The following is a 46,147-nucleotide window of genomic DNA, read 5'->3' on the forward strand; positions in this document are numbered from 1 at the left end:
CCGCCCCGACACGCCGGTCGCGGCATCCGTTTCCCGGCGCGTCCGAGCCGCGTGCGAAAAGTCGGAGAATCCTCGCGACGCGCCGGGAAACGGATGCCGCGACCGGCGTGTCGGGGCGGAACTCCGACTTTTCGCACCGCCGAGCACGTGCCGGCGCGCGCGCCGCACCCGCCCGCGCCCCGAGACGCAGAAGAGGCGGATGCCGCAGCATCCGCCTCTTCTGGACTATCTCTTCCGAACGATCGGAGGTCACTCCCCGCTGGCGACCGCCAGGTCGGGGGTTCCGGAGATCGACGTACCCGTGTTGACGCCGACCGAGACCTTCTCGCCGCGGGGGCCGTGGTCGAACAGGAACTGTCCGTCCGCAGCATCCACCTTGACGTGGTCACCCGAGTTGAGCTCGCCGTGCAGGATCTTCTCCGACAGACGGTCCTCGATCTCGTGCTGCATCGCGCGACGCAGCGGACGGGCACCCAGTGACGGGTCGAACCCGATCTCGATCAGGCGCTCCTTGGCAGCCTGCGAGAGCTCGATCGTCATGTCGCGGTCCAGCAGACGCTCGCTGAGGCGCTTCGTGAACAGATCGACGATCTGGATCAGCTCCTCCTTGTTCAGCTGCGGGAACACGATGATGTCGTCGACACGGTTCAGGAACTCGGGCTTGAAGTGCCGCTTGAGCTCCTCGTTCACCTTGCCCTTCATCCGCTCGTAGGTCGTCGCGTTGCTGCCCTCGATCTGGAAGCCGACGGGACCGCCGGCGATGTCACGCGCACCGAGGTTGGTGGTCATGATGATGACCGTGTTCTTGAAGTCCACGATCCGACCCTGGCCGTCGGTGAGGCGACCCTCTTCGAGGATCTGCAGCAGCGAGTTGAAGATGTCCGGGTGGGCCTTCTCGATCTCGTCGAACAGCACCACGCTGAACGGCTTGCGACGCACCTTCTCGGTGAGCTGCCCGCCCTCTTCGAATCCGACGAATCCGGGAGGGGCACCGAACAGACGAGAGACGGTGTGCTTCTCGCCGAACTCGCTCATGTCGAGCGAGATGAGAGCGGCCTCATCGTCGAACAGGAACTCGGCGAGCGCCTTGGCGAGCTCGGTCTTTCCGACACCCGTGGGGCCGGCGAAGATGAACGAGCCCGAGGGCCGCTTCGGGTCCTTCAGACCGGCACGCTGACGGCGGATCGTCTTGGAGAGGGCGGCGATCGCCTCCTCCTGACCGATGACGCGCTGGTGCAGGGCCTTCTCCATGAAGACGAGTCGCGAGGACTCCTCTTCCGTGAGCTTGAAGACCGGGATGCCGGTGGCCTGTGCGAGCACCTCGGCGATCAGGCCTTCGTCGACGACCGCGGAGGTCGCGACGTCACCCGAACGCCACTGCTTCTCGAGACGCAGGCGCTCGGCGAGGAGCGACTTCTCCTCATCGCGGAGCGACGCCGCCTTCTCGAAGTCCTGCTCCTCGGAGGCCTGCTCCTTCTGCTCGCGGACCTTGGCGATCTTCTCGTCGAACTCGCGCAGCTCGGGCGGCGACGACAGGATCGACAGACGCAGGCGCGCGCCGGCCTCATCGATCAGGTCGATGGCCTTGTCCGGGAGGAAGCGGTCCGAGACGTAGCGGTCTGCGAGGTTCGCCGCGGCGACGATCGCGCCGTCGGTGATCTGCACCTTGTGATGCGCCTCGTAGCGGTCGCGCAGCCCCTTGAGGATGTTGATCGCGTGCGGCAGCGTGGGCTCGTTCACCTGGACGGGCTGGAAGCGGCGCTCGAGCGCAGCATCCTTCTCGAAGTGCTTGCGGTACTCGTCGAGCGTGGTCGCACCGATCGTCTGCAGCTCGCCACGGGCGAGGAGCGGCTTCAGGATGCTGGCGGCGTCGATCGCGCCTTCGGCGGCACCCGCACCGACGAGGGTGTGGATCTCGTCGATGAAGACGATGATGTCGCCGCGGGTGCGGATCTCCTTGGTGACCTTCTTCAGGCGCTCCTCGAAGTCTCCGCGGTAGCGGGAACCGGCGATGAGCGAGCCGAGGTCGAGCGAGTAGAGCTGCTTGTCCTTCAGCGTCTCGGGCACATCGCCCTTGACGATGGCCTGCGCGAGACCCTCGACGACGGCGGTCTTGCCGACGCCGGGCTCGCCGATCAGGACGGGGTTGTTCTTGGAACGGCGGGAGAGGATCTGCATGACCCGCTCCGCCTCCTTCTCACGACCGATGACCGGGTCGAGCTTGTTGTCGCGTGCGGCCTGCGTGAGGTTGCGTCCGAACTGGTCGAGCACGGCCGAGCCGCCCTGCGTACCGGCCGGGGTGTCGTTGCTCTGCGCGCCGACGGCCGCGGGCTCGCGACCGGGGGCTCCGGAGAGCAGCTGGATCACCTGCTGGCGGACCTTGTTCAGGTCGGCACCCAGCTTCACGAGGACCTGGGCTGCGACACCCTCGCCCTCGCGGATGAGACCGAGCAGGATGTGCTCGGTGCCGATGTAGTTGTGGCCGAGCTGCAGGGCCTCGCGGAGGCTGAGCTCGAGCACCTTCTTGGCGCGCGGCGTGAACGGGATGTGGCCGGTCGGCTGCTGCTGACCCTGGCCGATGATGTCCTGCACCTGCTCGCGGACGGCGTCAAGAGAGATGCCGAGGCTTTCGAGCGCCTTGGCGGCGACGCCTTCGCCCTCGTGGATGAGACCGAGCAGGATGTGCTCGGTGCCGATGTAGTTGTGGTTGAGCATCTTCGCCTCTTCTTGGGCGAGGACGACCACACGACGGGCTCGGTCCGTGAATCTCTCGAACATTGTTGACTCCTTGGTTCGTTCCCCGAATACACGAGGTCGAAGCGCTGTTACATCGAGAGTAACCACCGGGCGGATGACGTATGCCCGTGTTCGCCGTGGGCATACCGGGGGTGACACGGTGCGACGCACGTTGACAGTGTTTATCGATTGTCGTTATGTTAACGAAAATCGATAAACAGATCTTCGGGAGGCGATGATGACCACGACATCGGCGACACTGCACAAGGCCGACAGCGCAGCGCTCCGCGTCGTCGCCTGGCTGGCCGCGGCGGCGTTCGCCGTCACCACCGTCGGGCTGATCGTGACCATCGCCGCGATCCTTCTCGGAGGGGAGACGACGGTGACCGGCAGCGCCAGTTCCCTGGCCCCCTCCGCCCCTGTCGTCACCGCCTTGACAGGTGGGCCGGTCAGCGCTGTGGCGGCGACCGTTGACGTGACCGTGCACGACGCGCCGCCGTCGGTGCGCGCTCCACTCGTCGCCGCAGCTGTCACCGGTGCCCTCGTGCCCCTGAGCGTCTCGGCCGTCATCTTCTTCCTCGGACGCCAGCTCGCTCAAGGGCGCATCCGGCGCCAGCTCGGATTCGGTGCCGCGTTCCTCGCCGTGGCCACCTTCGCCAGCGCGCTGTTCACTCCGTTCCTGAACGCGGTCGCCAGCACGGAAGCACTGAAGCTCGGCCCCGCCGGAGCCGACGCCCCCTTCTCGTTCGCGCTCTCGGGTGACGACGTGGCTCTTCCGACGCTGTTGCTCGTGCTCGGCGCCACTCTCTTCGTCAGCGAGCGCCTTCAGAAGGACACGGAGGGGCTCGTCTGATGAGCGTGACGAATGAGTTGTGGCCCTCACTGAGCGGCATCCTGGTGTCGCTCGCCGCGATCGCGGTGATCACCGGGCTCGTCGTCTGGCGCGGAAGACGACGCGGCAGCACGACGATCGCTCTGGACGCCGCGCTCACCGTCGCGGCAGCATGGACGATGTTCGCCGCCGCGGGCGCGGTGTTCACGATCGTCAAGGTGTTCGCGGTCGACTTCGCGGAGTTCCACGGGCCGACCGCCGTCTACGTCGACTGGCCTGCCGCCCTTCCGTGCTCGGAGTTCGGCAGCAGCGGGATGCTGACGTGCGGCGGCACGAACCTGTCGGACTTCACGATCAGCGGTGCGTCGCTCGGGCTCCGGATGCTGGCCGGCGCGGCGATTCTGAGCACGCAGGTTCTCACCGCTGCACCGGCGGCGATGCTCGCGGCGATCTGCTTCCAGACGCTGCGAGGGCGGGCGTTCTCGACCACCGTCACCCGCACACTGACCGTCGGCGCGATCACGGTGCTGGTGGCGGGGGTGGCATCCGATCTGCTGAGCGGGATCGCGGCGACCGAGGCGCTGCGCGCGGTTCTCGATCCCGAGTCGCCCTGGTATCCGCACTATTACAACCTCTCGCTGACGCCGTTGCCGTTCGTCGGCGCGCTCTGCCTCGTTGCCCTCGCGGCCGTGTTCCGGCAGGGCATGCGGCTGCAGCGCGAGAACGAGGCGCTGCAGAAGGACACGGAGGGTCTGGTGTGACCCCGGCCGAGAGCGACGACGAGGCCACGGGCATCCACTGCCGCCTCGATGAGCTGCTCGAGGAGCGCGGGATGACGCTCACCGAGCTGAGCGCGCGGGTCGGCGTGAGCATCGTCAATCTGTCGGTGCTCAAGAACGACCGGGCGCGCGCGATCCGGTTCTCGACCTTGCGCGCCGTGTGCGAGGCGTTGGAATGCGAGGTGGGGGAACTGCTCGTCCTGGGATGAGCGCGCAGCCGCGCTGCGCCCGCCCAATGACCGGGAGAGGCGGACGCCCCCGTCTACAACCCCCGATCACTGAGCCGACGCAGCGAAGCGTCAGGCCCCAGCCGCCCCAGGTGGCGGCGAACCCACAGGCGCATTCAGCGGCTCGACGACGACAGCCGTGCCGTACGCGCAGATCTCGCTGAACGATCCGATCGAGCCGGCGTCGAACCGCATCGCCACGATCGCGTTCGCACCGCGCTGCTGCGCCTCGGCCCACATCCGCGACATCACGACCTGACGGCTCTCGTACATCATCTGCGTGTACTCGGGGATCTCCCCGCCGCCGAGCGCACGGAACCCCGCCGTGAACCCCTGGCCGAAGTCGGTGGAACGAACCGTGAGGCCCATGACCTCGCCGAGCACCTGCGTGATGCGGTACCCGGGGATGTCGTTCGTCGTCACCATGAACATGGCCCCATGCTGACACGGCGCCCCTGCGGCCCGCGATGGGGACATCTGCCCATCGGAATCTCCTATCCATCTGCTGTGAACCGCGTAGCGTGGGCGACATGAACATCGACCGGAAACTGCGCACCCCCAACCGCATCCTGATGGCACTGCCGATCGCCGCCCTCGCGTTCTCGCTCGCCGCCTGCAGCGGCGCGAGCCGCCCGACCGCCGACCAGGTCTCCGACGGACTGACGAAGTACCTCGAAGAGCAGGGACTCGGCGAGACCATTCCCGACACCGCGGCCGACTGCTTCGCCGGCTACCTGGTCGACTCGGACCTCAGCAACGAGACCCTCAACCACATCGCGAACGGCGACGATCTCGCCTCCAGCACCGAGGACAGCACCCTCACACAGGAGATCCTCACGGACAACGCCGAGGAATGCCTCTCCTGACGGACCGCACGACATGAAGGATGACGGATGCTCACAGCATCCGTCATCCTTCGTCATCTCCCCTCACGGAATTCCCCGACGCTCATAGCGTTGAGCGTTATGGCGTGCACTCGGCACGCGGAAATTCCTGGAGTCCCCTCAATGAGCACCACCACGCGCACCCCCAAAGCGCCTGATACCCGCGGACCCGTCCGGAAGCTGCTGACGTCGTTCGGCTTCCAGATCATCGCGGCCCTCGTCCTCGGCATCGCAGCCGGCCTGATCGCCCGCAACCTCGGCGCCACCGCTGAGGCACCGAACGGCCTCTCGGCCACACTCGACACGATCGGCAGCTCGTACGTCACGTTGCTGCGCGCCGCCGTCATCCCGCTGATCTTCTCCGCGATCGTCGCGAGCATCTCGAACCTGCGTCGCGTCCAGAACGCCGCACGCCTCGCCGGTCAGACCCTGCTCTGGTTCGCGATCACCGCCTTCGTCTCGGTGCTGATCGGAATCGCCCTCGGCCTCATCATCCAGCCGGGCTCCCGCGCCGGCGAGGGCCTGCAGGAGGGCGACCCGTACACGGTCGGCACCTGGTGGAACTTCCTCACCGGGCTGATCCCGCAGAACTTCCTCGGCCTCGCGGTCAGCACCTCACCGGGCGCGGCCGACGGCACCTTCAGCTCGAGCGTCAACTTCAACGTGCTGCAGATCATCGTCATCGCGGTCGCCGTCGGCATCGCCGCGCTCAAGGCGGGCAAGAAGGCCGAACCGTTCCTCGCGTTCACCGAATCCCTCCTCAAGGTCATCCAGCGCGTGCTGTGGTGGATCATCCGCATCGCCCCGCTCGGCACCTTCGGCCTCATCGGCGCCGCGGTCGTCAAGTACGGCTGGGAGAAGCTCGCCTCGCTCGGCTGGTTCGCGATCGCCATCTACATCGGCCTCGCGCTCGTGCTGTTCGTGGTCTACCCCGTGATCGTCCGGACCAACGGCCTGAGCATCCGCCAGTACTTCTCGGGCGTCTGGCCCGCCGTGCAGCTGGCCTTCGTCAGCCGCTCCTCGATCGGCACACTGCCCCTCACCGAGCGCGTGACCGAGCGCAACCTCGGCGTGCCCCGCTCGTACGCCTCGTTCGCCGTGCCGCTCGGCGCGACCACCAAGATGGACGGCTGCGCCGCCATCTACCCCGCGATCGCCGCGATCTTCGTCGCCCAGTTCTTCGGGATCCAGCTGGAGTGGTGGCAGTACATCATGATCGTTGTGGTCTCGGTCGTCGGCTCCGCCGCCACCGCCGGCACCACGGGCGCGATCGTCATGCTCACGCTCACCCTGTCGACGCTCGGGCTGCCGCTCGCCGGCGTCGGCCTGCTCATCGCGATCGACCCGATCCTCGACATGGGCCGCACCGCGGTCAACGTCGCGGGCCAGGCGCTGGTTCCCGCGATCGTCGCCAAGCGCGAGGGCATCCTCGATGAGGAGCTCTACAACGCGCCCCGCAAGGGCCTGCCCTTCGCCGACGACTCGGACGACTCCGACGACGACGCTCCCGAGGCGGATGCTGCGACCGGCAGGCAGCCGGTCACCACGAGCTGACCTCGCTCGAACGCAGAAGAGCGCCTCATCCCCCGCGGGTGAGGCGCTCTTCTGCGTTCTGACGCCGTCAGCGCACGCGACGGATCTCGCCGCGGGTGTCGAGCGACAGCTCCTCGGCATCCATCGCGGCGAGCATCTGGCGCATGACCTCCTCGTCGAGGTTGCCGGCGTCACGCTCGGCGAGCAGGATCTCGCGGCGCACCTGCAGCCAGCCCCGCGACAGCGCCGCGAGGTCGTCATAAGACGGCCGAGACGCAGCTTGCTCGACCTGATGCTGCGCCTCATCGGTGTCCTTCTCCACCCGGGACAACCGTTTCGCGAACGCGTCGAAGAACGACAGGTCGAGCGGACCGTGCTTCTTCTCCCACTCCACGCGCTGCGCGGCGATGTACTCCTTGCCCGCCTCACGCGTCTTGGCCTGCACGGCGGCGAGCGCCTGGGCGTCTTCCTCGTGCTCGTCATCGCTGGCGATCCCGAGACGTCTGATCAGCAACGGCAAGGTCAGTCCCTGCAGCAGAAGAGTGCCGACGGTCACGATGAAGGCCACGACGACGATCGCATGCGATGCCTCGGTGCCGAGCGTCGCGAGGTCGGCCGCGGCGAGTGCAGTGGCAAGAGTGACCACTCCGCGCATGCCTGCCCAGGAGATCACCGCGTTGTCCTTCCAGGTGAGCTGGAGTCCCGACATCCGCTCGCGCACGATCTGCGTGCGCAACTCGGAGGCGCTCTGATCACGCCACCGGCGCGATCGGCTGCGACGCTTGTCGAACTCCCCCGATTCGACGCTGCGATCCCATCGCGCCAGTCGCTTGCGGTCGAGCCGATTCGCCCATGCGTTCGCAGGATAGACGTACAGCGGACGCACGAGCAGCACGACCAGCAGCACCGCTCCCGACAGCAAGAGGATGTGTCCGACCGACTCGTCGCCGAGATCTCTGATCACGCGCGGGAACTGCAGTCCGATGTATGCGAACACGAAGCTCTCCAGCAGAAGATCGGCCGAGAGCCACAGCGGCGCCTCCTGCTGCCGGGTCGTGTAATCCGTGCGCGGGGAGTTGAAACCGACGTAGATCCCCATGGCGACCACCGCGAGCACGCCGGAACCGTTCAGATGCTCAGCAATCGCATAGGCACCGAAGGGAGCGAGCAGCCCGAAGGTGCCGATCACGACCGCGTCGTTGATGCGCATCCGCAGCTGGTGCACGCCGATGCCGAAGACGAGACCGATCACGACACCGACGACCACCGCGACGATGAACTGCCACACGCCGTCCCACACGGTCACGCTGCCTGTGCCGACTGCGCTCGTGGCGAGCAGAAGAGCGAACACCCGGTACAGCGTCAGCGAGGTCGCATCGTTGATGAGACTCTCGCCCGACAGCACGTTCATGATGCGTCGGGGCAGGCCGAGCTTGCGTCCGATCGCTGCTGCGGACACGGCATCCGGAGGGGCAACGATCGCGCCCAGCAGCAGCGCGCCCGGCAGCGTCAGTGCCGGGAGGATCAGCCAGGCGACGAAGCCGACGGCGAAAGTCGTGAGCAGCACGAGCCAGATCCCCAGCCGCTGGATCTGCGGCAGGCTGCGCTTGAAACCGACGAACGACACGTCGAGCGCCGCCGAGTACAGCAGCGGAGGCAGGACGATGTTGAGCAGGACGTGACCGTCGATATCGAGATCGGGCACGAACGGCAGGAAGGATGCTCCCAGAGCGACGACGGTGACGAGCAGGGGTGCCGGCCACCCGCGCCATCGCGCGATCGCCGCCACGACGACGCTGCCCACGAGGATGTAGAAGAGCTCCGGATCCATGCCCATTACAGTACGGCGCTCACGCCGAGGGACTGGTCAGTCCTGGCGGGGGTTCTCGGAGCCTGGCGCCTCGGCGGCTTCACGCAGCCCGGCGTTCTCGTCCTGCAGATCGAGGACGAGACGGATGCCGGCGACGTTGACACCCTCCGCGCGGAGGTCGTTCACCCGGCGCAGCCGATCGATGTCGTCGTCGCTGTACCGGCGCGTGCCTCCGGTGCTGCGAGCCGGCGCGAGCACACCCTGGGCTTCGAGACTTCGGAGCGTCGCCTCGGGCAGGCCGACCAACTGGGCCGCGACGGCGATGCCGTAGAGCGGGGTACGCGAGTCTCGATTCGTCATGCTGGGAGTTTCCTTAGTCTGACTTGCATTCTTCTTGGCGCTCGTTCTATAAAAAATCTACAGCACGTGGAGAAGATAATCTCCACCCCAAATCCGCCCCTCGGGGCCGCACGAAAGGAGACCCTCATGGCACTGTCATTCGATCCGTTCAGTCAGCTCGACCGGTTCACCGCGAGCGTGCTGGACTCCGTTCGCGCACCGCGGCTCATGCCCGTGGACCTCTTCCGCGATGGAGACCGGTACATCCTGCACGCCGATCTCCCCGGGGCAGACCCGGGATCCATCGACGTCGATCTCGACGGCTCGCAGCTCACGATCCGCGCCCAGCGCACCGCCGACTCCCGTGAAGGCGTGCGCTGGCTCGCGCGCGAACGCGGGGCGGGCTCGTTCCTGCGCCAGTTCACGCTCGGCGAGGGCGTCGACCTCGATGGCATCAGCGCCACGTACGAGAGCGGTGTGCTCTCCGTCGTCATCCCCGTCAGCGAACGGGCCAAGCCGCGTCGGATCACCGTCGAGACCTCCGAGCAGCGGCAGGCGATCGACGCATGACACCCTGATCGACGAATGACCCGCTGTGGGCGCCCGGACGATCTGCTCCGGGCGCCCACGCACCCGGGACACCCTCAGACACGAAAGGAGCTTCCCATGTCCCTCTCCCCCGAGCTCGACCGGTTCCTTCTGCAGATGGAATACCCCGCGACTCGCGACGACCTGCTGCGCGAGGCGCGACGCGATGGTCTGCGCGGCGAGGATCTCGCACGCCTCGCCGACCTGCCGGATCAGAGCTTCAGCGCGGCGTGGCGCATCCGCTACCGGATCGCGCGCGGATCGCTCGCCGATACGCTCGCGACGCGGGAACCGATCCCCGCGTAGCAATGCCCCGGGCGGACACGCACCCGGGGCGGACACGCGCCGGACTCCGTGTGAACACGCGAGACGGGGAGGACGGGAATTGCTCGTCCTCCCCGCGCGTTGGATCCGGGGTGACTGCTCTCTCGGTACTCGATCTCGTTCCCGTCCGCTCCGGCCAGACCAGCGCAGAGGCGATCACCGCCTCGTTGGGACTCGCCGAGACCGCCGACCGACTCGGGTACCGACGGTACTGGTTCGCCGAGCACCACAACATGCCTGCCGTCGCGTCGACCACTCCCCCGGTGCTCATCGCCGCAGCCGCGACCCGGACCTCGCGCATCCGTCTGGGATCCGGTGGCGTGATGCTGCCGAATCACGCTCCCCTCATCGTCGCCGAGCAGTTCGCCGCACTCGAGGCGATCGCGCCAGGGCGCATCGACCTCGGGCTCGGTCGCGCACCCGGAAGCGATCCCGTCATCACGCAGTTGCTGCGGGGCTCGGGCACCACGAGCGACGTCGACCAGTTCCCACGCCATGTGCAGGACATCGGTGCACTGTTCTCGTCCGAGGGCGCGACCCTGCGCTTCACCTCGGGCGGCGAGTACACCGTTCGCGCGACGCCCGCGGCGACCGCGGCTCCCGAGATCTGGTTGCTCGGCTCGAGCGACTACTCGGCTCAGCTCGCAGCATCCCACGGCCTGCCCTATGTCTTCGCCAACCACTTCTCGGGCCAGGGTCTCGAGCGGGCCCTCGATCTGTATCGCACGAACTACACCCCGAGCGAGGAGCACCCGGAGCCTCGCACGTTCCTCACCGTCAATGTCGTCGCCGCCCCGACACAGGAGGAGGCAGAGGCGCGCGCCCTGCCGCAGCTGCGGATGATGGCTCGTCTGCGTCTGAACCAGCCCCTCATCGCCCTGGAGACGGTCGAGCAGGCGCTGGCCGCCGAACCGGATGCCGCGACCCAGCAGGTCGTGACGGCCGCGCGCGAACGGTGGTTCGTCGGAACCGGTGAGTCGGTCGCCACCGAGATCGCTGCCTTCGCTGAGCGCCACGGTGTCGACGAGGTCATGCTCTCCCCTGTCGCCGGGGCGCTCGAATCGGAGCCGCTCGATGCCGCGACCGGCCGCGCGCAGACGTTGGAGCTCATCGCCGCCGCATCCTGAGCGCGCCACGCCCGCGAAGGGCTGTTGTTCCGCAGCGGACAGGCGTAGCGTCGGCCTCACACGGAAGGGGCTCGATGATGAGCATGACCACCACCCGCGCTCTGTGGGTCGCGTACGGATCGAACGGCGTCGTCGGCAGCATCCGCCATGATGACGAGGGCTACACCGTCACGATGGCTGGAGCGGATGCCGTCGCCGGCAGCTACCCCACGCTCGAGGCCGCGAAGGGAGCGCTGCACGTGCGGATGCGGCCGGGCAGCACTCGCCCGGAGTTCCGCGAGCACTGATCCCGGCGGCGCCCGGGCCGCCTCGCAGTCTCGACCCGTGCGGGCACGCGCCCGCCTTGTCCGCGGGTGCGGTGGTGGATCAAGAGTGTTGCGGAGACCGGCCGGGCAGCGGCATTTTCGATCCATCATCGTGTCGCCTGGGCCAGGCTGCCTCTGCGGACCACGGCTCGACGGACACGTGCCACGAACGCCCTCGGATCGTCGAGGTCGTCCTGCGTGAGGCGGATGACGATCCAGCCAAGGTCCTCCAGCGCCCGTTGACGAGCGATGTCGCGCCGCCACTGGGATCGATCGCGGCGATGACCGTCACCCTCGTACTCGATCGCGATCCGCCAGCGAGGGTAGGCGAGGTCGACCCGGGCGACGAACCGTCCCTCTTTCCGGACCACGTACTGCACATCCGGCTCCGGAAGACCGCCGTCGACGAGGAGGAGTCGGGTCTCGGTCTCCTTCGGCGACTCCACGCCCGGTCGCATTCTCGGGATGGCCCGTTTCACACGACTGCTGCCTGCGAAACGATCCCAGAGCGCGACTCTCTCGACGACGACGTCGCCGGTCACCCGCGGCCAGCGGACGTTGTCCCGCCCCGGATAGTTCGAGCTGTCCGAGATCAGCGCGTCCAACAGGATGACAATCTCGGTCTCTGTCAGTTCACCGGCGCTGCTGAGCACCGCGGCGATCGGGTCCACGACCGGTACATCCCCGAGCATCCACGTCTGTGCGCGCTCGGTGCGCAGACGCCGGCCCTCGACACCAGAGGTCCGCGGCGGCGATTGATCCTGCGGCACCGCGATCTGGAGCGGTTCGTCGGTACACCATGGCGTCGGGTGCGGTAATTCCCAGATGCGGGCCGCGGTCCGGCCGACGAAGCGCTGCCCAGGCCGCAATCGGGGAACATAGCAGTCGACGTGCGCACGGAAGGTGTCGGGCGCCGATATCGATCGCACGCCGTGAAAGGGTCGCTCCAGGTCTGCGGCATCCGCTCGCGCGCGCCCGAGGCCCAGCGTCGACGCCTTCTTGACGCTGAAGTGATCGCCGAGTTCCGCGGGGAGCGCTATTCGATGTCGCATACCGGATGCTCCCGCAGGCGTGCGACGCGGCATCCGCTGTTCAGGGCGTCCGGCTCATGACCTGGGGAGAACCCGCTCCGATGCACCCCTGTGCACGAGTCCCGCGCGCAACTCGAATACGGGACGATGGATCAGAAATTCACCCAGCATCCACCGGTCAGCAGCACTCTTGATCCATCACCGCTGGCTGGCCGAGGTGGGTACCTGCCGAGCGGGAGACGATGGATCAGAAACGCACCCAAGATGCCCTGCTCAGCGGCGCTTTTGATCCATCACCTTGCACGAGGAAGCGTGGTGGCCGGGGCGTCTGGAGCGTGACAGACCGGGACGACGGCCTCAGGACTCGGGCGCGCCCGAGAGGATGCCGCGCAGCCAGTCGCGCGCCTCGACGAACACGTCGTCGGCGTAGCGCTCGGGATACTGGACGATCTGACGGTCGGCGCGCGGATACGACCCGAGGAACACGACACGCGGGCTGAACCGGCGGATGCCGAGCAGAGCATCCGCCATCCGCTCGTGCTCGATGTGCCCATCGGCATCGATCACGAAGCGGTACCGGCCGAGCTCGTCACCGATCGGCCGCGACTCGATGAGCGACAGGTTGATGCCGCGTGTCGAGAACTGCTCGAGCATCTCGAGCAGGGAACCGGGGTGGTCGTGCGGCAGTTCGACGATGAGCGAGGTCTTGTCGGCACCTGTCGGCTCCGGAGACGGCGTCGTACGGGTGACGAGCACGAAACGCGTGACCGCCTGCGTGTTGTCGCCGATGTTCTCGGCCAGCACGTCGACGTCGTAGTGCTTGACGATCCCGGGAGGGGCGATCGCGGCCTGCGCGGGAAGCGACCCGTCGAGAACGCCGATCGCCGAGGCGACGTTGCTCGCCGCCGGCACATGCGAATGCTGCGGCAGGTTCGCACCGAGCCAGCCGTGGCACTGCGCGTAGGCGACCGGATGCGCGGCGATGACCGAGACGTCCGACAGCGTCGTGCCGCGCGGTGACACGAGCACGAAGTTCACCTGCACGAGGTACTCGCCGATGATGCGGAGGCCCGGCAGCGTCGCGAGCGCGTCCTGTGTGGTCGAGACGCCGCCCTCGATCGAGTTCTCGATCGCGATCATCGCAGCATCCGAGACACCGGAGAGCACGTCGTCGAGCGCCTCGCCGACGTTGTGCACGGCGCGCCATTCCTGGCCGCGGGCCTCGGGCACCTGATCGAGAGCCGCCTCGGTGAAGGTGCCCGCAGGGCCCAGATAGCTGTACGTGCGGCGTTCGGTCACGCGTTTCACCTTAGCCCTCCACAGCGAGCGTCACGGATGATGCATTCGGACCGCGCACGAGGCAGACTGAGTGCATGACGAGCCGTGCCGGCCTCCCTGCGGAGGAAACTGACCTCATCGACGTCGACGAGCTGATCGCCGCCTACTACGACCGAGTCCCGAATCCCGACATCGCCGCCGAGCGGGTCGTGTTCGGCACCAGCGGTCACCGCGGCTCCTCGCTGTCGAACAGCTTCAACGAGAACCACATCCTCGCCACCACGCAGGCGATCGTCGACTACCGCGCGGGGCAGGGCATCACCGGCCCGCTCTTCCTCGGCCGCGACACGCACGCACTGTCACTGCCCGCCGAGCGCAGCGCGATCGAGGTGCTCGTCGCGAACGGCGTCGACGTGCGCGTCGACTCGCGCGACGCCTGGGTGCCGACGCCGGCGCTCAGCCACGCGATCCTCACCTTCAACCGCGATCTGCCGACGGATGCCGCAGGTCGCGCCGACGGCATCGTCGTGACCCCGAGCCACAACCCTCCGCGCGACGGCGGCTTCAAGTACAACCCCCCTCACGGCGGCCCCGCCGACACGGATGCGACCGGCTGGATCGCGAACCGCGCGAACGAGCTCATCGCCGCCGGTCTCGAGGGCGTCAAGCGCGAACGCTTCTCGGACATCGACTGGGATGCCCTTCCCGGCTACGACTTCCGCGACGCCTACGTCCGTGATCTCGCCTCGATCATCGACATCGACGCGATCAAGCGCGCAGGGGTGCGCATCGGCGCGGATCCTCTGGGCGGAGCATCCGTCGAGTACTGGGCTCTGATCGCCGAGATCTACGACCTGGATCTCACCGTCGTGAACCCCGAGGTCGACCCGACCTGGCGCTTCATGACTCTGGACTGGGACGAGAAGATCCGCATGGATCCGTCGTCGCCGAACGCGATGGCGTCGCTGGTCGCGAAGAAGGGCGACTACGACGTGCTCACCGGAAACGACGCGGATGCCGACCGCCACGGCATCGTCACGCCGGATGCCGGCCTGATGAACCCGAACCACTACCTCGCGGTCGCGATCGACTACCTGTTCTCGCACCGCGCCGAATGGCCGCGGGATGCCGCGATCGGCAAGACGCTCGTGTCGTCGATGATCATCGATCGCGTCGCCGAGTCGCTCGGACGTCGCCTGCTCGAGGTGCCGGTCGGCTTCAAGTGGTTCGTGCCCGGGCTGCTCGACGGCTCGGTGGCCTTCGGCGGCGAGGAGTCCGCCGGCGCCTCGTTCCTGCGCAAGGACGGCACGGTGTGGTCGACCGACAAGGACGGCATCCTGCTCTGCCTGCTGGCGGCCGAGATCATCGCCGTCACCGGCAAGAGCCCCTCGGAGCGCTACCGCGAACTGGAGGAGGCGTTCGGGTCCTCCGCCTACCAGCGGGTCGATGCCCCGGCATCCGCCGAGCAGAAGGCGACGCTGTCGAAGCTCGCCCCCGAGGCGGTCAGCGCCTCGACGCTCGCGGGCGAGGAGATCACCGCGAAGCTGTCGCACGCACCCGGCAACGGTGCCGCGATCGGCGGTCTCAAGGTGCAGACCGAGCATGCCTGGTTCGCAGCCCGCCCTTCGGGGACCGAGGACGTCTACAAGCTGTACGCCGAGAGCCTGCGCGGCCCGGAGCACCTCGCCGAGGTGCAGGAGGAGGCCCGCGCGGTCGTCGCGGCGGCGCTCAGCGCCTGACACGGACGAACATCAGCGAGCACGACCCCCGGTCGTTGAGCGCCCTTCGTCTCGTCGCTCCGCTCCTCGCCCAACCGCTGGAGCACCCTTCTCCGGTCGTTGAGCGAGCGCAGCGAGACGAAACGCCCGTCACCGCACCGCGTTTCGGCTCGTCGCTCCGCTCCTCGCTCAACGACCGGATCACCGTCCCCTGTCGTTGAGCGCGTTTCGTCTCGTCGCTGCGCTCCTCGCTCAACGACCGAGGACACTCCCGAAGGGTCAGGGCCGCACGTACGCCTTCGCCAGCTCCGCCCCGGCGGCGCGCAGCCAGCGGGCGGGCTCGGCGAGCGCGGCATCCGACGATCCAGCGAGATCCGTGAGCGCCGCGGATGCCGCGAACAGCGCGGTGTCGGCATCCGCGGCGATACGCCCTGCGGCGAGCAGCGGACGCGCGCCCGCTCCTGTCGCAAGTGCCGCGATGAACGAGGGCACCTTGCCGTCGCCCGACTGCCCGTCGTACGACCCCTCCCCCGTGATCACGACGTCGGCTCCGGCCACGGCATCGGCGAGTCCGATGAGCGCGGCGACCTCCTCGGCGCCCGGAGCGAGCTGCGCTCCCCAGGCGACGAGCGCACCGCCCGCGCCACCGGCCGCCCCCGTTCCCGGCAACGTCGCGTCGAGCCCCAACCGATCCGCGAGACGGGCGAGAGCCGCATCCACGTCGGCGATGTCGGCCGCAGCGCGCAGACCCTTCTGCGGTCCGAACACCTCGGCGGCCCCTCGCGGACCGGTGAACGGGTTCGTCACGTCGGTGAGCACCCGCACCACCGGCGCGACCCGCAGTCCGGAGAGATCGACCGAGGCGATGTCCGCAAGGCCTCGCGCTCCCCGCGCGATCGGCCCGCCCGAGGCATCGAGGAACCGCGCGCCGAGCTGCGTCAGCAGCCCTGTGCCGCCGTCGGTCGACGCGCTCGAGCCGATGCCGAGCACGAGCTGCGAGACGCCGTGATCGAGAGCCGCGACGATCGCCTGCCCGAAGCCCGTGGTGTCGGCGTCCCACGGACGCAGCTCATCGAGAAGCTCGATACCCGACGTCGAGGCCAGATCGACGACGGCGGTGCCGTGCGGCGCATCATCCGTCGGCGGCAGCAGCAGCCAGGAGGAGTCGATCAGCGCGCCCGCAGGGCCCTCGACGCTCACCGGCATCCGCACTGCACCGGGAACCGCCGCCGCGAACGCGGCGACCGTCCCCTCGCCGCCGTCGGCCATCGGGCGGTGCACGAATTCGGCATCGGGTTCGATCGACGCCCATCCCTCGGCCAGGGCGGCCGCCGCATCTGCTGCCGTGATCGTGCCCTTGAAACTGTCAGGTGCCAGCACGACGGTCGTCATGCCGAGGGCCCCGGCGTGCTCGCGCGCACCACGACCTCGAGCGGGAGCGGCGCCTGCTCCCAGTCCTCGTCGACGGTGGCCCGGAAGGCCTGGTAACCGACGTCGCTCAGCGGAACGTGCACGGTCGTGAGGGCCGGCGTCACGTCGCTGCTCGCCGGCACATCGTCGAACCCGCACACCGCGACGTCCCCACCGATCTCGCGTCCGGCATCCCGCAGGGCCGACATCGCGCCGATCGCGACGACGTCGCTCATGCCGAAGACGAGCGTGCCCGGCTCGATGCCGTCGGCCAGAGCCTGGGCCATGAGTTCTGCGCCGGACTCGCGACGGAAGTCGCCGCGCAGCACTCGGGCGACGGCTCCCCCGCCCGCGGAGATTCCCTCGTCGAATCCCGCCAGACGCTCGTCGGACGTGAACACGCCTTCCGCACCGGCGAGCACGATGGCCCGGCGGTAACCGAGCTCTGCCATGCGGGCGCCGAGGGCGCGCGCTCCGGTGCGGTTGTCGATCTCGACGTGTCGGTCGTCGGAGCCTCCCGCCCCGAAGGTCACGACCCGTCCGCCCAGCTTGGCGAACTCGGTGAGCTCGCGGGCCGTCGGAGACTCGGTCGACTCACGCGTGCGGGACGCGGCGAGGATGAGTCCCTGCGGCCGCTGCCCACGCAGCGCGCGGATGATGCGCGCCTCTCGTTCGGGATCGCGCTCGGTGATCGCGATCGTGACGACCAGCCCCTGCTCGTCGGCGCCGCGCGCGACGCCCGAGGCGATGAGGCCGAAGTAGGGGTCGGCGATGTCGGCGACGAGCAGCGCGATCACAGGAGAGGTGCCGCGCGCGGTCGCCTGCGCCGAGACGTTCGCGGTGTAGCCCAGTTCGGCGGCCGCCCGCTCGACGCGTTCACGGAACGACTCGGCGACCTTGCGCTGCGAGCCGTTCAGCACGCGGGATGCCGTCGCGAGCGACACCCCTGCGGCCCGGGCGACGTCGTGGAGCGTCGCCGCGGCGCTGCGGGACGACCGAGCCTGTCGGCCCGGGGAAAGGCTTTCCGAGGTACTCATGACCCGAGTGTACTTCGCCCTTCCCCGGGTGCTCGCGGCGACGCGATCCCGCTCGACGATGATGTCAGCCGTGCGTGTTCACACGAGGTGCGGCGAGACCGCCGCACCGAATGCCTCGGCCGTGCGGCGCACCACGTTCTCGGGCGCATCGGCCCAGACATCGGCATGGAAGATCTCGACCTCGATGTCGCGGTCGTACCCGGTGCGGATGACGGCGTCCGTGAGCGAGCCAAAGTCGATCACGCCCTCGCCGGGGTAGTGGCGCGACAGCAGCACGTCCGCGGCCAGGGGGGTCTTCCAGTCGCACACCTGATAGGTCGCGATGCGCTCCTCGCGCCCGGCACGGGCGATCTGGTCGAGAACCTGCGGATCCCACCAGATGTGGAACGTGTCGACCGTGACCCCGACGACCTCGGGGGCGAAGTCGGCGGCGATGTCGAGCGCCTGACCCAGCGTCGAGACGACGGCCCGATCGGACGCGTACATCGGATGCAGCGGCTCGATCGCGAGCGTCACCCCCGCCGCCTTCGCGTCGTCGGTGAGTGCGCCGATCGCATCGCGGACGCGCTCGCGCGCCCCGACGAGGTCGCGTGAACCGGCGGGGATGCCGCCGGCGACGAGGACCAGCACGGAGGTCGAGCCGTCGGCACCGGCCGCTGCGAGCGTGGCGGTCTCCTCGATCGCCCGGCGGTTGTCGTCGAGGGCCGCGATCCGCTCGGGTCCCTCCGGGAGCGTGAAGAAGCCGCCGCGGCAGTGCGTCGTGAACCTGAGCCCCGAGTCCGTGAGCATGCGCGCGGCGACGTCGAGGCCGACCTCGTGCACCGGCTCGCGCCAGAGGCCGATCGCCTGGATGCCGGCATCCGCCGTGACCCGCAAGGCGGTCTCGAGATCGGCGTGCTTGATCGTGGCCTGGTTGATCGAGAGCCGCGGATCGGGACGCTTCGACGGGCTCAGCGACCCGGCATCGGTCGGGTCCGGACGCTTCGGCAAGCTCAGCGACCCAGTGATCGACGACGCGCTCATGCGTCCACTCCGTTCAGTCTCAGCATCCCGTGCCAGCGCTCACGCGCGAGCTCCGGGTTCTCCAGTGCCAGCGAGGCGTTCGCGAGCTCGATGATCCGGCTGAGGTGCGGAAGGCTGCGGGCCGAGTGCAGACCGCCCACCATCTGGAACGCGGGCTGGTGCCCGTTGAGCCATGCGAGGAACGCGACACCGGTCTTGTAGTAGAAGGTCGGTGCGGCGAAGACCTGGCGGCTGAGCTCCTCGGTCGGCCCGAGGATCTCGAGGTAGCGGGCAGCGTCGCCCGCATCCAGCGCCTGGATCGCCGCCGAGGCGACCGGAGTGATCGCCGCGAACGCGCCGAGGAGCGCGTCGGAGTGGCCGCGAGCATCCTTCCCGGTCGTTGAGCGAGCGGAGCGAGACGAAACGCCTTCGTCGAACGGGCGTTTCGTCTCGTCGCTGCGCTCCGGTTCCTGAGCGAGCGGAGCGAGACGAAGGGCGCTCAACGACCGATGGGAGTCGCCACCGATGAGCCCGACGTAGTTGAAGTCGTCGCCCGTGAACATGCGCACACCCTCGGGCAGCCGCTCGCGCACCGAGATCTCGGACTCGGCGTTCAGCAGGCTCATCTTCACGCCGGCGACCTTGTCCTGGTTCTCAGCGATGATGTCGAGGAGGACAGCGGATGCCGTCTGCCAGTCGTCCGCGCCGTAGTACCCGGCAAGCTCAGGGTCGAACGCCGTGCCGAGCCAGTGCAGCACCACGGGCACGGTCGCCGACGACAGCACCTCTCGATACACGCGCCGGTAGTCGTCGGCATCCGTCGCCACCCGCGCGAGATGGCGCGAGGCCATCAGCACGGGTCCGGCGCCCTGCTCCTCGGTGAAGTGCAGCTGCTCTTTGTAGGCGTCGATCACCTGGTCGAGAGGGATGCGCTGCTCGTCGACATGGTCGGTGTTGACGCCGACGACGACCGAACCGCCCTCTTCACGGGCGACCTCGGCGCTCCGCGAGATCAGCTCGCGCGTGGCCGCGGCGTCGAGCCCCATGTTGCGCTGCGCCGTGTCCATGGCGTCGGCGACACCGAGCCCCCACGAGTACACGTTGCGACGGAAGGCGAGCGTCGCGTCCCAGTCGATGTCGGCGGGCTGCCCCGGCGTGTTGTCGGCGTGCACCTTGGGCACCACGTGCGCCGCCGCGTAGGCGACGCGGCTCTGCAGCGGCACGGACGGGCGGGTGTACTCGCCGCCGTGGCGCAGCTCGGCATCCGTCACCGCGCCCGCGGCGTCGAGAAGTCGGAGGGTCGTCATCAGAGCGACAGCTTCTCGATCGTGATCTTGCGCCCCTCGGCGTTCGAGGCGAGGCCGGCCTCGGCGAACTGCACGCCCTTGGCTCCGGCGAGCAGGTCGAAGGGGTATTCGGTCCCCTCGACGTACGAGACGAGGTACTCCTCCCACTGCTGACGGAAGCCGTTGAGGAACACCTCGTTGGTCGGCACGTTCTGCCAGTCGGAGTCGTAGTCGTGCGTGTCCTCGAGATCAGGATTCCACACCGGCTTGGGCGTAGCGTTGCGCGGCTGGATCTTCGCGCCGAAGAGTCCGACGACTGCCGAACCGAGCGTGCCGTCGACCTGGAACTCGACGAGCTCATCGCGGTTCACGCGCACGGTCCAGCTGGAGTTGATCTCGGCGATGATGCCGCCCTCGATCTCGAAGATGCCGTAGGCGGCGTCTTCAGCGGTGGCGTCGTAGTGCTCGCCCTTCTCGTCCCAGCGGTCTGCGATGTGCACGGCCGCCTGTGCGTAGACGCTCTTGACCTCGCCGAAGAGGTTCTCCAGCACGTAGTTCCAGTGCGGGAACATGTCGGTGATGATGCCGCCGCCGTCTTCCGTGCGGTAGTTCCAGCTCGGGCGCTGCGCGGGCTGCCAGTCGCCCTCGAACACCCAGTAGCCGAACTCGCCGCGCACCGACAGGATGCGGCCGAAGAACCCCGAGTCGATGAGGCGCTTGAGCTTCTGCAGGCCGGGCAGGTACAGCTTGTCGTGCACGACACCGGTCTTCACTCCCGCCGCGTCGGCCAGACGCGCGAGTTCGAGCGCCTCGTCGAGCGATTCGGCGGTCGGCTTCTCGGTGTAGATCGCCTTTCCGGCGGCGATCGCCTTGCGGATGGCGGATGCTCGCGCCTTGGTCACGAGGAAGTCGGCGTAGATCTCCCACCGGGGGTCGGCGAGCGCGGCGTCGAGGTCGGTCGTGTAGTCCTCGATGCCGTGCGCGGCGGCGAGTTCGGCGAGCTTGGCCTCGCTGCGCCCGACGAGGATCGGCTTGACCGTGATCTTCGAACCGTCGGCCAGTTCGATGCCGCCCGCGTCGCGGATCGCGAGGATCGAGCGCACGAGGTGCTGACGGTAGCCCATGCGTCCGGAGACGCCGTTCATGATGATCCCGATCTCGCGGGTTGTCGCCTGTGACATTGCTTTCCGTTCTTCTGGGAAGTCGTGCGCTCCGGCTCTCTCGGTAAGCGCTTTCCGACAGCATGCCATGATCCCGGCGGGTGCGCAAGCACGGAGGGAAAGCGCTACCCGAACGGAACCGCGCCGATCAGCGCGTGCTGGAACGTCGGACCAGCGACGTCGGCACGACGGATGCCGCGACGCCGGGCGCGCCCTCGATGTCGGCGACCAGCGCATCGACGGCGCGCTGCGCGAGAGCCGTGAAGTCCTGGCGGATCGTCGTCAGAGGCGGCCGGTAGTTGGCGGCATCCGGCAGGTCGTCGAAGCCGATCACGTCGACGTCCTCGGGGACTCGGCGCCCCGCCTCGGCGAATGCGCGCAGCAGCCCCAGCGCCATCTGATCGTTGGCGCAGAAGACGGCGGATGCCGCGGCCAAAGACTCTCCTGCCGCGAAGCCCGCTTCGGCGCTCCAGTCTCCCCGGATCACCGCCGGCGCCTCGGCACCCGCATCCACGACGGCCTGTCGCCACCCGCGTTCGCGCTCGGCGGCGGCGAAGGACCCGGACGGTCCCGCGAGGTGATGCACGGTGCCATGCCCGAGCTCGAGCAGATACCGAGTGGCCGCAGCCGCGCCCCCGGCGTGGTCGCTGTGCACCGAGGTGAAGCCCGGATCGGCATCCGCGTCGACGACGACGAGCCGCAGCCCCGACGGGAGGGCCGCGGACGACACCTGCGCGGAGGCCTCGTTCAGCACGATCGCCCCGTCGACCTCCTGTTCGAGAAGGCGCTCGAACGCGGCACCGACGCCGGCGGATGCCGTGACCAGGGTCAGCGCATAGCCGCGCTCCGCCGCGGCCTCGGCCGTGGCCTGCAGCATCCGGGAGTTGCCGACGGTCGCGAGCGTCGTGACGACCAGGCCGATCGTCTGTGAACGGCCGGTGCGCAAGGCGCGGGCGGCGCGATGCGGACGGTAGCCGAGTTCGACCATCGCGATCTCGACGCGCTCGCGTGTGGTCGGGTCCACGCGCGGACTGTCGTTGACGACGCGTGAGACCGTCTGCCCCGAGACGCCGGCGCGCGCGGCGACCATGGCCATCGACACCCGTCCGGTCGAAGGGCGGCGACGCCGACCGGCATCGGCGGCGAGATCTCGTTCGTCCATGACCGACCTCCGTTCGCAACTCCACACGGTGCGGATCCGAACACGGACTCCGCAGCGTCCCAACTCTGCGATGTTGACGTTATCACGGCACTCTGCGTACCATGTTTACGTGAACACGCACGATCTTGCCGAGTTGCGCACCGAGTCCCTGTCCGCCGGAGTGACGAAGCGCGCCACCACTCTCGCCGATGGCCGCGAACTCATCTATTACGACGACCCCGACACGACGCTCCCCGCAGAGCGCTCGGTCGACGCCCGCACGCTCGACCCGCGTCCCGAGTCCGCGTCGATGCGCCTCGACGTGCTCACCGGCGACTGGATCACGGTCGCTGCCAATCGCCAGAACCGGGTCATGATGCCGGGAGCCGACGCCGACCCGCTCGCCCCGCAGACCCCGAGCAACCCCTCGGAGGTGCCCTCGCGGTACGACGTCGCGGTGTTCGAGAACAAGTCGCCCGCCTTCGGCCCGGCTCTCGCCGAGGTGGTCGGCACCGCGCCGGCCGCGTCGAATCCGCCGCGCGGTCTCGACGATCTCGCCGCCCTCGGTCTCGGCCGCGCGCGCACCTCGGTCGGTCGCTGCGAGGTCGTCTGCTTCAGCCCCGAGCACTCGGGTTCCTTCGGGACCCAGAGCGTCACCCGCGCCCGCACCGTGATCGAGGCGTGGGCCGACCGCACCGCCGCGCTGTCGGCGCTCCCCGGCATCGAGCAGGTGTTCCCGTTCGAGAACCGCGGCGAGGCGATCGGCGTCACGCTGCCGCATCCGCACGGCCAGATCTACGCGTACCCCTATGTCACCCCGCGCACGATCCGTGTGCTCGACAGCATCGACCGCACGGCACCCGATCTGTTCCAGCGCATCCTCGAGTTCGAACAGGACTCCGAGCGCGTCGTGTTCCGCGGCGAGCACTGGACCGCCTTCGTGCCGTTCGCCGCCCGCTGGCCGCTCGAGGTGCACCTGATGCCGCACCGTCACGTTCCCGACCTGGCCGAGACCACGGATGCCGAGCGCGACGAGCTCGCCCCGCTCTACCTGCGCCTGCTGCGCGGCGTCGACGCGCTGTACGACACCCCGACCCCGTACATCGCCGCGTGGCACCAGGCACCGGTGAACACGGGTCGCGAGAGCGTGCGCCTGCATCTGCAGCTCACGAGTCCGCGACGCGCCGCCGACAAGCTCAAGTTCCTCGCCGGATCCGAGGCCGCCATGTGGGCCTGGGCCGCCGAGGTCACCCCCGAACAGGGCGCCGCCCGCATCCGCGACGCCATCGCACGATCCGAAGACGCATCATCCGAAGAGGTATCCGCATGACCGCCACGCACGACGCCGCGAAGGCCCTGTTCCGCTCGCTGACCGGACAGGAGCCCGCCGGCGTCTGGTCGGCGCCCGGCCGGGTCAACCTGATCGGCGAGCACACCGACTACAACGACGGGTTCGTGCTGCCGTTCGCGATCCCTCACCGCACGGTCGCCGCGGTCGGCGCTCGCGACGACGGTCGAATCCGCGTCGCGTCGACGTTCGCGGACGACGCGGTCGAGGTGTCGATCGACGAGCTCTCGACGCTGTTCCCGACCCTTCGACAGGCTCAGGGGCCCAGCGATGAGACGCAGCCCGCGGTCCCCGAGTGGGCCGCCTATCCGCTCGGCGTGGCCTGGGCGCTGTCGCTGGCGGCCCCCGGCCTCGATGCGACCGGGGTCGACATCGCGATCGCCTCCGATGTCCCGGTCGGGGCGGGGCTCTCGTCTTCGGCCGCGATCGAGGGGGCGACGGCATCCGCTCTGAACGATCTCTGGAGCGCCGGGCTCGACCGCACCGCGCTCGCCCGCGTCGGCCGACGTGCCGAGAACGAGGCCGTCGGCGCACCCACCGGCATCATGGACCAGATGGCGTCGATGCTCGGTGAGGCGGATGCCGCGATCTTCCTCGACTGCCGCTCGCTCGAGGCGCAGCTCGTGCGTCTCGGTGTCGCAGAGGCCGGGCTCGAGATCCTCGTCATGGACACGCGCGTCAAGCACGCGCACTCCTCGGGCGGCTACGGCGAGCGCCGCGCGGCCTGCGAGCGCGGAGCCGCGATCATGGGCGTGCCCTCACTGCGCGATGTGTCGGTCGCCGACCTCGTGCGCGCCGAGGATCTCATGGACGACGTCACCTTCCGTCGCGTGCGCCACGTGGTGACCGAGAACCAGCGCGTGCTCGACACCGTGCGCACGGTGCGCGAGCAGGGCGCGCGCGCGATCGGTGACCTGCTCGTCGCCTCGCACGCCTCGATGCGCGACGACTTCGAGATCTCGGTGCCCGAACTCGACACCGCCGTCGACACGGCGCTGGCGGCCGGTGCGCTGGGCGCCCGGATGACGGGTGGCGGCTTCGGCGGCGCGGCGATCGCGCTGATCGAGGCGGATGCCGTGCAGGCCGTGTCGGATGCCGTCACCGCCGCGTTCGCGGCATCCGGTTTCGACGCCCCGCACCTGTTCACCGTGACGCCGGCGGCGGGCGCGGGTCGCGACGCCTGACCCGCGCGGGGTCCGCTCGTCACGCGGGACGACCACGGCGAACCGTGTCGGTGGCCGCGGGCGGCGGATCCGCAGGTACCGACTGGAAGAATAGGCAGCCGAGCCGCTCGCGCGGCAGGAGAGGAAGATCATGTCCTGGATCGTCACCGGCGGCGCCGGCTACATCGGATCGCACGTCGTGCGCGCACTGTCGGATGCCGGGCTCGCACCGGTCATCCTCGATGACCTGTCCAGCGGAGTCTCGTCGTTCGCCCCCGATGACGTGCCGTTCGTGCGGGGCAGCATCCTCGACCGTGAGCTCGTCGAGCGCACCCTGCGCGAGCACGACGCGGTCGGCGTGATCCACGTCGCCGGCTACAAGTACGCCGGCGTCTCGGTACAGCGCCCGCTGCACACCTACGCGCAGAACGTCGAAGGCACCAGGGTGATCCTCGAGGCGATGCAGGCCGCAGGCGTGTCGAACATCGTGTTCTCCTCCTCGGCGGCCGTGTTCGGGACCCCCGACGTCGAGCTGGTGGTCGAGGACACCGCCAAGCGGCCCGCGAGCCCGTACGGCGAATCGAAGCTCATCGGCGAATGGCTGCTGCGCGACCAGGCGACTGCCACCGCCGACTCCGACGCCCCGCTGCGGCACACCTCGCTGCGGTACTTCAACGTGGTCGGGTCCGCCGACCCGTCGGTCTACGACGTCAGCCCGCACAATCTCTTCCCGATCGTGTTCGAGAAGCTCCTCGCCGGCGAGACCCCGAAGATCTTCGGCGACGACTACGCCACCCCCGACGGCACGAACGTGCGCGACTACGTGCACGTAGGCGACATCGCCGCGGCGCACGTCGCGGCGGCGAAGCGTCTGGCCGCCGGCGAGCCGGTCGAGGCCGCCTACAACCTCGGCTCGGGCGACGGCCTGAGTGTGAAGCAGATCATGGATGCCGTGGCCAGGGTGACCGGCGTCGACTTCACGCCGGAGATCAGTCCTCGCCGCCCCGGCGACCCCGACCGCATCGTCGCGACCGGCGAGCTCGCCGCCCGCGACCTCGACTGGAAGATGCGCTACACCGTCGACGAGATGGTGCGCACGGGCTGGGAGGCCCGCCGGGCCGCCTCGGCCTGACGGCGCGTCGGTCTCGCTTAGGCGTCCGTCACGCGTTCGGGCTGAGAACTCGCGCTCGGGCTGAAGCTCGACGCGTATGGCTCAGCCCGAACGCGAGAACCCCTCCCGAACGCGAGCCCTCTCCCGGCGGAGTGAGCTCGAACCTCAGTCGAGAACGCTCATGACGTGCTTCACACGCGTATAGTCGTCGAAGCCGTACTGCGAGAGGTCCTTGCCGTACCCCGAGTGCTTGAAGCCGCCGTGCGGCATGTCCGAGACGAAGGGGATGTGCGTGTTGATCCACACGCAGCCGAAATCGAGATCGCGCGAGAACCGCATCGCCCTGGCGTGATCGGTCGTCCACACCGACGAGGCGAGGGCGTAGTCGACGCCGTTCGCGAGCGCGAGGGCCTCTTCTTCGGTCTCGAAGGACTGCACGGTGAGCACGGGTCCGAAGATCTCGCCCTGCACGGCCTCGTCGTCCTGATGCATGCCCGAGACGATCGTGGCCTCGAAGAAGTAGCCGCGCTCACCCTGCCGGCGTCCGCCGACCTCGATCCTCGCGTGCGCGGGCAGCCGGTCGACGAACCCCTGCACCTGTGCGAGCTGCGCGGCGCTCGACAGCGGCCCGTACAGCACACCCTCTTCGCGCGGCCCCCCTGTGCGAGCATCCGTCTTCGTCCGCTCGACGAGCGCCGCGATCAACTCGTCGTGGACCGAGGAGTGCACGAGCACGCGGGTCGCGGCCGTGCAGTCCTGCCCGGCGTTGAAGAACGCCCCCGTGACGATGCCCGCCGCGGCCTTCTCGATCGACGCGTCCGGGAACACGATCGCGGGCGCCTTGCCGCCGAGCTCGAGGTGCACGCGCTTGACGTCGTTCGCGGCGGAGCGGGCGACTGCCATGCCCGCTCGCACCGACCCGGTGATCGCGACCATCTGCGGGGTCGGATGCTCCACGAGCGCGACCCCGGTGTCGCGGTCGCCGAGCACGACGTTGAGCGTTCCGGCGGGCGTGTGCAGCGCGACGATCTCGGCGAGCAGCAGGGTCGTGAGCGGCGTCGACTCGGCGGGCTTCAGCACCACGGTGTTGCCTGCCGCGAGCGCCGGGGCGATCTTCCACACCGCCATGTTGAGCGGATAGTTCCACGGCGTGACCTGGCCGATCACGCCGATCGGCTCGCGGCGCACGTACGAGGTGTGGCCGGCGAGGTACTCGCCCGCCGCGCGCCCCTCGAGGCTGCGGGCCGCACCGGCGAAGAAGCGCAGCTGGTCGATCGACTGCACGATCTCGTCGGCGACGAGGCTCGCCCGCGGCTTGCCCGTGTCCTGCGACTCGAGATCGGCGAACTCCTCGGCGCGCTTGTCCATCTCGTCGGCGATGCGGAACAGCGCCAGCTGACGATCGGCGGGCGTCGTGTCGCGCCAGATCGGGAAGGCGGCGGATGCTGCGGCGTAGGCCGCGTCGACGTCGCTCGCGTCGGAGACCGGCAGCTCGCCGTAGACCTCTTCCGTGGCCGGGTCGATGAGCGGGAGCCGGCCGGAGCCGTGCACGGGAACGAGGCGGCCGCCGATGAAGTTCTGCAGGGTGGATGTCGACATGGCGCTCATGCTAACCGTATCGATGCGAAATCTGAAGGGTTCGAACCCATGGGCAACGGAATCAGTTGCAAGACGGCATCCACCCTGTCAATATCGACACCATGGGCGGTATGTCGAAACAGTTGGCGCTGGATGACGTCTCGAAGCGCATCGTCGAACTCCTGCAGGAGGACGGCCGCCGACCGTATGCCGAGATCGGGCGCGCCGTCGGCCTGAGCGAGGCCGCCACCCGACAGCGGGTGCAGCGGATGACGGACGCGGGCGTGATCCAGATCGTCGCGGTCACCGACCCGATGCAGCTGGGCTTCCGCCGCATGTCGATGATCGGCATCCGCGTCGATCGCGACCCGCGCACGATCGCGCAGGAGTTGACGAAGATCCCCGAGCTCGCCTACGTGGTGGTGACGCTGGGCACGTTCGACATCGTCGTCGAGGCGGTCTGCGAGAGCGATGAGGACCTCATCGACCTGGTCGCGACGCGGATCCGCACGATCCCCGGCGTGACGCGCACCGAGAGCCTGCTGTACGCAGGGCTCTATAAGGACCTCTACAACTGGGGCACGCGCTGACGCGCGCCCCGCATCGGGAGCACATCATGGGAACCACGGTCTTCGAACGGCGGCGTCCGGCGCAGTCGGTGATCGACGAATCGTTGCGTGACACCGCGTTGAGCGTGTTCTGGCTCGACGACGTCGCTCGCCCTCAGCATCCGTCGCTCCAGGGAGAAGTCACCGCCGACCTCGCGATCGTGGGTGGCGGGTACGCAGGCCTGTGGACGGCGGTGCGGGCGAAGGAGCGCGATCCAGGGCGAAGGATCGTGCTGCTCGAGGCATCGCGTGTGGCATGGGCGGCCTCGGGCCGTAACGGCGGCTTCTGCGAGCACAGTCTCACGCACGGCTACGAGAACGGCATGAACCGCTGGCCCGACGAGTTCGAGCGGCTCGAGGAGCTCGGGCTCGAGAACCTCGACGGTATCGAGCAGACCGTCGAGCGGTATGACATGCAGGTCGACTTCGAACGCACAGGTGAACTCGCGGTCGCGGTGGAGCCGCACCAGGTGGAGTGGCTGCGCGGCGAGGAGGGTTTCCTCGGCCGCGAGGCCGTGCAGGCCGAAGTGCATTCCGACACATTCCTCGCCGGTGCCTGGGACCGCAACGGCACCGCGCTCGTACATCCCGCGAAGCTCGGCCTGGAACTGGCCCGGGTCGCGGTCGAACTTGGCGTCGAGATCTATGAGCGGACGATCGTGCGGGAGGTCCGCGGCGACGGATCCGGTCCGATCGTCCTCGTCACCCCGGAGGGACGGGTGCGGGCCGATGCCGTCGCCCTCGCCACCAACGTGTTCCCCTCGCTGCTCAAGCGCAACCGGCTCATGACCGTACCCGTGTACGACTACGTGCTGATGACCGAGCCGCTGAGCGACGAGCAGCTCGACTCGATCGGGTGGTCGAACCGTCAGGGCCTCGCCGACAGCGCCAACCAGTTCCACTACTACCGACTCACGGCCGACAACAGGATCCTGTTCGGCGGCTACGACGCGATCTACCACTTCGGCGGCAAGGTGCGCCCGGCGTACGAGGATCGCAGGGAGAGCCACCGCAAGCTCGCCTCGCACTTCTTCACGACCTTCCCGCAGCTCGAGGGACTGAGATTCACGCACCGCTGGGCGGGGGCGATCGACTCGTCGAGCCGCTTCTGCGCGTTCTTCGGCACGGCCCGCAAGGGCCGGGTCACCTACGCCACCGGCTTCACCGGCCTTGGCGTCGGGGCCGCGCGTTTCGCGGCCGACGTCATGCTCGACAAGCTCGCAGGTGTCGACACCGAGCGCACGGAACTGAAGATGGTGCGCGAGAAGCCGATCCCGTTCCCACCCGAACCGGCCGCCTCGATCGGCGTGAACCTGGTCCGCGCCGCCATGAACCAGGCGGATCACAACGAGGGCAAGCGCAACCTGTTCCTCAAGGCGCTCGACGCCGTGGGTATGGGATTCGACTCGTGAGCGAGCTGGCGCCCGGCGAAGGCGCGGATGCCGCAGCCGTCGATCTCTCGCACGCCGAACTGCTTCCGGAGGTCGTGGTCGAGGGCTCGCCGACGACGGCACTGCTGCCGTTGGCGACGCTCGGGGGCACCGATGGTCATGTCGAGATCGGCATCTGGGAGATGACCCCGGGCACCGCCACCGACACCGAGGCCGATGAGGTGTTCGTCGTCCTTTCCGGTGCCGCGACGATCCGATTCATCTCGCCGGAGCTGCCTGCGCTCGAGGTCGGTCCAGGCTCGGTCGTGCGCCTCACCGAGGGCATGCAGACGGAGTGGACGGTGACCGAGACGCTCCGCAAGGTCTACATCACGTAGTCCGCGCGGTGACCTGGGCTGCGCGCCCTTCGTCTCGCTCCGCTCGCTCAGGGACCGGGACGGACTCTCCGCTCGCTCAGGGACCGGGACGGACTCACCGCTCGCTCAGGGACCGGGCGGACTCACCGCTCACTCGGGGACCGGGCACCACACAACCGGTTCCTGAGCGAGGAGCGGAGCGACGAGACGAAGGACGACCCGGCTCGGGTCAAGGGTGCCGTCGCACCTCGGCGTGCGGCATCCGCTCGGCCATGACCCGCACGGCCTCGGGGTTGTCGTCGACGAGTACCGCATCGCGGCCCAGCGCCGAGGCGACCGCGCCGGTCGTCCCCGATCCGGCGAACAGGTCGAGCACCCGGTCGCCCGGGCGGCTCGACGCCTGCACGATACGGCGGAGGATGCCGGCCGGCTTCTGGGTCGGATATCCCGTCTTCTCGCGGCCCGTGGTCGGCACGATCGTGTGCCACCATACGTCGGTGGGCAGCTTGCCGCGCGCCGCCTTCTCGGCCGTGACGAGTCCCGGAGCCATGTACGGCTCGCGGTCGACGTCCTCGGAGTTGAAGAGGTAGGTCCGCGGGTTCTTTACGTACACGAGGATCGTGTCGTGCTTGGTGGGCCACCGGCGGCGCGATTTGGCCCCGTAGTCGTAGGCCCAGATCAGCTCGTTGAGGAACGAGTCGCGGCCGAACACGGCGTCGAGCATGACCTTGGCGTAGTGCGCCTCGCGGTAGTCGAGGTGCAGGTACAACGTGCCGTCGTCGGCGAGCAGCCGCCAGGCCTCTTCGAGCCGCGGCATGAGGAAGGCGCCGTAGTCGTCGAAGCGGTCGTCGTAGGTGCGCAGCATGCCGCGCACCCGTTCGTACCGATGCCCGTGGAACCCGTGGCGCACCTCGTGCTCGCCCGTCCCACCTTCAGAACTCCGGAGGATTCCTGCCGATTCCGCGAGGGACCCGGTTTCCACGCCTGCATCGGCCGGTTCCTCCGGAGTTTCGACGGTACGCCGCGCGGTCACGATCTGGTGCTCACGCGCACGTCCCGTATTGAACGGCGGATCGAGGTACACGAGCGTGAACGCGCCCGACGGCAGAGTCGCCGCGACCGCGAGGTTGTCGCCCTCGATGACGGTGACGGTGCCCGGCCCTGGCGGCTCCGAGCTCACGGAACCCGGTGCAGCCACGCGTCGGTGGAGAACTTCGACTCCACGAGCGCCTCGGCGTCGGCGTACTCGTCGGCGGAGATCGCTCCGTCCTCGGCCCCGGTGAGCCCGCGGAAGGTCTCGATGAAACGATCGATGATCTCGGCCCGCGCGAGACCGGTCTGACTCCGCAGCGGGTCGACGCGCTTGGCCGCCGAGGCCGTGCCCTTGTCGCTGAGCTTCTCGCGTCCGATGCGCAGCACCTCGGTCATGGTCTGTCCGTCGATGTCGTACGAGAGCGTGGCGTGGTGCAGCACTCCGCCGTTGGCGAGGCGCTTCTGCGCGGCGCCACCGATCTTGCCTGTCGAGGAGGCGATGTCGTTGAGCGGCTGGTAGACGGCGTCGATCCCCAGCGACCGCAGCGCCTGCAGCACCCAGTCGTCGAGGAACGCGTAGGAATCCGCGAAGGTCATCCCGGCGACGAGGGATGCCGGCACGTACAGCGAGTAGGTGATGATCTGCCCCGCGGCCATGAGCATGGCCCCGCCGCCGGAGATGCGGCGCACGACGTCGAAGCCATGCCGTGCCGCGCCCTCGGGGTCGACCTCGTTGCGGTACGACTGGAACGACCCGATCACGACCGCGGACTCGTCCCACTCCCAGATGCGCAGGGTCGGCCGACGACGCCCTTCGCCCACCCGCGAGGTGAGCACCTCGTCGAGGGCGAGGTTCATACGCGGCGAGACGGCCTTCTCGTGGACGATCTCCCAGTCGAAGTCGCGCCAACCGGGAGCGGTGACGAGGGCACGACGCACGGCGGTGCCGACCGCCTCCGGCGTGAAGCCGAGCAGTTGAGCGCCCTCGGGCAGAGCGCCCCGCACGGCGGCGGCGATGGCCGAGGCATCCGACTCCACGGGCAGACCGTCGACAGCCGCGTTGATGTCGTCGAGAGCGGTGTCCGGCTCGAGGAAGAAGTCGCCGGCGAGGCGGAATCGACTCAGTCGGCCGTCTTCGACCTCGAGATCGACGACGACCAGCTTTCCGCCAGGAACCTTGTATTCACCGTGCACCGTTCCAGCTTAAGGCGCTGCCGGCTCAGCGGCCCAGGATGACGGCACGCTCCCCCGCCCTGATCGAGGCCGTGAAGCGGTTCTCCAGGGGCGGCAGCGGGCAGACGAACTGATCCGAGAACGCGCAGGGCGGAAGGTAGGCCCTGTTGAAGTCGATCCAGGCCGAGCCGTCCGCCTCCGGCTCGTCGATCGGCAGGAACCGGAACCGGTACGTCTCGATCCCGTTCGTGCTGTCGCCGAAGACCGCACCGAGACCGCCGTTCGATCCACGAGTGACTGTGAGGGCGAGCGGCACCCCGTCGAGCGTGAAGCGCAACCGGCCGGCGATCGCCGACTCATGCGTGCTGCCGTCGACAGAAGTGACGGTGAGCGATTCGCCCTGGGCGGGCTCGAATACCGCCGGTACCCGCCACCCCTCCCGTGGCGGGTACGCGTCGATCGCGGTGAATCCCACACGCTGCGGACGCTGCGGGTTGAACACCCGTAGCCCGACCGTCCCCCGGCGATCGAACACCCGCAGCTCGCGGCGTCCGAGCCGCAGCGTCTCGCTGCCGCGCAGCGTGACCTGGGAACCGGCAACCCCGAGTTCGGTTCCATGGATCCCTCCATCTCCGGTGAGCGCCCAGAGTCCTGGCAGCCCGTCGACCGCAGCCGGCATCGTGATCAGCCAATTCGTCGACTCCAGCGCGGACGGGCCGTATTCTGCGCCCGCGTAGCTCTCCCGCGCCGCGTGCCAGACCCTCCAGTCGTCCTCGAAACCCATCGGAGAACCTCCCTCTCGCCGCGAATCTATGACGCGGCGGGGAGAGCGGGCACGGTCGCCGTCATCCGGGCTCACCCGGCGTAACGCCGGGACACCTGACGAAATGTTTCAGCGGCGAGGGATGCGCGCGTCGAGCCAGGCGAGGAGGTCGGCGCGGACCTCCGCCTGCTGCAGCTCCTGGAAGATCTCATGCCGCGCATCGGGATACACGAGCGTCGTGACGTCGGTGAGCCCGGACCGGGTACGGTACTCGTCGGCGAGCTTGTGCACACTGCGCGGCCCGCCGACCGAATCGTCGCGTCCCACGAGCAGGAGCATCGGGATGTCCCGTCCGAGGTTCTTGCGCGGACGACCGTAGAGCTTCGCGGCCTCGATCGGGCCGAACAGCTTCAGCAGCGGCACATCGGTGGTGAGCGGATCGTCGGCGAATGCCGTCCAGACCTCGGGATCACGCGAGAGCCACTCCAGACCGGTGGCGTCGGGACCGGCCCACCGCGCGTTCAGCGGAGCGGCATTGAGCGACAGCGGGGTGCGCAATGCGGAGCCCGAGAGGATCACGGCATCCCAGGCCTCCGGATGCTCGTTGACGAGCATCTGCGCGAGGAACGAGCCCCACGAGTGCCCGAGCAGCACGAGCGGAAGGTCGGGGTTCTCCTCGCGGATGATCCCGGTGAGCTGCCAGACCGCGTCCTTCGCGGCGCGGAGTCCGCCCTTGCCGAGTCGCCCCAGCTTCGCCGGCCCGCCGTGCTGACGGATGCCGGTGCGCCCGTGTCCGCGGTGGTCATCGGCGTACACCGTGAAGCCGGCGTCGGTGAGGCCCGTGATGACGGCACCGTAGCGGCCGGCGTGCTCGCCGACGCCGTGCAGCAGCTGCACCACGCCCCGAGCGGTGCCGACCGCGGGGTGGACGTCGTAGACGATGGCGATGCCGTGGGCATCCGTGAACTCACGCGTTTCGGTCACGCCCCCACGATACAGAGGGGCGAGCGGGCCTGCGATCGGATCAGGCGAGCGCGGCGACGATGGCGCGGGCGGTATCGGGATCGGTGGTCTCGTAGCCGCCGCTGCTGCTGTCCGCCGACCCGAGACGGATGCCGCCGGGCTCGATGACCGTGCGCTTGGCCGAGAAATGCAGGGCGTCGACGCCCAGCGCCGCGAGCGCCGGAGCGGATGCCGCGCTCACACCGCCGCCCGCCATCACCTCGATCGCGCCCGCGGCTTCCGCGACGAGGGCGCGAAGAGTCTCGGCACCATCGATCGCAGCGGATGCACCCCCGGAGGTGAGGATCCGCCGGAGCCCGAGCTCGCGCGCCGCACGCAGGGTCGCGACCGGGTCGGGCGTGAGATCGATCGCCCGGTGCAGGGTGACGGATGCCGAGCCTGCGGCATCCGTCAGCGCCACCATCGCCGCGCGGTCGAGCGCCCCGGTCTCGTCGAGCGCACCGATCACCACGCCGTGGGCTCCCGCCCGCGTCGCCCACCGCACGTCGCGCACCGCGACCGCGAGCTCGTCGGCGTCGTAGCGGAAGCCGCCGGCCCGCGGCCGGATCAGGACGTGGACCTCGACACCGGTGACCGCGGCCCGTTCGAGGGCGAGCTCGATCATCGAGGGCGAGGGCGTGAGCCCGCCGAGTGCGAGCGCCTGGGCGAGCTCGACGCGATCGGCGCCGACGTCTCCGGCGATCCGCACTCCGCTCGCATCCTGCACGGCGATCTCCAGCGCTATTTTGTGAGGCATCCTTCCATTCTGCCGTCTTCGCGACCGACCCTCACCCGCAAAAGATTAGATAGGCTATCTAATCAATGACTGCTGACGATGATGCCCTCCACCTCACCGCGGCAGAACTGCGCCTGGCCACGTTCCGGCTCGCCCGACGGCTCCGCCGCACGCGGGCCGTCGATGCCATGAGCGATGCGCAGCTCGCCGTCCTCATGACGCTGCGCCTGCACGGGCGCCGCACGATCTCCGCCCTCGCCGAGCGCGAGCGTGTGGCCGCACCCTCGATGACGAGCCTGATCAACGGGCTCGAAGAACAGGGCCTGGTGACGCGTACCCCCGACGATGAAGACCGTCGACGCGTGCAGGTCGACATCACCGATGCCGGCGCCGGCATCGTGGAGCGCACGATCGAGCGCCGCGACGAGCTGCTCATCGGCGCGATGACCGAACTGGAGTTCTCGGAGGACGACCTCGCCACACTTCGCGCGGCGAGCGCGCTGATGCGCAAGGTGGCCGAGCGATGAGCGCCATGTTCCGGTCGTTCGCGAACATCAACTACCGCATCTGGTTCGCCGGCGCCCTCGTGTCGAACATCGGCGGCTGGATGCAGGCGACGGCCCAGGACTGGGTGGTGCTCACCGAGCTCACGAACAACGACGCCGCCGCCATGGGCGCGACCATGGCGCTGCAGTTCGGACCGCCCCTGGTGCTGGTGAGCCTCACCGGCTGGGCGGCCGATCGCTTCGACCGCCGTCGCATCCTGCTCACGACCCAGAGCCTGCTCCTCCTGCTCGCGATCGCGGTGGGAGCGCTGCTGCTCACCGACGTGATGACCCTGCCGATGATGCTGTGCTTCGCCGCCGCGTTCGGGGTCGTGAACGCGTTCGACGCACCCGCACGCCAGGCCTTCGTGTCGGACATGGTGTCCACCGGCGACACCTCGAACGCGGTCGCGTTGAACTCGGCATCCTTCAACATGGCACGCATGATCGGCCCCGCCGTCGGCGGCCTGCTCATCGTGGCGGTCGGCTCGGGCTGGGTCTTCATCATCAACGCCGCGACCTTCCTCGCGATGCTGGTCGCCCTGCTCATGATTCGCCGCAGCCAGCTCGCTCCGCGCATGAAGAACCGCAGCCGCGGCGGCCTCGCCGCCGGATTCCGCTACGTGTGGGGCCGCAGCGACCTGCGGGTGGTCTTCGTCACGGTCTTCCTGCTCGGCGCGTTCGGCATGAACTTCCCGATCTTCGCCTCGACCATGGCGCTCGCGTTCGGCGCCGGCGCCGATGGCTACGGCATCCTCAGCTCGGTGCTGGCGATCGGGTCGCTCACCGGCGCTCTGCTCGCCGCGCGCCGGGATCGCGCGCGGGTGCGCGTCGTGATCCTCGCGGCCGGCGGCTTCGGCGTTGTGGCGTTCGTCTCGGCCTCCATGCCCACGTACATCGCCTATGCGGTGACCCTGGTGTTCACCGGATTCGCGATCGTCACGCTGTTGACCACCGCGAACGGGTACGTGCAGACCACCACCGACCCCTCGCTGCGCGGCCGCGTGCTCGCCCTGTACATGGCCGTGATCATGGGCGCGACCCCGATCGGTGCTCCGATCGCCGGCTGGGTGGCCGACCAGTTCGGCCCCCGTGTGGCGATCATGCTCGGCGGCACGGCGGGGTTGGTGGCGTGCGCGATCGGCGTGACCTGGGTGCTCGTCTCGGGGCGGCTGCGCCGCGACGAGAGTAGGCGCTTCGCCGTGACGCTCGACGAGACCCGACCGATCGACGTGATCGACGAGGTCGACGCCTCTGAGTTCAGCGACGAGGCCGCAGCCACGACGCCGATCCGCACGACCAGGAGGGACTGAGCCTCACGGAGCGGGCCACTCGTCATACGCATACGTACGAGCGAAGACGTCCTCCGAGTCCGCAGCATCGCGGTCGAGCTCATCGGACAGATCGTAGGCGTCACCCCACCAGCTGGGCGAGGTCAGCCAGACCGAGACGCTCTGCTCGTCCGCCCAGAACAGCAGCGTGTTGCCGTACGAGTCGACGAGCTGGCCACGTTCATCCTCGGTCCATCCGAGGGCGAGGAGCTCGGCCCTCGCGGCATCCAGGTCCACCGTCTCACCGGTGACGAGCTCGCGGTCGAACCGCAGGTCGAACCCGTACTCATCGATCCCACTCGCCCAGGACCCTCGGGATTCGAAACCCCTCGAGAACAGTCGCCAGCCGTCATCCGCCAGCATCCCCCGGACCTGCGACAGCTGGGACTGCACCGACTTGTATCGTTCCAGAGCACGCGCGGCCTGGACGCTCAGCGGCTCCGTCTGCACCTCCGCGGGCGTCGCTCCCGCCGCGTCGCGTTGCTGCGCGGTGACCTCACCGCCGAGCCAGATCAGCGCGAAGAAGAGCAGCGGCAGCAGGATCGCCGTGGTCCAGGCCACGAGCGCCCATCCGCGGCCCGTCGACGCTCGGTCGGATCGGCGACGAAGGACGATCACGAGGATCAGGACGACGACCCAGCACACGACGGCAGTGCCTGCGGCAGCAGCCAGCACGGAGGTGAGGAACTGCCCTGCGATCGGGCGCGGTGACAACTCCTGCATGATCGCCGGAATCGGGATGCTGTCGGTCGCGCCCAACGGGGTGATCATCGCGATGATCCACGCCCACCACTGCACGAAGAGCAGCGCGGTCACGGGCGCGGGCGCGGTGGACCAGCCCGCCCTCCGGAGCAGGAATCGGGGTAGTGAGCCGAGCAGCCCCAGGATCGGCACGAGGATCGGAGACATCACCAGGAGCATCAGCAGGAACCACCCGCCGTTGCCGACGGCGAAGATCCCGACGATGGGGAGCAGCCAGTTCATCCACGGCCAGACTCCCCACGCGAAATCGTGGATGCGAGATCTCTTGCGCTGTCGCACGGTTCTCTGCTCCGTCATGGTCCCCCCACTCGCACCCTACCCGCCACCGACGATGCCGGCCGCCGCTGTCAACCCCCTCACCCGACCGGATGCCGTGGCGTACCGTCGCGGACATGAGCCACGACACAGGACGTACCCCGCACCCCGAAGAGCCCGCCGAGGGCGCCCCCGGCGTCGGAACCCCCGACACCGCGGACCAGCCGGACGAACTCGAGCAGGCCGATGAGACCATCGGCGGGTCGACGGGCGGCGCCATCCAGGGAGACAGCAGCCGCGGCGAGTCCACGGGCGGCGCGATCCAGGGCGATGCCGGACCGCACCATGATGCTCCGCTCGGCGGCGACCGCACGACCCACGAGCAGCTGGACGCCGACAACGAGGTCGAGAACGACATGCTCAAGACGCTGAACCCCGAAGACCCGGCCTGACCGCCGGGCGATGACGGCTCAGGCGGCGAGGACCACCCGCAGCTGCTCCACGGCCCAGTCGAGCTCGGTCGCGCGCACCACGAGCGGGGGCGCGATGCGGATGGTCTGACCGTGCGTGTCCTTCACGAGCACCCCGCGCTCGAGCAGCCGCTCGGCGATCTCCCGCCCGGTGCCCTTGGCCGGGTCGATGTCGACGCCGGCCCAGAGTCCGGCGATGCGCACCTCGGTCACACCCGCGCCGATCAGCGGCTGCAGGGCCTGCTCGAGGTGAGCGCCCAGTGCGCGGGCGCGCTCCTGCAGCTCACCCGTGCTCAGCATCTCGACCACGCGGTGGCCGACGGCCGCCGCGAGCGGGTTCCCGCCGAACGTCGAGCCGTGCTCGCCGGGTCGGATGACCCCCAGCACCTCTTCATCACCGACGACGGCCGACACCGGCAGGATGCCGCCGCCCAGCGCCTTGCCCAGCAGATACAGGTCCGGCACCACGCCTTCACGGTCGCACGCGAACGTCTCGCCCACTCGTCCGAGTCCCGACTGGATCTCGTCGGCGATGAACAGCACGTCGTTCTCGTCGCAGATCTCGCGGATCCGGCGCAGATATCCCTCAGGCGGGATGATCACGCCGCCCTCACCCTGGATCGGTTCGATGAGCACCGCGGCTGTGTCGGCGGTGATCGCCGCGGCGACGGCATCCGCGTCTCCGTACGGCACCACGTCGAAACCGGGAGTGTACGGGCCGAAGTCCGCCCGCGCCGACTCGTCGTCGCTGAAGCTGATGATCGTCGTCGTGCGGCCGTGGAAGTTGCCGGCGGCCACGATGACCCGCGCCTTCCCCGCCGCGATGCCCTTGACCCGGTATCCCCAGGCGCGCGCGACCTTGATGCCGGTCTCCACCGCCTCGGCGCCGGTGTTCATCGGCAGCACCATGTCCTTGCCGCACAGCTCGGCGAGCGCGGCGGCGAACGGTTCGAGCTGATCGCTCATGAACGCGCGGCTCGTCAGCGCGACCCTGCCGAGCTGCTCGGTCAGCGCCGCGACGATCGCCGGATGCCGGTGGCCGAAGTTCACGGCCGAGTAGGCGGCCAGCAGATCGAGGTAGCGCTTGCCCTCGACATCGGTCACCCACGAGCCCTCGGCCCGCGCGATCGTGACCGGGAGCGGGTGGTAGTTGTGTGCGACGTGCGCCTCGGTCATTTCGCTCCTCGGAGTTCCAGGGTGCAGCACTTGATCCCGCCGCCGCCGAGCAGCAGCTCCGACAGGTCGATGAGGATCGGGTTGTAACCGCGCTCGCGCAGCTGGACCTCGAAGCCCTTGGCGCGCGGCGAGATGATGACGTTGTAGCCGTCGCTGGCGGAGTTCAGCCCGAACACCGAACCGTCCTCGTCGGACACGAGGATCGCGTCGGGGAAGCGCTCCTCGAGCACGGCGCGGCTGGCGTCGTCGAACGCCCCGGACAGGTATGCGATGTTCGCGCTCTGCCCCTCGGCGACCACGGGATCGAGCACGGCGATCGCGGTGTCGAGGTGGTAGAAGCGCGGGTCCACCAGGTTCAGCGAGACGACCTCGCGCCCGAACACCTCCCCCACCTCGCGGTGGCTGTCGCCGGTCGAGCGGAACCCGGTACCGGCGAGGATCACATCTCCGACGAGCAGGAAGTCGCCCTCTCCCTCGTTGACCTCTTCGGGGATGACGGTGTCGTACCCGTGCGCCCGGAACCAGTCGGCGAAGGCCGGCGCCTCACCCGCCCGCTCCTCGAAGCGGAACTTCGGCACGTAGGCGCGACCGTCGATGAGGAACCCGCCGTTGGCGGTGTAGACCATGTCGGGGTACCCGGCGAGCGGCTCGATGAGCTCGACCTCGTGGCCGAGTTCGAGATACAGGTCGTAGAGCTTCTGCCACTGGGCGACCGCCTTGGCGGTGTCGGTGGGCTTGGCCGGCTCCATCCACGGGTTGATCGAGTAGTTAACCGTGAAGTGCTCGGGCCGGCACATGAGGTAGCGGCGGCGGTGAGCGGTACGGGTGGTCGTGGCGGCGGCTTCAGTCGTCGACATGGGGCTCCTTGACAACAGGTGCGGCGGACGCTGTCCAGGGGCCCGGCGGAAGTTCGACCCACCCGTGGAGGCGGGGAAGATGCGCTGCGAGCACGCCAGCATCCATTGTGTCATCCGCGGACCGGAGGTCGCCAGGCCGCCGGCCGCGGTCCGGAAGCACGCGCAGCTTCCGCGGCCGGAGTGAACTTCTGCGGCCAGTCCGGGTGCGATCCGGCCGCAGAAGTTCATTTTCACCGCGGATCTTCGACCGATCGACCCGGCGAGGGCGCATCACCCCACGTGCACCACGAGCTTGCCCGCCACGTGGCCGTCTTCGATACGGGCGAGCGCGGTCCCGGCGTCAGCGAACGCGTACTCCTGCGCGATCACCGGAGCGAGCCGGCCCTCCGCGAGCAGTTCCAGCAGCGCGGTGAGCACCTCGTGGCGCGGCGTGGCCGCAAGGGGACGGATGCGGGCTCCACGGGTGAGCGAGAACAGCGCGGCCCGCAGCATCCGCGGCACCGGGCCCCAGACATGTCCCCCGTCGCCCGTGACCAGCACGATCGTGCCGTCTGGACGCGTCAGGCGTCGCAGCTCGCGCAGCGGGATCCCACCCGCGACGTCGATCACGGCGTCGACCTGCCCGGCCGGCAGCGTCGACAGCGGCTCGCGGCGATGATCCAGCGTGCGCGCGGCGCCGAGGCCCTCGACGAGGGCGCGATTGCGCTCGCCGCAGCTCGCCCAGACCTCGGCGCCGCGAAGCGCAGCCAGCTGCACCGCGAACGTGCCGACTCCGCCTGACGCACCGATCACGAGCACCCGGGGCGTGCCGCCGCTGATCCCGACGCCGGCCGCATCGAGCGCCTGCCAGGCCGTGCCTCCGGCCAGCGGAAGAGTGACCGCATCCGCGATCGACACCCCCGGCGGCAGGGGCTGCACGCGATCGGCGGGGACGCACACGTACTCGGCCAGCCCACCACCGCCGGAGAGCTCACCGATCACCTCATCACCGACCTCGGCACCGATGACGTCCGGACCGGTCGCGACGACGATGCCTGTGGCATCCATCCCCCGGATCGGATGCTTCGGCCGCCGCCACCCGAACACCGGGCGCACGAGAAGGGGGTCGCCGAGCATCAATCGCACGTCGCCCGCGTTCAACGAGGTCGCCCGCATGCGGAGCAGGACCTCTCCCGAACGGGGCGTCGGCACCGGCACCGTCCGCAGCGAGACGTCGCGCGCGGGCCCGTACTCCTCGTTCGCCCAGGCCTGCATGGTCTCGGGCATGTCACACCTCCGGGTACTGGAACAGCTCGTCGAGCCCGACGCCGAACGCGCGGGCGATCTGGAATGCGAGTTCGAGCGTGGGCGAATACTTCTGCTGCTCGATCGCGATGAGCGTCTGCCTCGTCACACCGATCGTGCGAGCGAGTTCGGCCTGGGTGAGGCCCGCGTCCTCCCGATGAGAGCGGATGCTGTTGGAGACGAGGGTGGGCTTGACCATCACACCAACCCCCGCCGGTAGGCGATCGCCCGGGCGATGCCGCCGACGAACGCCGCCGCCGCGAACCCTGCGTACATCGTGTTCGCGATCCAGAAGACGTCGGCGCCGATCGCGCAGAGCACGATGACGCCGAGCCCCGCGATGACGACGAAGGCCTGCTCGACCCGGCCGCCCATGCGGCCGATGTCGCGGTCGCGGATGTCGGAGCGCCCCGCGCCCTCGGGATCGCGCGTTCTGGCGACCAGACCCCAGCCCACGCTGAGGATGATCGTCGCGACGATGCTCAGACCGACGGTCCAGAGCATGAGCGGGAACCAGTCGACCTCGGTCAGCGGACCGCCCTCCGCGTGCTGCAGCACCAGTACGACGTACGCCGTGAAGCTGATGACGCTGACGACGAGCCCCGCCCAGACGTTGCGCTCCTCGGAGACCACGACCCACCTCCCGTGTAAAAGATTCTTGACACGAAACGCTACTCCTCGCAGACTGAAGGTGTCAAGAATTCTTTACATATCGAGGCTCCTCCGCAGACTCGGCATCCGTCGGCGCCCCGCATGCCTCCGCCGACGCCCCCTCTGAGCGACGACGCCCCCTCTGATTCACGTCAATCAGACGGGGCGTCGTAGGCCAGCGGGGGCGTCGGCGAGAACGGGGCGTCGAATGCCGTAGCCGGAGATCAGATGACCGCGGCGCTCCAGTCGTCGAGGTTGCCGTAGCGGTGGGCCGTGATCGCGATCGCCTGTTCGTGCACGAACGGCAGCAGTTCGAGCCGCCCGGCCGTCGTCACCTCGTCGCCGTAGACGGCCAGGCCGGGATCCCCGTCCCGCGCGACCGCGAGGTCGCGATGCAGCGCCGCGACCGAGGTGCGATCACCGATCAGGCGCACGCGACCCGCATCCTCGCCGCGTGCTCGCATCCGCTCGATCCACTCGGAGTCGCTCTCGACGGCGACCGGGACCTCGAACTCGCCGAGCACGTGCCGCACACCCGCGGGCAGCCCCTCGGCCAGCGAGACGAGGAACGACGCCCCTGAGCGGATGCCGGCGAGCACGACCCGCAGCACCTCCTGCAGCGGGGCCCCGGCGGTCGCCCGCAGCATCACCGGCACGGGACGGTAGCGGAACAGGTTGCGCTCGACACCGAGGTGCGAGACGTCGCGGACCCTGCCGAACTCGCGATCCCAGGCGACGGCATCCGACAGCGCGGACTGACGGAGCCACTCGAATCGATCGAAGTCCAGCGACGACTGGGCCGACTCGATGAGATCCGAGATGCGGCTGTCGAGTCCGCGCAGATGCAGCGTCGAGGAGTTGCGGCCCCGCCCCTGAGCCGCCCATGACCCGAGCCGCACGAGGTAGTTGGGGCCTCCGGCCTTCGCGCCGGGACCGACGGCCGAGCGCTTCCACCCGCCGAAAGGCTGGCGCTGCACGATCGCCCCGGTGGTGCCGCGGTTCACGTAGAGGTTGCCCGCCTGCACACCGTCGAGCCAGCGCGCGAGGTCGTCGGGGTCCTGCGTGTACAGGCCGGCAGTGAGACCGTAGGCGACCGCGTTCTGCAGTTCGAGTGCCCGCTCCAGCGTCGGCGCGTGCATCACCCCGAGCACCGGCCCGAAGAACTCCTCCCGGTGGAAGCGCGAGCCCGGTTGCACGCCGACGCGGATGCCGGGGGTCCACAGACGTCCCGACTCGTCGCCCTCGACCAGGCGGGGCTGCAGCAGCCAGCGCTCGTCGCCCTCGAGCTCGGTGAGCGCCCAGGCGAGCTTGCCCTGCGGCTTCTCGATCACCGGGCCGACCTCCGCGAGCGGATCGGACGGCCACCCCACGTGCAGGGAGCGGGCGGCGTCGGTCAGTTGCCGGGCGAAGCGCTGCGAGCGGCCGACGGGACCGACGAGGATCGCCAGCGAGGCCGCCGAGCACTTCTGACCCGCGTGACCGAAGGCGCTGCGCACGAGATCGGCGACCGCTTGATCGAGGTCGGCCGACGGCATGACGATCATGGCGTTCTTGCCGCTCGTCTCGGCGAGCAGAGGGAGGTCGGCGCGCCACGAGCGGAACAGCGCAGCGGTCTCCCAGGATCCGGTGAGGATCACCCGGTCCACGGCCTCGTGCGTGATGAGCTGACGTCCGAGTGCGTCCTCGTCGACGTCGACCAGCGCCAGCGCGTCACGCGGGATGCCGGCCTGCCACAGCGCCTCGGCGATCACGGCCGCGCACCGCCGCGCCTGCGGTGCCGGCTTGAAGACCACACCGGATCCCGCGGCGAGCGCGGCGAGGACGCCGCCGGCGGGGATCGCGATCGGGAAGTTCCACGGCGGCGTCACCACGGTGACCTGTGCAGGCACGAAAGTCGCGCCCGCGAGGGCATCCAACTCCCGCGCGGTGGCGGCGTAGTAGCGGGCGAAATCGACGGCTTCGCTCACCTCGACGTCGCCCTCGGCGAGCACCTTGCCGGTCTCCGATGCGGCGACCGCGATGAGTTCGCCACGTCGGGCCTCGAAGGCGACGGCCGCGCGGAGCAGGGTGTCGGCTCGCTCGGAAGCCGGCCGCGCGCCCCACGCGGATCCGGCCGCCCGCACACGCTCCAGGACGGCATCGAGCTCGGCCTCGTCGGAGACCTGCGGCGGCGCATCTCTGTCGTCGGGTTCATCCGCGGCCCCGGCGAGGCCGGTGAGGATCGCCCGCGCCCACTCGCGGTTCGCGGCCAGGGCGGGGTCGCTGTCGGGGGTGTTCGCGAAACCCGGTGCTCCGCCGGCATCCGTCGGCAGTTCGCGGGCGGAGTACACCGCGGTCTCGAGCAGCGGCTCGCTCTCGGAGCCGCGGGAGATGCCGAGCACGGCACGGGTCAGGTCCTCGTCGAGCGCCGGCCCGCGCGGCACGGTGCGCACGGACTCGTGCACCGGGGCGTTCCGGTCCTGGGTGCGTCGGGGGCCGGTGCGCAGAGTCGCGTCTCTCGATCGTTCGAGGGCGGCGAGGAAACGGTCGCGTTCCCGTGCGAAGAGCGCCTCGTCGTCGTCGAGGTGGAATGCGGCGGAGAGGAAGTTGTCGGAGGAGGCGTTCTCCTCGAGGCGTCGCACGAGGTAGCTGATCGCGACGTCGAACTCCGCCGGTGCGACGACCGGCACGTACAGCAGCACCGGGCCGACCTCGCGCGAGACGGCCTGCACCTGCCCCTGAGCCATGCCGAGCAGCATCTCGAACTCGATGTCGTCGCGCACCCCGCGCTCCCCGGCGAGCAGCCAGGCGTGCGCGATGCCGAAGAGGTTGTGCCCTGCGATGCCGATGCGCACGGCGGCGGTGTGCTCGGGGGTCAGAGCCCAGTCGAGCAGTCGCAGGTGGTTCGCGTCGGTCTCGACCTTCGTGTCGTAGGTCGCCGGCGTCCAGCCGTGCATGGTGGCGTCGACGTGTTCCATCGCGAGGTTCGCCCCCTTGACGAGGCGCACCTTGATGCGGGCGCCGCCGTGCGCGACGCGATCCTGCGCCCAGGCGGTGAGCTCCTGCAACGAGGGCAGGGCATCGGGCAGATAGGCCTGCAGCACGATGCCGGCCTCGAGATGCCGCAGCCGCGGATCCTCGAGAAGGCGCGTGAAGACCGCGATCGTCAGATCGAGGTCGCGGTACTCCTCCATGTCGAGGTTGATGAACGTCTGTGTCCCTGACCCTGCTCCCCCGGTCCCTGAGCCTGCCGAAGGGCCAGCCGCGTCGAGGTAGAGCGGCAGCAGCCTCTCCACGACCCGATCGACGACCTCGTCGAACGCCCACATCGAGATCCGGCTGATGATCGCCGAGACCTTGACCGACACGTAGTCGACGTCGTCCCGACGAATCAGGGCGTGGATGCCGTCGAGCCGGCGCTTCGCCTCGGCCTCCCCCAGCACGGCTTCACCGAGGAGGTTGAGATTGAGCTTCGCCCCGGAATCGCGCAGCGTGGCGAGCGCCGGGCCGAGCTTGGCCGGGCGTGCGTCCACGACGAGGTGGCCGACCATCTCGCGCAGCATCCGTCGGGCGATCGGCACGACAGGAGCGGGCAGGACGGGGGCGACGCCGCCGCCGACCTTGACGGCTCCGCGCAGATACCAGGGCAGGAAGTCGGGGACGATCGGGGCGATCCGGTGCAGCTGCGCGGCCGCCGCGCCGAGGCTCTCCGGACGCATCACGCCGTCGATGAAGCCGAGGGTGAAGGGCAGGCCGTTGGCGTCGCTGAGCACTCCGGCGAGCCGCTCGGCGGCCGGGTCCACCTCGGCGGCGGCAGCCTCGATCACCCATCGTCGGGCGAGTTCGACCGCAGGCTCGGCGAGGGGGTCGTTTCCGGGCGCCACCTGGTCTGACATGGCTTCAGCCTAGGGCGTGTCTCCTAAATGGTGGGCGTGGTCTGAGAGTGTTGTCGGGTGAGTCGTTTCGTGTTGTTGTCGGATGCCCAGTGGGCGTCGATCTCCGATCTCATGCCCGGCCCCACGGGGCGTA

Annotated in this window: 44 protein-coding genes; 19 read left to right on the plus strand and 25 right to left on the minus strand. The window is 69.2% G+C overall.

What is annotated here, in order from left to right; translation table 11 throughout:
* Window positions 1-249: 249 nt before the first annotated feature.
* Window positions 250-2,778 carry an ATP-dependent Clp protease ATP-binding subunit gene (locus ACI3KS_RS14870; RefSeq protein WP_404919321.1) on the minus strand — a complete coding sequence of 843 codons (2,529 nt, stop codon included), beginning with the start codon at window positions 2,776-2,778 and terminating at the stop codon, window positions 250-252.
* Window positions 2,779-2,974: 196 nt separating this feature from the next.
* Between ACI3KS_RS14870 and ACI3KS_RS14875 the strand changes: the two genes are divergently transcribed.
* The 3 genes from ACI3KS_RS14875 to ACI3KS_RS14885 are packed head-to-tail and all read left to right on the plus strand — an operon-like array spanning window position 2,975 to window position 4,556.
* Window positions 2,975-3,589, plus strand: a complete 615-nt coding sequence (locus ACI3KS_RS14875) for a hypothetical protein (RefSeq protein WP_404919322.1) — start codon at window positions 2,975-2,977, stop codon at window positions 3,587-3,589.
* Window positions 3,589-4,329, plus strand: coding sequence for a hypothetical protein (locus ACI3KS_RS14880; protein WP_404919323.1), 741 nt, complete (start codon window positions 3,589-3,591; stop codon window positions 4,327-4,329). Before ACI3KS_RS14875 ends, ACI3KS_RS14880 begins: the two co-directional genes overlap by 1 nt.
* Entirely contained in the window at window positions 4,326-4,556 is a 231-nt protein-coding gene (locus ACI3KS_RS14885; protein WP_404919324.1) for a helix-turn-helix domain-containing protein, read from the plus strand. The genes ACI3KS_RS14880 and ACI3KS_RS14885 overlap by 4 nt, the downstream gene beginning before the upstream one ends.
* Before the next feature lie 90 nt (window positions 4,557-4,646).
* Here the strand turns inward: ACI3KS_RS14885 and ACI3KS_RS14890 are convergent, their stop codons facing one another.
* Window positions 4,647-5,006, minus strand: a complete 360-nt coding sequence (locus tag ACI3KS_RS14890; RefSeq protein WP_404919325.1) for a YbjQ family protein — start codon at window positions 5,004-5,006, stop codon at window positions 4,647-4,649.
* 98 nt (window positions 5,007-5,104) lie between these two features.
* Here ACI3KS_RS14890 and ACI3KS_RS14895 point away from each other — a divergent pair, with 98 nt between their 5' ends.
* Both ACI3KS_RS14895 and ACI3KS_RS14900 read left to right on the plus strand, forming a co-directional pair.
* The gene (locus ACI3KS_RS14895) at window positions 5,105-5,440 is read left to right on the plus strand and encodes a hypothetical protein (RefSeq protein ID WP_404919326.1); all 336 of its coding nucleotides are present in this window, start codon (window positions 5,105-5,107) and stop codon (window positions 5,438-5,440) included.
* A gap of 141 nt (window positions 5,441-5,581) precedes the next feature.
* Complete coding sequence (locus ACI3KS_RS14900; protein ID WP_404919327.1) at window positions 5,582-7,012, plus strand: dicarboxylate/amino acid:cation symporter; 1,431 nt, start codon at window positions 5,582-5,584, stop codon at window positions 7,010-7,012.
* Between the two features lie 67 nt (window positions 7,013-7,079).
* Here ACI3KS_RS14900 and ACI3KS_RS14905 read toward each other — a convergent pair whose 3' ends face one another.
* Both ACI3KS_RS14905 and ACI3KS_RS14910 read right to left on the minus strand, forming a co-directional pair.
* Window positions 7,080-8,822, minus strand: coding sequence for a cation:proton antiporter (locus ACI3KS_RS14905; protein WP_404919328.1), 1,743 nt, complete (start codon window positions 8,820-8,822; stop codon window positions 7,080-7,082).
* A 36-nt stretch (window positions 8,823-8,858) separates the two neighbouring features.
* Window positions 8,859-9,161: a MerR family transcriptional regulator gene (locus ACI3KS_RS14910; RefSeq protein WP_404919329.1), complete on the minus strand. Its 303-nt coding sequence runs from the start codon at window positions 9,159-9,161 to the stop codon at window positions 8,859-8,861.
* A gap of 126 nt (window positions 9,162-9,287) precedes the next feature.
* On the opposite strand from ACI3KS_RS14910, the gene ACI3KS_RS14915 reads away from it, so the two are divergent.
* From ACI3KS_RS14915 to ACI3KS_RS14930, 4 genes are all read left to right on the plus strand, one after another.
* Window positions 9,288-9,710: an Hsp20/alpha crystallin family protein gene (locus tag ACI3KS_RS14915; RefSeq protein WP_404919330.1), complete on the plus strand. Its 423-nt coding sequence runs from the start codon at window positions 9,288-9,290 to the stop codon at window positions 9,708-9,710.
* A gap of 96 nt (window positions 9,711-9,806) precedes the next feature.
* Window positions 9,807-10,034: a DUF2795 domain-containing protein gene (locus tag ACI3KS_RS14920; RefSeq protein WP_404919331.1), complete on the plus strand. Its 228-nt coding sequence runs from the start codon at window positions 9,807-9,809 to the stop codon at window positions 10,032-10,034.
* A gap of 110 nt (window positions 10,035-10,144) precedes the next feature.
* Window positions 10,145-11,179, plus strand: coding sequence for an LLM class flavin-dependent oxidoreductase (locus ACI3KS_RS14925; RefSeq protein ID WP_404919332.1), 1,035 nt, complete (start codon window positions 10,145-10,147; stop codon window positions 11,177-11,179).
* A gap of 83 nt (window positions 11,180-11,262) precedes the next feature.
* The gene (locus ACI3KS_RS14930) at window positions 11,263-11,466 is read left to right on the plus strand and encodes a methyltransferase (RefSeq protein ID WP_404919333.1); all 204 of its coding nucleotides are present in this window, start codon (window positions 11,263-11,265) and stop codon (window positions 11,464-11,466) included.
* Between the two features lie 125 nt (window positions 11,467-11,591).
* Here the strand turns inward: ACI3KS_RS14930 and ACI3KS_RS14935 are convergent, their stop codons facing one another.
* On the minus strand, window positions 11,592-12,536 hold the full coding sequence (locus tag ACI3KS_RS14935; protein ID WP_404919334.1) for an endonuclease domain-containing protein: 945 nt from the start codon (window positions 12,534-12,536) through the stop codon (window positions 11,592-11,594).
* A gap of 336 nt (window positions 12,537-12,872) precedes the next feature.
* Window positions 12,873-13,823 carry a prephenate dehydratase gene (pheA, locus tag ACI3KS_RS14940; protein WP_404919335.1) on the minus strand — a complete coding sequence of 317 codons (951 nt, stop codon included), beginning with the start codon at window positions 13,821-13,823 and terminating at the stop codon, window positions 12,873-12,875.
* A 65-nt stretch (window positions 13,824-13,888) separates the two neighbouring features.
* On the opposite strand from pheA, the gene pgm reads away from it, so the two are divergent.
* Window positions 13,889-15,532, plus strand: coding sequence for a phosphoglucomutase (alpha-D-glucose-1,6-bisphosphate-dependent) (gene pgm / locus ACI3KS_RS14945; protein ID WP_404919336.1), 1,644 nt, complete (start codon window positions 13,889-13,891; stop codon window positions 15,530-15,532).
* Between the two features lie 258 nt (window positions 15,533-15,790).
* On the opposite strand, the gene ACI3KS_RS14950 is transcribed toward pgm, so the two are convergent.
* From ACI3KS_RS14950 to ACI3KS_RS14975, 6 genes are all read right to left on the minus strand, one after another.
* Window positions 15,791-16,903 (minus strand): glycerate kinase, encoded by a 1,113-nt coding sequence (locus ACI3KS_RS14950; protein ID WP_404919337.1) that lies wholly within the window; start codon window positions 16,901-16,903, stop codon window positions 15,791-15,793.
* On the minus strand, window positions 16,900-17,958 hold the full coding sequence (locus tag ACI3KS_RS14955) for a LacI family DNA-binding transcriptional regulator (RefSeq protein ID WP_404919338.1): 1,059 nt from the start codon (window positions 17,956-17,958) through the stop codon (window positions 16,900-16,902). The genes ACI3KS_RS14950 and ACI3KS_RS14955 overlap by 4 nt, the downstream gene beginning before the upstream one ends.
* A 78-nt stretch (window positions 17,959-18,036) precedes the next feature.
* A complete protein-coding gene (locus ACI3KS_RS14960; protein WP_404919339.1) occupies window positions 18,037-18,981 on the minus strand; it encodes a sugar phosphate isomerase/epimerase family protein in 945 nt (314 codons plus the stop codon).
* Entirely contained in the window at window positions 18,978-20,267 is a 1,290-nt protein-coding gene (locus ACI3KS_RS14965) for a dihydrodipicolinate synthase family protein (protein ID WP_404919340.1), read from the minus strand. The genes ACI3KS_RS14960 and ACI3KS_RS14965 overlap by 4 nt, the downstream gene beginning before the upstream one ends.
* Window positions 20,267-21,427 carry a Gfo/Idh/MocA family protein gene (locus tag ACI3KS_RS14970; protein ID WP_404919341.1) on the minus strand — a complete coding sequence of 387 codons (1,161 nt, stop codon included), beginning with the start codon at window positions 21,425-21,427 and terminating at the stop codon, window positions 20,267-20,269. Before ACI3KS_RS14970 ends, ACI3KS_RS14965 begins: the two co-directional genes overlap by 1 nt.
* A gap of 127 nt (window positions 21,428-21,554) precedes the next feature.
* Entirely contained in the window at window positions 21,555-22,502 is a 948-nt protein-coding gene (locus tag ACI3KS_RS14975; RefSeq protein WP_404919363.1) for a LacI family DNA-binding transcriptional regulator, read from the minus strand.
* A 175-nt stretch (window positions 22,503-22,677) separates the two neighbouring features.
* Between ACI3KS_RS14975 and galT the strand changes: the two genes are divergently transcribed.
* The 3 genes from galT (at window position 22,678) to galE (ending at window position 26,190) form a co-directional block, all read left to right on the plus strand.
* The gene (galT, locus tag ACI3KS_RS14980; RefSeq protein WP_404919342.1) at window positions 22,678-23,877 is read left to right on the plus strand and encodes a galactose-1-phosphate uridylyltransferase; all 1,200 of its coding nucleotides are present in this window, start codon (window positions 22,678-22,680) and stop codon (window positions 23,875-23,877) included.
* On the plus strand, window positions 23,874-25,079 hold the full coding sequence (galK, locus tag ACI3KS_RS14985) for a galactokinase (protein WP_404919343.1): 1,206 nt from the start codon (window positions 23,874-23,876) through the stop codon (window positions 25,077-25,079). Before galT ends, galK begins: the two co-directional genes overlap by 4 nt.
* Window positions 25,080-25,209: 130 nt before the next feature.
* Window positions 25,210-26,190: a UDP-glucose 4-epimerase GalE gene (galE, locus tag ACI3KS_RS14990; RefSeq protein WP_404919344.1), complete on the plus strand. Its 981-nt coding sequence runs from the start codon at window positions 25,210-25,212 to the stop codon at window positions 26,188-26,190.
* A 144-nt stretch (window positions 26,191-26,334) separates the two neighbouring features.
* On the opposite strand, the gene ACI3KS_RS14995 is transcribed toward galE, so the two are convergent.
* Window positions 26,335-27,768 carry a gamma-aminobutyraldehyde dehydrogenase gene (locus ACI3KS_RS14995; RefSeq protein ID WP_404919345.1) on the minus strand — a complete coding sequence of 478 codons (1,434 nt, stop codon included), beginning with the start codon at window positions 27,766-27,768 and terminating at the stop codon, window positions 26,335-26,337.
* 110 nt (window positions 27,769-27,878) lie between these two features.
* On the opposite strand from ACI3KS_RS14995, the gene ACI3KS_RS15000 reads away from it, so the two are divergent.
* The 3 genes from ACI3KS_RS15000 to ACI3KS_RS15010 are packed head-to-tail and all read left to right on the plus strand — an operon-like array spanning window position 27,879 to window position 30,123.
* Window positions 27,879-28,337 (plus strand): Lrp/AsnC family transcriptional regulator, encoded by a 459-nt coding sequence (locus tag ACI3KS_RS15000; protein WP_404919346.1) that lies wholly within the window; start codon window positions 27,879-27,881, stop codon window positions 28,335-28,337.
* Window positions 28,338-28,363: 26 nt separating this feature from the next.
* Window positions 28,364-29,767 carry an NAD(P)/FAD-dependent oxidoreductase gene (locus tag ACI3KS_RS15005; RefSeq protein WP_404919347.1) on the plus strand — a complete coding sequence of 468 codons (1,404 nt, stop codon included), beginning with the start codon at window positions 28,364-28,366 and terminating at the stop codon, window positions 29,765-29,767.
* Complete coding sequence (locus tag ACI3KS_RS15010; protein WP_404919348.1) at window positions 29,764-30,123, plus strand: cupin domain-containing protein; 360 nt, start codon at window positions 29,764-29,766, stop codon at window positions 30,121-30,123. Before ACI3KS_RS15005 ends, ACI3KS_RS15010 begins: the two co-directional genes overlap by 4 nt.
* 208 nt (window positions 30,124-30,331) lie before the next feature.
* On the opposite strand, the gene ACI3KS_RS15015 is transcribed toward ACI3KS_RS15010, so the two are convergent.
* The 5 genes from ACI3KS_RS15015 to ACI3KS_RS15035 all read right to left on the minus strand — a co-directional run bounded on the left by ACI3KS_RS15015 (window position 30,332) and on the right by ACI3KS_RS15035 (window position 34,829).
* Window positions 30,332-31,300, minus strand: a complete 969-nt coding sequence (locus ACI3KS_RS15015; protein ID WP_404919349.1) for a DNA-methyltransferase — start codon at window positions 31,298-31,300, stop codon at window positions 30,332-30,334.
* Window positions 31,279-32,328 carry a biotin/lipoate A/B protein ligase family protein gene (locus ACI3KS_RS15020; protein ID WP_404919350.1) on the minus strand — a complete coding sequence of 350 codons (1,050 nt, stop codon included), beginning with the start codon at window positions 32,326-32,328 and terminating at the stop codon, window positions 31,279-31,281. The genes ACI3KS_RS15015 and ACI3KS_RS15020 overlap by 22 nt, the downstream gene beginning before the upstream one ends.
* A 25-nt stretch (window positions 32,329-32,353) precedes the next feature.
* Window positions 32,354-33,091 (minus strand): DUF1684 domain-containing protein, encoded by a 738-nt coding sequence (locus tag ACI3KS_RS15025; RefSeq protein WP_404919351.1) that lies wholly within the window; start codon window positions 33,089-33,091, stop codon window positions 32,354-32,356.
* A 108-nt stretch (window positions 33,092-33,199) separates the two neighbouring features.
* The gene (locus tag ACI3KS_RS15030) at window positions 33,200-34,054 is read right to left on the minus strand and encodes an alpha/beta fold hydrolase (protein WP_404919352.1); all 855 of its coding nucleotides are present in this window, start codon (window positions 34,052-34,054) and stop codon (window positions 33,200-33,202) included.
* 40 nt (window positions 34,055-34,094) lie between these two features.
* The gene (locus ACI3KS_RS15035) at window positions 34,095-34,829 is read right to left on the minus strand and encodes a copper homeostasis protein CutC (RefSeq protein ID WP_404919353.1); all 735 of its coding nucleotides are present in this window, start codon (window positions 34,827-34,829) and stop codon (window positions 34,095-34,097) included.
* Between the two features lie 65 nt (window positions 34,830-34,894).
* Here ACI3KS_RS15035 and ACI3KS_RS15040 point away from each other — a divergent pair, with 65 nt between their 5' ends.
* Entirely contained in the window at window positions 34,895-35,335 is a 441-nt protein-coding gene (locus ACI3KS_RS15040) for a MarR family winged helix-turn-helix transcriptional regulator (RefSeq protein WP_404919354.1), read from the plus strand.
* Between the two features lie 5 nt (window positions 35,336-35,340).
* A complete protein-coding gene (locus ACI3KS_RS15045; protein ID WP_404919364.1) occupies window positions 35,341-36,666 on the plus strand; it encodes an MFS transporter in 1,326 nt (441 codons plus the stop codon).
* A 3-nt stretch (window positions 36,667-36,669) separates the two neighbouring features.
* Here the strand turns inward: ACI3KS_RS15045 and ACI3KS_RS15050 are convergent, their stop codons facing one another.
* Complete coding sequence (locus tag ACI3KS_RS15050) at window positions 36,670-37,668, minus strand: hypothetical protein (protein WP_404919355.1); 999 nt, start codon at window positions 37,666-37,668, stop codon at window positions 36,670-36,672.
* 170 nt (window positions 37,669-37,838) lie between these two features.
* On the opposite strand from ACI3KS_RS15050, the gene ACI3KS_RS15055 reads away from it, so the two are divergent.
* On the plus strand, window positions 37,839-38,153 hold the full coding sequence (locus ACI3KS_RS15055) for a hypothetical protein (RefSeq protein WP_404919356.1): 315 nt from the start codon (window positions 37,839-37,841) through the stop codon (window positions 38,151-38,153).
* Between the two features lie 18 nt (window positions 38,154-38,171).
* On the opposite strand, the gene rocD is transcribed toward ACI3KS_RS15055, so the two are convergent.
* From rocD to ACI3KS_RS15085, 6 genes are all read right to left on the minus strand, one after another.
* Entirely contained in the window at window positions 38,172-39,347 is a 1,176-nt protein-coding gene (gene rocD, locus ACI3KS_RS15060) for an ornithine--oxo-acid transaminase (protein ID WP_404919357.1), read from the minus strand.
* Window positions 39,344-40,204 (minus strand): dimethylargininase, encoded by an 861-nt coding sequence (ddaH, locus tag ACI3KS_RS15065; protein WP_404919358.1) that lies wholly within the window; start codon window positions 40,202-40,204, stop codon window positions 39,344-39,346. The genes rocD and ddaH overlap by 4 nt, the downstream gene beginning before the upstream one ends.
* 270 nt (window positions 40,205-40,474) lie before the next feature.
* Window positions 40,475-41,470, minus strand: a complete 996-nt coding sequence (locus tag ACI3KS_RS15070) for an NAD(P)-dependent alcohol dehydrogenase (RefSeq protein WP_404919359.1) — start codon at window positions 41,468-41,470, stop codon at window positions 40,475-40,477.
* 1 nt (window position 41,471) lies between these two features.
* On the minus strand, window positions 41,472-41,687 hold the full coding sequence (locus tag ACI3KS_RS15075; protein WP_404919360.1) for a helix-turn-helix transcriptional regulator: 216 nt from the start codon (window positions 41,685-41,687) through the stop codon (window positions 41,472-41,474).
* On the minus strand, window positions 41,687-42,121 hold the full coding sequence (locus tag ACI3KS_RS15080) for a hypothetical protein (protein WP_404919361.1): 435 nt from the start codon (window positions 42,119-42,121) through the stop codon (window positions 41,687-41,689). Before ACI3KS_RS15080 ends, ACI3KS_RS15075 begins: the two co-directional genes overlap by 1 nt.
* Window positions 42,122-42,363: 242 nt before the next feature.
* Entirely contained in the window at window positions 42,364-46,014 is a 3,651-nt protein-coding gene (locus tag ACI3KS_RS15085) for a proline dehydrogenase family protein (protein ID WP_404919362.1), read from the minus strand.
* Between the last annotated feature and the right edge of the window lie 133 nt (window positions 46,015-46,147).

The sequence above is a fragment of the Microbacterium sp. ZW T5_45 genome (genome assembly GCF_044987415.1).
Lineage (GTDB): Bacteria > Actinomycetota > Actinomycetes > Actinomycetales > Microbacteriaceae > Microbacterium.

What these genes read in the sequence shown, in the direction of transcription:
- ACI3KS_RS14870 (WP_404919321.1), bottom strand. Translation starts at nt 2,778, where the DNA reads ATGTTCGAGAGATTCACGGACCGAGCCCGTCGTGTGGTCGTCCTCGCC.
- ACI3KS_RS14875 (WP_404919322.1), top strand. Translation starts at nt 2,975, where the DNA reads ATGACCACGACATCGGCGACACTGCACAAGGCCGACAGCGCAGCGCTC.
- ACI3KS_RS14880 (WP_404919323.1), top strand. Translation starts at nt 3,589, where the DNA reads ATGAGCGTGACGAATGAGTTGTGGCCCTCACTGAGCGGCATCCTGGTG.
- ACI3KS_RS14890 (WP_404919325.1), bottom strand. Translation starts at nt 5,006, where the DNA reads ATGTTCATGGTGACGACGAACGACATCCCCGGGTACCGCATCACGCAG.
- ACI3KS_RS14895 (WP_404919326.1), top strand. Translation starts at nt 5,105, where the DNA reads ATGAACATCGACCGGAAACTGCGCACCCCCAACCGCATCCTGATGGCA.
- ACI3KS_RS14900 (WP_404919327.1), top strand. Translation starts at nt 5,582, where the DNA reads ATGAGCACCACCACGCGCACCCCCAAAGCGCCTGATACCCGCGGACCC.
- ACI3KS_RS14905 (WP_404919328.1), bottom strand. Translation starts at nt 8,822, where the DNA reads ATGGATCCGGAGCTCTTCTACATCCTCGTGGGCAGCGTCGTCGTGGCG.
- ACI3KS_RS14910 (WP_404919329.1), bottom strand. Translation starts at nt 9,161, where the DNA reads ATGACGAATCGAGACTCGCGTACCCCGCTCTACGGCATCGCCGTCGCG.
- ACI3KS_RS14915 (WP_404919330.1), top strand. Translation starts at nt 9,288, where the DNA reads ATGGCACTGTCATTCGATCCGTTCAGTCAGCTCGACCGGTTCACCGCG.
- ACI3KS_RS14920 (WP_404919331.1), top strand. Translation starts at nt 9,807, where the DNA reads ATGTCCCTCTCCCCCGAGCTCGACCGGTTCCTTCTGCAGATGGAATAC.
- ACI3KS_RS14930 (WP_404919333.1), top strand. Translation starts at nt 11,263, where the DNA reads ATGACCACCACCCGCGCTCTGTGGGTCGCGTACGGATCGAACGGCGTC.
- ACI3KS_RS14935 (WP_404919334.1), bottom strand. Translation starts at nt 12,536, where the DNA reads ATGCGACATCGAATAGCGCTCCCCGCGGAACTCGGCGATCACTTCAGC.
- pgm (WP_404919336.1), top strand. Translation starts at nt 13,889, where the DNA reads ATGACGAGCCGTGCCGGCCTCCCTGCGGAGGAAACTGACCTCATCGAC.
- ACI3KS_RS14950 (WP_404919337.1), bottom strand. Translation starts at nt 16,903, where the DNA reads ATGACGACCGTCGTGCTGGCACCTGACAGTTTCAAGGGCACGATCACG.
- ACI3KS_RS14955 (WP_404919338.1), bottom strand. Translation starts at nt 17,958, where the DNA reads ATGAGTACCTCGGAAAGCCTTTCCCCGGGCCGACAGGCTCGGTCGTCC.
- ACI3KS_RS14960 (WP_404919339.1), bottom strand. Translation starts at nt 18,981, where the DNA reads ATGAGCGCGTCGTCGATCACTGGGTCGCTGAGCTTGCCGAAGCGTCCG.
- ACI3KS_RS14965 (WP_404919340.1), bottom strand. Translation starts at nt 20,267, where the DNA reads ATGACGACCCTCCGACTTCTCGACGCCGCGGGCGCGGTGACGGATGCC.
- ACI3KS_RS14970 (WP_404919341.1), bottom strand. Translation starts at nt 21,427, where the DNA reads ATGTCACAGGCGACAACCCGCGAGATCGGGATCATCATGAACGGCGTC.
- ACI3KS_RS14975 (WP_404919363.1), bottom strand. Translation starts at nt 22,502, where the DNA reads ATGGCCATGGTCGCCGCGCGCGCCGGCGTCTCGGGGCAGACGGTCTCA.
- galK (WP_404919343.1), top strand. Translation starts at nt 23,874, where the DNA reads ATGACCGCCACGCACGACGCCGCGAAGGCCCTGTTCCGCTCGCTGACC.
- galE (WP_404919344.1), top strand. Translation starts at nt 25,210, where the DNA reads ATGTCCTGGATCGTCACCGGCGGCGCCGGCTACATCGGATCGCACGTC.
- ACI3KS_RS14995 (WP_404919345.1), bottom strand. Translation starts at nt 27,768, where the DNA reads ATGTCGACATCCACCCTGCAGAACTTCATCGGCGGCCGCCTCGTTCCC.
- ACI3KS_RS15000 (WP_404919346.1), top strand. Translation starts at nt 27,879, where the DNA reads ATGTCGAAACAGTTGGCGCTGGATGACGTCTCGAAGCGCATCGTCGAA.
- ACI3KS_RS15005 (WP_404919347.1), top strand. Translation starts at nt 28,364, where the DNA reads ATGGGAACCACGGTCTTCGAACGGCGGCGTCCGGCGCAGTCGGTGATC.
- ACI3KS_RS15025 (WP_404919351.1), bottom strand. Translation starts at nt 33,091, where the DNA reads ATGGGTTTCGAGGACGACTGGAGGGTCTGGCACGCGGCGCGGGAGAGC.
- ACI3KS_RS15035 (WP_404919353.1), bottom strand. Translation starts at nt 34,829, where the DNA reads ATGCCTCACAAAATAGCGCTGGAGATCGCCGTGCAGGATGCGAGCGGA.
- ACI3KS_RS15040 (WP_404919354.1), top strand. Translation starts at nt 34,895, where the DNA reads ATGACTGCTGACGATGATGCCCTCCACCTCACCGCGGCAGAACTGCGC.
- ACI3KS_RS15045 (WP_404919364.1), top strand. Translation starts at nt 35,341, where the DNA reads ATGTTCCGGTCGTTCGCGAACATCAACTACCGCATCTGGTTCGCCGGC.
- ACI3KS_RS15050 (WP_404919355.1), bottom strand. Translation starts at nt 37,668, where the DNA reads ATGAACTGGCTGCTCCCCATCGTCGGGATCTTCGCCGTCGGCAACGGC.
- ACI3KS_RS15055 (WP_404919356.1), top strand. Translation starts at nt 37,839, where the DNA reads ATGAGCCACGACACAGGACGTACCCCGCACCCCGAAGAGCCCGCCGAG.
- rocD (WP_404919357.1), bottom strand. Translation starts at nt 39,347, where the DNA reads ATGACCGAGGCGCACGTCGCACACAACTACCACCCGCTCCCGGTCACG.
- ddaH (WP_404919358.1), bottom strand. Translation starts at nt 40,204, where the DNA reads ATGTCGACGACTGAAGCCGCCGCCACGACCACCCGTACCGCTCACCGC.
- ACI3KS_RS15070 (WP_404919359.1), bottom strand. Translation starts at nt 41,470, where the DNA reads ATGCCCGAGACCATGCAGGCCTGGGCGAACGAGGAGTACGGGCCCGCG.
- ACI3KS_RS15075 (WP_404919360.1), bottom strand. Translation starts at nt 41,687, where the DNA reads ATGGTCAAGCCCACCCTCGTCTCCAACAGCATCCGCTCTCATCGGGAG.
- ACI3KS_RS15085 (WP_404919362.1), bottom strand. Translation starts at nt 46,014, where the DNA reads ATGTCAGACCAGGTGGCGCCCGGAAACGACCCCCTCGCCGAGCCTGCG.